Below are 41,185 nucleotides of genomic sequence, written 5' to 3' on the forward strand. Positions count from 1 at the left end.
ACACCAATCATTCATAGGAAAGTTCTTAGCAAAGAAGCTGCTAGCTTCTGTATTTCATAATTTAAGAAAAAACAGGGTATGTTTCTTCTTGACATACTGGTTGTTTTGTTCAGTTTTCAAGGAGCAAAATCTTTGTCGTTTATTTTAGCGACAAGAATTATAATATCAAATTCGACAAAATGTGTCAACAACTTTTTTTATTATTTTTCTTGAAGTCTATTAAAAGCGACAAGTTATATCCTACCACGCTATCAGTCTCAAAGTCAATCACTTTTTAAAATTAACATTTATATTAACCACTATTTCGCGGGGCAGGAGATTAATATACCATGGTTAGGTAACTATTGCAATACTAATAGAATATCCAGTTATATCCAATATTTTCTCCAACACTTGCAAGCTATAAGTCTAGTAACTAATTCTACTATATAAACTTATCAGGTACCGACTTAACTAACTTGCAACAGAACAAGAGCCAGTAACTACTATACTTAAATGGTTTGTTTTCTAATAAAAGAAATTAGCTCAATATCATTATGCTTATATAAAAGAAACAAAAAAACATTCATTTACTGCAACAACCCCAAGCGCTTCTCCAACTCAAACTGTATATCCCTAGTCCAATCCATTGGTAAGTCTGAAAACAACTGATTTTCAGGCACCACTCGAATTCCATTCATAGCCTCTATTACATCACAACGTATTTCTGCCTTATCATTGATCCAAACATATTGCGTATCCGTGAAGATAAATTCTTCTAAGCCAGCGTTCTTTAGTAATGTTCGTAAATGGTGAATGGCCACACGAAGTAAGTTCTGGGCATTTTGTTCACTAGAGTTTGGCCATAAAGCTTCATATACTTTCCCTTTAGATGACCGACCATAATACGTAAGATAGGCTAGCAATTCTTTTGCCTTTCGTTGATTCCATTTCCCATAGACAATCTTGCCGTTTACTTTCATTTCAAACACCGTTAAAAAATCTACCCGAATGAATAATTTCTCTTTTCGATTTAATTCCTTATGGAGTAATGATAAATATGGTAAGTCTAGCCCTACCACACCGCCGCTTGAAAGATATGTATGTTGCTCAATAAATTCATGAATAATGGTAGCTACTTCCTTTGGTTGATCGACATGTACCAGATTGGAGGCATTTCTAATTATTTTCGTCCGGACATCTGGTAAATACTTTGCACTTAGACTAGTTAGCTCTGGTGGATAATTAACATCCAATTCCCCATTAAGAAGTAAGGTTGGAATAGTGAACTTCGTTAGTTTTTCCAACGAAATGGCGTTTGCATTTAAGCGAAAAATATCAATATATAACTCTAAGTTAACCTTATCGAAAGCCGACAAAATAATCTCATGTTTTTCTTCTGAATGATTCGCCATGATTTGTGGAATCATCCATTTACCTAATTCTCTACCACTCATTCCTTTGATTTGTTCGGCACGAAATTGTATTCCTTTTTCCGCAACCTCTTTAGGATAATAAAATGGTGTAGAAAGCACGGTTACTGTTTTCGGCTTAACAATCCCCCGACTGACCAGTTCCACTGTTAGCTGTGCTCCAATTCCATGAGCGACGATATGGAAGTTATTTATACGTTCTTTATCAAGCAAAACAAGGAAGTCGTTGATCAATACTTGCCAGTTTTCTTCATCACTTGAATAAAAAGTTCCATCTGATTGTCCATGCCAGCGTAAATCATAACTTAGTAGTTGATAGTTTTCTAGATACGGTAATAAAAAATTAAATTCGGTATGATCTAGCCCTACTCCGTGAAGCAAGACAATCGTATCATTCGTAGGGTTAGGTTTCATTATGTAATGGATTGATGCGTTAACTGAGTTGAATTTTGCCATTTTTCCTCCAAAAGTGTAATGAGTTTGTAATACGGACTTTAGTACTATTTTATCATCTATAAAGTCCTTTACAACTAAAATACAAGGGGGAAGAAAAAATGGAAGGAATTTTTGCTAGTTTTGGAGGATTATTAGTTGTTTTATTTTTGTTATTTGAAACGATTAATTGGTTCCGCCTTCAATCCTTACGTCTAAAAATCAAGTTTCAAAAGCATCACTGCACACAGGAACAAGCAGATATTATTTTGAAACGAGTACGTCTTATTTATTTCTGGTTATCTTCTGACTACTATTATAATCGCTTGCGGGAATTATACTTTTTCGTATACGAAAGCCCTGAAGTATCCTATGAAACAAAGGATGGATTGTACCACTCGTTATCCCGCCGCTTCGTTAAAGGTCTTACAAAAGCATATCAATAACGTGGAAGGGAAGCTGATTATATGGAAACAATCATTTACGGTATTTTAATCGGTGGAATTATCGTGACATTTTTAATGGAACTAAAGGGAAAAGTCACCACGAAGAACATCGAATTCAGATCTATTTTTCCGACAACAAAGGATGAATGGACAGAGCATGTATTACAAGCTACCGTCATGTCGAGAGGAATGTCGAGTATACAACACACTACTTCAAGTTCCTACTCCACTTCTAATCATATAGACGACGACTGGCACCAATCTGGGCATGATCCTCATGACCCGTACACTAATCCGGGCTTAGATATTGTAGTGGACGAAAGCTATCACGGAATTGATCACGGTTCAGCAGATTCACATCACCACTAATAAAGGAAAGGGGATAGCGTATTGTTACTAGCACTTATTATTGGATTCTTAGCGGATGCTTTCGAATTAACCGGGAAAAATCCTGCCATCATTTATATACTCACCGTAATATTACTAGCAAACTATTATCGTGTGAAGCGCCCATCTCTAATAACTAGTGGTAAAGCAGGCTGGCTATCTGCACTTGTAACTGGCCTTGGACAAATCTATGCGCAAAAGAAAGTATTAGGGATTCTATTAGTACTTTTACATTTTATCGTTTATATTTTAGCCGCACAGTTGGAGAGTACACCTTTAGTATTGTCTTGGGTTGCCCTTACTGTTTTATCGGTTATTCATGCGAATATCACTGCAAGTAAGGTAAACGATACAATGGCCAAAAAAGCCCTACAAAGGCTCGCCGTTTTAAAATATCGCAATCTCATGTCTACCCTTAAGTCAGGCGTTGCCATTGTACCTGATACAAATATTCTAATGCATGAACAATTGATGCTCGTCTCTGCATTCCGGGATAGTAATCTGAAGCTTTATATTAGTAAACAAGTGATGAAAGAGCTCGACGGGTTAAAAAACAATGATAAACCTGGTGTTAGAAAGTCGGCTCAGCTTGGATTTGATTTATTAGAAATGTATCAGGAAGCAGGTAGAGTGAAGTTTGTTGAGGTACCAGATTTCAACTTTTTGAAAAAGCATCATCTAACAGGGGGGCCAGACGAGAAAATAATCGGCTCCTGTCTTAAGCTTATAGAACAGAAAATACCAGTAGTGTTTGTTTCTAATGATAAGGGAGCAAGGATACTAGCTAGAAATAGTGACATGCCGACATTGTCGGTTTAATGCAAAAGCAATAGGGATATTCTTATGTTTCAGATCGACTGGAGCTGAGAAATACCTCTATTGCTTATTTGTTTTAAGCTTCATCGCAAATATCTATTACATAAAGCTGCATTTGATAACTGATTCTAACAATCAAAAAACTCGAGAGATATCAACTTCACATCCCCCGAGTACGATCAAACTACTATTAATCTCTATGAAGAACTTCCTTCTCAGAATTCTCCTCTACCGCAATAAATTCCTCAATAAACTCACTAAGATTACTTAGTGCTTGCTGAATAATCTTCTCTCCTAATTCATAGCTACCTTTCGTACCATCGCCAAGATTGCCATTTCTAGTAATATCTTTAAATTGATGAACTACTTTCACAAAATTACTTTTAGTTTGTTTCAATGCAAATGCATCAACATAATCTGCCTGTTGCAGTTTATCCACTCGGACAATCTCTGGCTTTAAATAAAGGCTTTCCGACACTTCTCTTTCACAAGCATGTCCAAAATACGGGGAATCAATTTCTGCTTCAATTACTTCTTTTGCTGCATCCACAAACTTCGAATGAGCAACGGCAACATCATATTTTCTAGCTATCTTTTCTGCTGCAACCGCTATGGTCGTCGTATTGCCACCATGTGCATTAATAAATAAAAACTTCTTAATTCCGTGATGTTGCAAGCTATTTACGATATCGTCCAATAGAGCAATTAGAGTCTCCGGCTGAAGTGTTATGGTTCCCGGAAAGTCCATATGATGTGGCGAAACACCATAATTAATGTTTGGTGCAACGACGACATTGGGGAAATTCCTTTCACCCAACAGTCGGCAGAATTCTTCGGCCCTATACGAATCACAGCCCTCTGCCAAGTGGTGTCCATGCTGTTCTTGAGCCCCCACTGGAATAATTGCTAGTTTTACAGTTTTTAACGCCTCTTCTATTTCTGGCCAAGTCATTTTTGATAGAATATATGATTGCATGAAGATCCTCCTTTTAGGTGTTACTGATTTTAAATAGAATTCCGATTGCTAAACCTATTGTCATTATCATACTATCAGAAAAATACCATAGTCAAATATTTTTGATAATTTAATCTTTTATTACAGATGGTTCCCTTCTACCTCTTCTTCCACAGAGAAAGTGCAATCCCTATTATCAAACCAACAAATACATCCACAACCAACGTTGCAAAAAGAGTCATTAGAAAGATTACTGCATCAAACGGTTCATATTTTAAAAGGTGCTTTAGCTGTTTTACATTCACTAAATTCCACACAGCAAAAATGATGATACCTGCAAGTGTCGCTTGGGGTAGATAGTAGAATAAAGGGGTTATGTAAAATATAGCTAACAACATAAAGCTGGCAGTAATAACTAAGGATAAGTTTGTCCTCGCACCTGCTTGGTAGTTCACAGCAGTTCTCGAAATGGCTCCAGCAACCGGGATAGAACCAACAAATGAACCGGTAATATTTGCAAAGCCTAATCCCATAAGTTCTTGGTTCGGGTTGATCTTCTCCATTTCTTTGTCCGCAAGCGTGGATGCCACGGAAAAGGATTCAAAAAATGAAATGAAACTAATGATGATAGCGGTAGGCAGTAATGTAATCAGTATGTCTGATGAAGGAATAAACAGTGCTATTTCTTGAAATTCATGCGGAATTCGACCTACAATATCAACACCCATTTTGTTCAGGTTTAAAAAGTCTACAGCCAAAATAGATATAACTATAACAATAAATGGACCTGGAGAAACCTTAAATCTTTTCTTAAAAAGAAGCAAGACAATCATGCTCCCAATTCCAAAAGAAGTAGCTAGTACATTAACGTCGGACAAATTTTGTATAAGATTGAAGATAAATGATAAGAAGTTCTCATATTTCGGAAGTGTAATCCCTAAAAAGGAGCTTAGTTGGTTTAACATAATAATTATAGCTACAGCAGAAATAAACCCGCCAATCACAGCTCGTGATACCTTGCCGAGTAAGGAACCAACCTTCAGTAGCCCCAAGACAAGTTGGATTAATCCTACCAATAAAACTAAGAAAACCATCATTTCAAGAAATTGTTCGGAGCCTGGACCAGTGACACCAGATACACCAGTAAATGCTAACAGAGAGACAACGGAGGCAGGTCCAACTGATAAATACTTTGAACTTCCGATTAATACATAAATCATTAGTGGAAAAGTTCCAGCGATTAACCCCATACTCAGTGGAACTCCAGCAATCATTGCATAGGCCATGCTTTGTGGTAGTAATAAAAAAGTCACAACAATCCCAGCAGTCAAATCACCAGCTAGGTTAAAAGTTTGATAAGGTACAAGATTGTTCAGTCCTGGGAATTGTTTTAAAAGCATGAAAAGAGCCCCCTATACTTGTACTATATAAGGGGAATGAAAATATTATACCTAGAAAAGTAGTGGTGGACCTCGTTGAGTGGGGTCTGACCCTACAACAACCATACTTCCCAATGTCTATTTCTATTATAAACCTACTCTCAGCTAGACTTTCTATTGTAATTCCTAAGCATTCAATAAACTGCCCCTCGACAATATTTGAAAAGTGACATTGCCTCTTATCTCCAAAAACATATTGACAGACTCTTTTAAGTTGCATATAATGTGAAACAATAACAACTAAACAGTGAAATGAAACAAATATATGTAAAGGCTACGAAAGGATCGAAGTAGTGTCTTATCTCCCTGCGTCAGAGAGCTGATGGTGGTGTGAATCAGTCATAGATAAGCATGAATTACAATCCCCGAGCTTCTTTTTCTTAAAGCAGAACGTTTTATCAAGAAAAAGACGGTCATTTGATCGTTAACCAATTAGAGTGGTGAATAACTTATTCACAACTAGGGTGGTACCGCGAAAGAATTCGTCCCTACTGATTAATCATCAGTAGGGGCTTTTTTTATGGGGTCTACCCCCCAACCTTAAATTAAATAATTTAAAAAGTAATGAAAGGATCGAAGTAGTGTCTTATCTCCCTGTCCAGAGAGCTGATGGTATGGTGTGAATCAGCCAAAGATAAGCATGAATTACAATCCTGGAGCTTCTTTCTCAAGGCAAAGGCAACCCTCCCACGAGAAAGACGGTCACTGATCGTTAAAAAAGATGAGAGGTGAACAACAATTCTGTTCACAATAAGGGTGGTACCGCGATGAGAATCGTCCCTGTCGTTTATATTATTACGACAGGGGCGATTTTTTTTCGTATCAATAAATAGCTTTCACTCGACAAAAATCGAGTTAAATCGGGGAGTGACAGGCACCCCAAAAGAGGAGGAAAACAAATGACAAATGAATTAAGAGCGCTACGTGACCAAATCGATGCGGTGAATTTAGAAATTTTAACCTTGTTAAATCAACGCGGGAAAATTGTTCAAAAGATTGGAGAATACAAAGGAAGACAAGGAGTCGTAAGGTTCGATCCAGTGCGAGAACGTCAAGCACTTAATTTAATTATGGAACACCACACTGGACCTTTTGAATCATCCACGATTCAACATATTTTCAAAGAAATCTTCAAAGCTAGTCTGGAGCTTCAGGAAGACAACCATAAAAAAGCATTATTGGTTTCTCGAAAAGCACGCCCTGAAAATACGATTGTGGATATAAATGGTACAAAAGTCGGGAATGGCGAACAAAATTTCATTATGGGACCGTGCGCGGTCGAAAGTTATGAACAAGTAAAAGAAGTAGCTTTAGCGATGAAAGCACAAGGACTTACCCTCATGCGAGGTGGCGCTTTTAAACCTCGTACTTCCCCATATGATTTCCAGGGGCTAGGATTGGAAGGGTTACAAATTTTACGAAAAGTAGCAGATGAAGTTGGTATGTCAGTAGTTAGCGAAATCTTAACTCCACATGATGTTGAAGCAGCATTGGAATACACGGATGTAATTCAAATTGGTGCACGTAACATGCAGAACTTTGAATTACTTAAAACGGTTGGAAGAGTAAATAAACCAATTCTATTAAAAAGAGGCTTAGCTGCAACAATCGAAGAATTCATCAATGCTGCAGAATACATCATTTCCCAAGGAAACGATCAAATCATTCTTTGTGAACGAGGTATTCGGACATATGAGAAGGCAACACGAAACACATTAGATATTTCGGCGGTACCGATTTTGAAGAAAGAAACACATCTACCTGTCGTAGTCGATGTCACACATTCAACCGGTCGCAAAGACTTATTGTTCCCAGCAGCAAAAGCAGCACTAGCCATTGGTGCAGATGCGATTATGGCGGAAGTTCATCCGGATCCAGCAGTAGCTTTATCCGATTCCGCACAACAAATGAACATTCCAGAATTCCATGAGTTCATGGACGGATTAAAAGTATTTAGAGATAAGCTCAGCGGAAAAGGAGGCTTAAAACATGAGGTTTCTCACAGCAGGTGAATCCCACGGTCCACAACTCACAACCATTATTGAAGGGCTACCGGCAGGCATGCCATTAACAGCAGGGGATATTAACCGCGAATTAGCCAACCGGCAAAAAGGGTACGGCCGAGGAAAAAGAATGCAAATTGAAAAGGATCAAGTAATGATAGCAGGTGGGGTCCGTCATGGGTATACCCTAGGGTCCCCTCTTGCGCTAGTAGTAGAGAATAAGGATTGGAAACACTGGACCGATGTCATGGGAATCGAACCGATGGAAGAGTCTGAGACAAATAACATTAGACGAATAGTTACCCATCCTCGCCCAGGTCATGCGGACTTAGTCGGTGGGATCAAATATGGCCACCGCGACATGCGTAATGTACTGGAACGGTCCTCTGCACGTGAAACGACCGTTCGAGTTGCAGCAGGAGCAGTAGCAAAAAAATTACTTCATCTTCTTGGAATCGAAGTGACGGCCCATGTAGTCGAAATCGGGGGCATTCAAGCAAAAAACACGAATTACAAGGATTTGATAGCATTAAAGGAAAGGACAGATAATTCTCCTGTTCGCTGTTTTGATCAAGAGGCAGAAGTGCAAATGATGCAAGCAATCGATCAGGCAAAGAAAAACGGTGATTCGATCGGTGGAGTCGTTGAAGTTGTTGTGGAAGGCATGCCACCGGGGCTTGGTAGTTATGTGCATTATGATCGTAAGCTGGATGCCAAGCTAGCTGCAGCAATCGTCAGTATTAACGCATTTAAAGGTGTCGAGTTTGGCTTAGGATTTGAGATGGCACGAAAACCTGGGAGTCAGGTCCATGATGAGATTAACTGGGACGAAGAAAACGGATATAGCCGAAACACAAACCGATTAGGTGGGTTTGAAGGCGGAATGTCCACCGGAATGCCCATCGTGGTAAGAGGTGTGATGAAACCAATACCTACCTTATATAAACCACTGCAAAGCGTGGATATCGATACAAAAGAACCTTTTACTGCTAGTATTGAGCGCTCGGATAGCTGTGCTGTTCCTGCTGCAAGTGTGGTTGCAGAGGCCGTCGTTGCTTGGGAGCTTGCTACCGCGATTACGGAGCAATTTTCTAGTGACCGCTTTGAAGCACTCAAACTAGCGGTAGAGGAACACCGCGCCTACGCAAAAACGTTTTAATTTTTTCAAGGAGGGTTCAACATGAAATGGAAAGAACAAATGCTTCATTTACGAGCCTACCAGCCCGGTAAGTCAATAGAAGATGTGAAAAAACTATACGGTCTAAAAGAAATCATCAAATTGGCTTCCAATGAAAATTCGTATGGGTATTCACCTTATGTGGATGATGCATTAAATAACCTGGATGTTTCTTATACAATTTATCCTGATGGAAATGCTTCTACCCTAAGGACAGCTACCGCCTCCCTGTTACATTTAGACGAAAAACAATTAATCTTCAGTAATGGCACCGATGAGCTAGTTCAAATTATTTCACGAGCGATGCTGGAACCTGGAAGGAATACAGTCATGGCTTCTCCTACCTTCCCGCAGTATAAGCATGCAGCCATTATGGAAGGTGCAGAAACACGCGAAGTAGCTTTAACGAACGGTTTCCATGATTTGGATAACATGCTTAAGGCAATGGATGTGAACACCGCGATTGTATGGATTTGTAATCCAAACAATCCAACTGGATGTTATATTCCAGAAATGGAAATCAGACATTTCTTAGAGCGAGTGCCGAGCGATGTTTTGGTTGTTCTAGATGAGGCTTATTTCGATTACGTAACGCAATCATATGATTCACTTTCGTTTATCCAAGAGTTTCCGAACCTTATTATCATGAGAACTTTCTCCAAAATATACGGGCTTGCCAGTTTTCGGGTCGGTTACGGAATTTCATCACCAGCAATTATTCAGACTTTGGAACCTATTCGTCTTCCGTTTAACACGAATGTACTAGGACAAATAGCAGCAACTGCTGCCCTTTCCGACCAAGAATTTGTAGCCCGTTGTCGAGTACGAAATACAGTCGAGTTAGAAAAATATTATGCATTTTGCGATGAAAATAATCTTTCTTATTTTCCTTCACAAGGAAACTTTATCTTAATTAATTTCGGGCGGGATGCAGATGAGGTGGCTGAATGGTTATTAGCCAAAGGGCTTATTGTTCGTTCCGGAAAATCGTTAGGATTTCCAACTTCGGTCCGTATTACTATTGGCAGAGAAGACCAAAACGAACAAGTAAGAAGTGCATTAAAAGAATTAATGACTGAGGAGATCGCGAAATAAGTACCCACAGGAGGAATAGCCATGCAAGGAAATGTATTAATTATAGGACTAGGACTAATCGGCGGATCGTTAGCCCTCGCGATTAAAAAGCAACATCCAGAAGCTAGGATTTATGGTTATGATGTAAAACAAAGTGAAATGAGAGCGGCAAAATCACTTCAAGTTATAGATGAAAAAGTGGGCTCCTTGCGTAAAGAAGCAGAGATGGCAGATTTAATCATTTTGTCGACACCAGTATTACAGATGGAAAAGGTTATAAAACAATTAGCAGGTTATGATCTAAAAGAAAACGTGCTCATCACTGATACCGGGAGTACGAAACGAGGAGTTATAGAACTGGCTGAGGAGCTGTGGCAGGGAGAATCTGTTACGTTCATCGGTGGACATCCAATGGCAGGATCCCATAAATCTGGTGTGGAAAGCGCAAGGGCTCACCTATTCGAAAATGCGTATTACGTGCTAACACCTTCTAGCAGTTCTCCTCATCGAATAGAGGAATTAAAACAATGGCTTGGTGGTGCTAATTCTCAATTTCTTGTTTTGGATAAAGAGGAACATGACTATGTAACTGGAGTCATTAGCCATCTTCCCCACATTATTGCTTCCGGCTTGGTCAATCAAACAAGGAAAGATGCTGATCGGCATCCGTTGGTTAGCTTGTTGGCTGCGGGGGGATTTCGAGATATCACACGAATCGCATCAAGTAGTCCCGAAATGTGGAAAGAAATCGTAAAACAAAATAGAATGAATTTATTAGGGCTGCTAGATAATTGGGTGGATGAAATGAAGCATTTCCAACATAGTTTGCTGAACGGAGATGACTTAGCTATCTCCCACTTTTTTGAAGATGCCAAAGAATACCGAGATTCGTTACCTGTTCGTTCAAAAGGTGCTATTCCTTCCTATTATGATTTGTATGTGGATGTCATCGATGTCCCTGGTTCCATTGCTGGAGTGACTACGTTACTTGCTGAACATGGAATCAGCCTTACCAACCTGCACATTATGGAAAATAGAGAAGGACTACTTGGTGTTTTAAGAATTAGTTTTCAAAAGGAGGAGGACCGCACAAAAGCGCAGAATCTCCTCAACTTTCATGCGTACAAAACCTATGAAGCTGCATAAGGAGGATGGACATGGCAAAAAAAACGTTAAGCAAAGTGGAACATGGACTTTCTGGAACAATCACCGTTCCAGGTGATAAGTCCATTTCACACAGGGCGATAATGCTTGGAGCATTAGCCAATGGTAAAACAACTGTTAGAGGATTTCTTCCCGGTGAAGATTGCTTAAGTACCATCTCCTGTTTTAGACAATTGGGGGTCGACATTCATCAAGAAGGAAGCTATGTGGAAATTCACGGGAATGGGGCAGAGCATCTACGGGAACCGAAAGCAGTGCTGGATGTTGGAAATTCTGGAACAACGATCCGCCTGTTGTCAGGAATTCTGGCAGGTCTTGGATTTTATGCTTGCATACAAGGCGATTCTTCCATTGCAAAGAGACCGATGAAACGAATCGTGGATCCGCTTCGCTTAATGGGTGCCAATATTGATGGGCGTCAAGGTGGGAATTTCACCCCTCTAACGATAACTGGAGGTAACTTGCATTCGATTGATTATGAATTACCGGTTGCCAGTGCACAGGTGAAATCCGCTATATTATTAGCAAGCTTATTCGCGGAAGGAACTACCACCGTCATGGAACCGGAGCGTACAAGAGATCATACCGAGAGAATGCTAAACGCATTCGGTGTAAACGTGAATCAAACTGGAAAGAAAGTGTCCATGAAAGGAAAGCAAACGTTAACAGCAACTACCATTGAAGTCCCTGGTGATATCTCATCTGCTGCCTTCTTTTTAGTGGCGGGGACGATTAGCGCTCAGAGTCGTTTAACCATACAACATGTGGGTATGAACCCTACCCGTACTGGGATTATTGATGTACTGATCCATATGGGCGCAACACTTTCATGTAAAAATAAAAGTGAAGATTCGATAGAACCTTATGCAGACATTCAAGTCGATGCCTCCTCGCTACATGGTGTGGAAATCGGCGGGGATATTATCCCTATATTGATCGATGAGATTCCAATTATTGTATTAGCAGCAACACAAGCAGAAGGAACAACCATTATTAAGGATGCTGCAGAACTTAAGGTGAAGGAAACAAACCGAATTGACATCGTAGCACAAGAGTTGAATAAGATGGGTGCACATATTATACCCACAGAAGATGGAATGATTGTACATGGCAAAACCAAACTGAAAGGTGCTACCGTAAACAGCCATGGAGACCATAGAATTGGGATGATGTTAGCAATAGCAAGTACCATTGCAGAGGGAAAAACCGTGATCGAAAGCAGTGAAGCGATCAATGTTTCTTATCCTGATTTCTTTGAGACATTGCAGGGACTGCAGTGATGCATGGGACCTGTTCTCACCATTCCGAACCGGTCCCATGGTTTCACTGCTCTGTCACGTGTACAATGTCTACTAGTGTGAGATTTTGATTGGTGGTTTGTTCTTTACTAATTTTCACAGCGGTGAAATCATCATTTCTAGTGTTGCTGTTTGTTCATTGGATGCAAACCCGGACCTATTTTAGACAGTGCCCTTTCTATAATTATTCACTTAACGTAAGTTCATCTACTCTTAATTGATCGATAATACGGTCGCTTAATCAACTTCCTTCTAATTGAAAAAGGTAAACAACAGCACGTTCCTTAGCAAGAACTTGCTTATATTGTCCGCACGCTTTTGTTCATCCATATTAAATGCGGCTTCTTCTATTAGAGCATCTACTTTTACCAGTTATTAAAAACATAGCATGCTTGAAGATTAATTATCGTGTAAGCTCAACAAAAAAGCACCCCTCATTAAAAAAAGTTCAGGGTGCTTTCAAAATCATCTAATACTATTTGGATTAATCATCATCAACGTCTTCAGCTTCTTCACGATTTTTTTCTTCGCGTTCTTTAGCTTGTTCACGACCTTTTTCTGCTTGCTCTTCAGTTCGTTCGCGCTCTTTCTTTGCTTGCTTCTCAGCTCGTTCGCGTTCTTTCTCTACTTGCTTCTCAGCTCGTTCGCGTTCTTCCTCTGCTCGCTCTTCAGCCTGTTCGCGTTCTTTCTCCGCTTGCTCTTCAGCTTGTTCGCGTTCTTTCTCCGCTTGCTCTTCAGCTTGTTCGCGTTCTTTCTCCGCTTGCTCACGTTCTTTTTCTGCTAACTCAGCAGCTTGTTCGCGCTCATCTTCAAATGCTTCTTCTATTACTTCGTCCGTGTCCTCTTGAATTTCCGCAACGACCTCTGCCTTTTCTTCTGCTAATTCATCATTAAGTTCTGCAAGCTCTTCACTATATTCTTCTTCATCTATTTTACCGGAAGCTAATTTCGCCTCAAGTTCCGCATGTTTCGTATCTGCCTTTTGCTCTTTTTCTTGTAACTTTGCTAATTTTTTATTTAGTTTTTCTTCAAATTTCGCTTGTGCTTTTACTATATTTTTAGCTAGTGCTTCTTTTGCTTTTGGATTTTCAATTTTTTCTAACGCAGATTCTAAGGCTACTAGATTTGCAGCAAATTTTGCCTCTAGTTCTGCACGAATCGGATCCAGAGAAGTCTCTTCCTGCGAAACATCATCCTCTTCTAACTCATCGTTTTCCTCTGTAGTCGCTTCTTCTTCAGAGACTTTCGATTCCTCATATTTTGCTAATGCTAACTCTTGTTGTTCAATCGCCTTTTGAAGCACTTCATTTGCTAAATCTTCCTCGCCCTGTGCAAGTAATGCTTCCGCTTCTTTAATACGCTCCTCAGCAAATTGGGTTAGCAATTCTGCCTCTTTCACTTCGTCAAATGTTAGAGCAATTTTTACATTTTCCATTAGCTTTTTCGCAAAATAGAAAAAATCACCTGGTAAAAGTCCAATATCCTCTTCACTCTCTTGATTATCAGATGATTCGTCCTGTGCAGATTCTTCTGTAGAACTTTCATCACTGCTTTGAGTTTCATTATCTTCTAGTGATTCATCAGTTGTTGCATCTGGTGTTGTTATAACTTCTTGCTCTTCCTGACTTGTTTCTTCCACCTGAGAATCAGTCATTCCCTCAGCATCTTCCGCAAAGGCCTGTCCAGCTCCAAAACCAAAAACAACCGCAGTTACAACACCTGAAACCAAAAATTTACGCATATTACGGAATAATGAAATATCCTTTTCCATAAAAAAATCCCTCCAAAACAATTTTTTTTGTAATGAAAGAATCTTGAATTTCACTCTATAAGTAACTCGAGCTTATTCTCCATTCTCCATTTGGTAGCTCAGCCATCCTAGTTTAATAACCGTAGACCTGTAGCTTTGCGTCTCTATCTTTCAATAGATTTGCCATTTTCAAATAGGGAACGAACAATTAATTCGCTCAACACTATTTGAAGAGAGTATATCATAAAAGCGCACGAAACGGTGATTTTTTTTGGAGAATTTAATCTATTAGCAGAACTAATGCGTTCATGGTAGAGGGAGTTTTCACGTTATTTTCATAGTAGTATTCAATCTCATCCATAAGGGAAGGTTCTACTGATTCAATTTGGAAATATATCAACCCGCACATGTATAGGTTATAATGATAGAATCCGTTAAACTAGAGCTATAAACCTAGTAATATAAAAGAATGGAGGGATAACATGAAAGCAAATACAAAACGCATAGAAAAACACATCCGTAAATTAAGCGAGTTTACAGCTACACCAAATAAAGGAATTACCCGATTAACATACAGTCAAGAAGATCTACTGGCTCGTAATTACATAAAAGAACAAATGGAAGCTTACGGCCTTACTGTAAGAGAAGATGGACTTGGTAATATTTTTGGAAAATTACCAGGAACAAAAAAAGATGCCCCAAGCGTCTTAGTTGGTTCCCACTTTGACAGCGTACCAAATGGTGGAGCTTACGATGGTGCAGCGGGGGTTGTAGCTGGGCTAGAAGTAGCTGCACTTTTTCAGGAAAATAATCTCACTCCAACTTATCCTTTAGAAATCATAGCGATGGTAGAGGAAGAAGGAACACGATTTGAAGGCGGATTAATGGGTTCAAGAGGAATCGCTGGCGCCCTTGGTGAATTTGCACAAAACCAAATTAAGGATAGACAAGGGATTATAGTAGCAGAAGCCATGAAGAATATTGGTTTAGACCCAACAAAAGACACATGCAGAGATCCTAAATCAATAAAAGCATTCCTAGAAATGCATATCGAGCAGGGACCGATTCTAGAAGAAGCGAAAACTCCAATCGGCGTTGTCGAAGCTATTGTAGGCTTAACCCAATTAGAAGTGACCATCAAAGGAAAAGCAGGACATGCCGGAACAACCCCAATGGACAGACGTTCGGACGCATTAGTCGCAGCAGCAACAATCATTGCGAAGTTGCCGGCAATCGCCATGGAAATCGGGGAAGGAACTGTGATAACGGTAGGACGCCATGAAGTTTTTCCGAATGGAGCGAATGTGATTCCTGATAAAGTGCTGTTTTCCGTAGATATTCGTTCTGGAAAAGAAGAACATATTCAACAAGCCATTCAGAAAACAAAAGACGTCATTAAATCCTATCAAGAGCAAGGAATCCAAACATCTATCGAGCAATCATTTTATATTCCACCGAAGGAATTGAGTCCCGAAATACGTACTCTACTTAGAGAATCTTGTAACCAACTGGATATTCCGTATTTAACTATGAATAGCGGTGCTGGACACGATGCTATGATATTTTCTGGTATTACGGATGTAGGTTTGATATTCGTTCCAAGTAAGGATGGTCTTAGTCATTGCCCGGAGGAATGGACAGACGTAATGGACTTGGCTGTTGGAGTGGATGTACTTTATGATGCTGCTAAGAAGTTAACAGAGTAAAGCCTGAAAATAGGGGAACTGTCTTTTGCATCTTTCCGAGCGAGATGCAAGAACCGTTCCTATTTTTAATTACGCTAAGCTAAATTCCTATTAAGTGTTAATAAACCTCTGGTCATTTCCAGCCTAGACTCGCAATATACTTTATTATTAAGCAGAATGAATAGCTCATCTTATTTAAAGCAGGTGGAATTTACTGGTGGAATTCTATATTCATACCACACTTAAGCTAATCGCAGGACTTACTGTAGTTGTAATTCTATTTAGATTAATGGGGAGAAAAGAACTTGCACAAGTTACTCCGCTTGATATGGTATTTGTGGTAATCTTAGCCGATTTATTTGCAGGAATGGCTTCCGATAGTGAAGTGCATGTAGGCCGGCTCACCTTTACACTTCTCATGTGGGGTTTTCTAATTCTGGTAATAGAACGAATAAAAAGGAGCAAAAAGTTACATCAAATATTAGAAGGTGAACCAAAAATTATTGTGAAAGATGGAAAAATCAATAAGGAACTGTTAGAGCGAGAATATATGACAGAAAAGGAATTACAAATGCAACTACGCTCGAAAGGAATTTTTGAGATGGAAGAAGTGGAATTAGCTATTTTGGAGATTAGTGGGTATATAAGTGTGAAGAGGATAAGAAACAACTAGCCTCAATAAACTTACTTGCACCATTAGTAAAGGGACGATCTTAATTAAACGTGTTAATGAGAAACGAATCCAAAAAAGCCTGGATTCGTTTCTCCAAAAAATAATATTTGCATTACAAAAAGGATGCCTAATTGTCGAATCTTTTATTGTCCATTTTTAGGGGCATTACACAAGTGCTCCCCAAACTGCACTGCCAAAAATTCTCCTAATCCCACTGATGATCTGTATAATCTTTGTTGTTAATTCCTTCATTTACTTCATTAATAATATCTGCTCCACCACGTTGTAAATATTCCTCAACGAGATTATCCCAATCAGATACAGGTCTTTGTCCTGCAATCATTTTTGCTTGCTCATTCATAATAAATTGTAATAAGTCTGCACCTTTATCCTGTTCTGTTTCAGATATTACACCATTTGCTGGATTGATATACAATTGTCCTGATTCAAACATATCCTGTAATGAATTAACTAAATCTTTCATTGCTGGTAAAGAGTAATCATCCGCATAGCGTGGTTGTGAATCACTTGGTATATGTTCTCTGTTATCTAAGAAATAAGTGGAAGGTGCCAATCCATCCGATGAAAAATTAGGTACACGGACAGGGTTACCGTCTTCCATATTATATCCCGTTCCTTCTAACCCCCACATCCAGTCAAAATCAGGATTATCTGGATTTCTTTGGTCCTTTGGAAAGAATTTCTTACCATAATCAACTAATTCTAGAGAACGATAAATTTTACCTAAATCATCTGCCATATTTGCATTTAATGCTAATATACCAGAGTTTCCAGATCCCATTGTAAATCCTTGCGATCCATCTGGTGCCTCAAATGGAGGAATAGAAACAAATTCTGCATCTGGGTCAATCTCAAGTAGCCCTTTCATATAATCTTCGGACATACCTGCTACTCCACCAACAAATATACCGGCTTTACCTGAGTAAAACTCTGCATTTGTATCTGCCCAATTCAGAACAGCAAAGTCTTTCGTCATTGCGCCTGTTTCATACAAGTCAGCAAAGAATTGAATTAATTCTTTTCTACCTTCAGAAATAATTCCTGGAATATATTGTCCTTCATCATTCTGATGATACCATGCGCTAGCATCCCAATAAGCACCCATATTAAAATTAGGATTAATATTTTCTCCAATTGCAATACCATACGTATCATCTTCACCATTTTGGTCTGGATCTTCATTGGTAAATGCAATTGCTACAGCTTTAAGTTCTTCATAATTTGTAGGCATCTCTAAACCTAGATTATCCAACCAATCTTTTCGAACCATTGGTGTTAACGGATACGGTTGTGAATATCTTGGAATACCATAGATTTTCCCGTCAACTTTAAATGCATCATAAATATGATCAGGAATTCCGCCTAACGTTTCAAAGTGATGAAGGAAATCATCTAGTGGTAAAAATGCACCTTGCTCTGCCCATTGATAGAAACGGAAGTCGTTCGCTTGGAAGCCAACTAAATCCGGCATATCCCCACCTGCAACAATTGCTGATGACTTCTCGACATAATCCCCTTGCGGAATTATTTGAGGGTTATATTCGATATTAAATTTCTCATTAATAAGATCTAGACCAGGACTTTTTGTTGGTGGTGGATCACCAAACCGGAAAGTCATCCCAGTAATTGAATACTTTTCAGAATGGTCAAATGGATCTATATCTGTGTTAGTTTCACCTTCATTATCCTTGCTCGAAGGATTTTCACCAGCTGATTCCTTTTCAGAACACGCAATTAATGCAATAGACAAGATAGCTATTAAAAACAACAATAACAGACTTTTAAATTTCACAGTTTTCCCCCCATTTTTAAAATAATAGTTTTAACCTGCCTTACTGCGTCGGCTACTTTTACCCTTTGACTGACCCAAGCATCACCCCTTTAGCAAAATGTTTTTGTAAGAACGGATAAACTAATAATATTGGTAGTGTTGCTAGTAAGATAGCAGCCATTTGAATTGTTTCTGGTGGAGGTAGTGCCTCCAAACTCATTTCATGCCCTCCTAAGGCTGCGTTAGGTTCGTTAACTATGACAATTTGTCTTAATATAACTTGAATTGGCCATTTAGCAGGGTCATTTAAGTAAAGAACTCCCGCAAAATAATTATTCCAATGACCAACTGCATAGAATAAGCCAAATGCTGCTAAAGCTGGTTTGGAAAGCGGCAAAATTATCTTTGAAAAAATTTGAATCTCATTTGCACCATCAATTAATGCTGCCTCTTTCAATTCTTCCGGAATACTTAGGAAAAACTGCCTCATAACAATTAGGTTAAAAGGGCTAATTGCAATTGGTAGAATTAACGCCCATAGCGTATTAATTAAGAAAGTTTCTTTTACTACAATATACGTAGGAATCATCCCCGCCGAAAATAACAATGTAAATAGAACAAGGAATAAAATTGTTCTTTGCCCAGTTACATTTCTTGTTAAGGCATATCCCATCGTTGAAGTAAAAAATAAATTGACAGCTGTCCCAACAACTGTTACATAGACAGTAACAAACAAGGACCTGATAAACGCCTTTGAACCAAGAATGTATTCGTAAGCGTCCGTTACCCACTCCTTCGGCCAAAGAATAATATCATTTTCCAAGAAATCACTAACTGATGAAAAAGATACAGAAAAAACATATAGGAATGGAAATATCATTACTGCTGCAACAAGCAGCAATAGAAAACTATTTAACGTATCAAATACTTTTGAACCTGTAGACCTTTTGGCCATACAATTACCTCCTTTCAATATGCTAATATAGTCCCTGTTCCCCGAATCGTTTGGCTAATCGATTTGCGACAACAACTAGTACTAAACCGACAATACCTTTAAATACCCCAACCGCCGTAGCAAAACTATAGTTTGCTTGCTGAATACCCTTAAAATAAACAAATGTATCGAGAACGTTTCCACTCTCCATATTAAAAGGATTTAACATTAGGAAAATATGTTCAAATCCTGTTTCCATAACATTACCTAAACGCAGAATTAAGAGGATTATGATTGTACTTTTAATTGCTGGTAACGTAATGTGCCAGGCCTGTCTAAACCGATTAGCTCCATCCATAATAGCAGCTTCATAAAGTTGCGGATTCACACCAGCTAATGCAGCTAGAAAAATAATTGTCCCCCAGCCTGATTCCTTCCAGATGACCTGTAAAACAATAAGTGGTTTAAATAAATTTGGATCGGTTAAAAATGGGATTGGATCCATTCCAAAAGCAGAATCTAAGAAACCATTAACTAAACCTTCACTTCTTAGAAAAATAACTGTAATACCAACTACTACTACCCATGATAAAAAATGCGGTAAATAAACGATAGATTGAATAAACCGTTTATAATATTGATTTCTAAGTTCATTTAACAATAGTGCTAGAATGATAGAAATAGGAAATGCGAAAATAATTTGCAAAAATGAAATTTGTAAAGTGTTCCAAATAACTTTTACTACCTCTGGGTCCTCAAATATTAATCTAAAATACTTTAGACCGACCCATTGACTATCTATAAAACCTTGAAAAGGACTATAGTCTTTAAAAGCAATAATGATGCCACCCATTGGAAGATAACGATAGATTAGAAAATATAAAATTCCAGGTATTAAGAGTAATATTAAATACCGCTCTCTCCACAACCTCTTTCTTATTCTTGAGGGTTCCCTTTTAGGTTGTTTCCCTTTTAAAGCGTTTACATTTTCTGATTGATTAGTGACTTCGACGTCATTCTCTGCAAGCAAAACATCTCCCCCTTTACTGGGTACTATTTTAATCATGTTTACCTGTATACGACATGTATATGTTTAACAATAATACAAATAGGCCAATTTTTCAATATATTTTAAACAATTATATTACTTATTATCTTTCTTCAAACTTTCAAATATTTTCAATGAAACACTTACAAGACAGAACCCTATTAGACTTCCGCTGAAGAATGGTATTAATCCAGGTATTTTCATTAATACATAGTAAGGAATATAGAAACAAATACCCATAAGAATAGAAACAAACGGTCTTGATAAGACAAGAAAAATGGAGTTCTTCACATTTTGAAATGGACTCACATTAAAGTGAACAAAAACAGGAAATGCAAATAGTAAAGATAGAATATAGATAGCCCCGATAATAAAGGTGAAATAAGTTAGTAATAGACTCCATATTTCATTAAAGCTACGAAAAAACTGTAAATCAAAGTAGATAATAAATCCGAGTATAAGCCATATAAAACCATACATATTCCCATTTACAAATTCCTGTCTATAGATACTTTTAAAATAGGAAAAGGTAGGAAGATCTTTGTCACCTTGTAGCCATTTTCTGATAACTGCAAACATAGCAATTGTTGAGGGGAAAAAGCCTCCTACAATTAAACCGACCAATATACCTAAGAACCATAGAAAGTTCACGTAGGCAAGCTTCATAGCCCAATCCATGCTCTTATATAGACCTAGTCTCCAACCTGTTAGCTCCATGTTAATTTCCCCCGAGTAGTAATAGTTTGCCTATATTTTAGATTCGATGACGATATCATATTTTCCTTGTTTCAAAGATACTGTAGTGGTATTCTGATGACTATTGTAGAATGACGCCAAATTAGTAATCATTTTTTGATTAATAGTACAAGTCTTTGGGTCATTACTAAAGAATGTAAGCATACAATCTTCAACTAACTCTATCCGAATATCGATTTGTTTAGAGTTCATTTTCCAGATAAAATTTGCTTTTTTGTCTGATCGTACTAACAGTTTTCCTTTAAAGGTTAATACGTTCCCATTTATTAATGAAAATGCTCTGGGTATAGTATTTTCTTGCTGTATAGATACCCAGCCTATCTCCCCATTTGTCTGGATTAAATCATTAGAATCAGATGACTTTGCTTGGTTTTCTTCCTTATTTATAACGATATAATCTATCACATTTTCTTGCTTTCTAGTAATTTTAAACTCTATTTGAGAATCTGTTCTAATAATTTCATAATCTAGTGTTGAACCATTTCCCCTACCATATGCTGTTGGATATAAAAGGGTAATCATTTTATCCTCCACATTGCCTATGTCAGGCTTAATGGTTAAATAGTTTCCATATTGTTCCGCACCTTTATAACAATCTACTCTTTTCTTTGTCATTTCAGGATAAATAGTATAAAGATGAACTTCCGCCTTTTCACCTGTCATATTAATTTGATTATGGTTAAATTCTTCTCCTTGCTTTCTTATTTTCCCATCTGTATAGATTTTTGCATTTGTATGATAAAGGAAGGTAAGTTGGTCCTTTTGTTTTTCTTTTTCTACATCATCCATCATAATAAAATAGGTTTGATCGATATGGAATATATATCTTTCCCATCTTCTTATCTCAGCTTGATAGGTGTTAGTAGCATCTCCAACTAGAACATCTAAATAAGGAGAAACAATCCAACTCTTAATCGTACTATTACCTCTATAAGCTTGTCCAACGCCATTTATTAACATGGCATTATGACCGATTGTACCTAATGTAAACTCTCTTTTTGGACCCTCTACATAGTCTTGATAACCAGGATTAGTTAAAAGCCATTCTCCTGCTTTAAAAAGGACAAAATTATTTTGATCAAAATGATTATGATCCTTCGCTGACCGACTAGCCGTAAAAGCTAGTAAATGACCCGATTTATCCCAACTACTACGCAAAGATGCCCAACCTATATGTGGAAACACCATGGATTTTACATCCTGATAATATGCTTCTGGAGATTTTGGCGACACAGCCGATTTTATATAGGACATGATATCAGTACTTCCGGATGAAAACTGCTCGTTATACCAAGATGCAACTGGATGTTTATTATTAGATGCAAGGTAAGACATCATAAGAGTTACATCTAGTTCATAGAAGGAATCTGAAAAATTTACGAAACTAGCCGTTTTCTCATCACTAATACCTAACATAGATATAAACAAATTAGGTAAGTACGTATCAAAATATGGATGTTCCATCAGTTCTTTATTACCTGTCGCACGATATAATATATCTACGGCCATTAATAGATGATTTGCTGCTACCTTTGTGTATAACAATCCCTCTATTTCAGGGCTATCAAGGCGTTCATTTAGATACGCCCAAATGTAGTGATACGCATTTAAAAAATAAGTTTCCACATCAGCCTCATCTATTACTGTTAATGCCCCTATTAACATAGCAATTCGCTTAGAAGCAATGATATTATGGCTATCATGATTATCAAAATCTATTTCAAAAGGACGTAAGCCTTTCTCAATAATGGCAATTCGTATCTCCTTCTTTTCATCCTCTGTTAGAAAATGAAAAATAGCATCATACCCTACTGCCACCGCAATTAGTAAATGGGCATTACTTAAATTTCCTTCTGCTCCTCGATGCGGAAATTCATACCATCTCGAAAACTTACTGAGTGCTAGTAGGTACTCTCTAATTTTATCCGCATATTTCTTTTGTTGTGAGAGTCCAAAGGCAACTGCTAAAGTCTTGATTCGTTCCTCAATGGCCCTAGAATACATTGTCCAATACGGAAAATCGATATATCCTACCGGTTCAGGTAAGTCTTCCAATTGAATTAAGGGTAGTTCAACATGTAAGGTAAAATTGATTACCGGATAGTTTACTTGAAAGTTTTTTTCCACAGTATATTCGTTGGCTAGTGAATATAACATGTTTTCAAACTTTTGATAGTCAACAGAACCTACTGTTTTTATTTTAGTTATCTTTTCATGTAATTCTTCTATTTCATTAGGATTGTATAGTATTCTAGGATGATCAGAAATCGAATGTATCATCTTACTAAAATTCATGTTATCGATCCTTTTCTGTAGTTTAGTAAAACTAGGAGACTACTTACCCAAACTATCATCCATTTGCAATTTAATCTTTTTAAGTACATCCTCTGTTTTTTCCATATTTGCCCACAAGAAATGTAATTCGCTTTCGACCCTCTCCATTTCTTCAATTGTTATGTTAAGGTCTCTCATCGTTTGCGCATAAGGCATTACTTCTTTAAAAGCATTATAATTATCAGGATGGATACCAGGCTGTAACAAATAATTATCTTCTGCAACATAACGTAAAATAGGAATGGTACAACCATTTCGCTTCAACATGGTTTGTGCTTCCGTACTAACCATGTAATTAATAAAAGTCTTAGCTGTTTCTTTCATTTGACTATCAGCATTAATTCCTAGAGCTCCACCCAATAGTAATGTTGCTTGTGTTTTATTGGCTGGAACAGGAAGCACATCCCATGAAATGTTATGATCTCTAAACTCATTCATAAAATAATAAGTAGTTAAAATCATCGCTGCCCTTTCTCGCATGAAAAGGTGCTCCGCTAACTCATTACTCCCATGTGAAAATATAGGAGAAACTTTATGTTTATACATTAAATCAACGCAAAAGGACAGTGCTTCAATATTCTCGGAACTATCCATTACCGATTCCGAACGATCTTCTAGAACATACTTTCCATTATTTTGTAATAGAAATACTGGATACCGATTAGATGATGAGGAAAAGCAAAATCCATATTGATCAATTATTTGATTATCAGTGGCACCTTTTGTACTACTTCTTGCTAGTTCTAATAAATCTTCCCAGTTTTGTAATTGAATCGAATCAGGAATATTAGCTTCCTTAAACATCTTTTTGTTATAACAAATGACTACCGGTGAAAATACAAAAGGCGTTACAAGTGGTTTCTCTCCTACCGAAAACATATCAAATACTTTCGTATAACTATCTTTTACTGGTTCTAAATGTTCTGGAACAAATGGATCTAGAATGTCTAATTGCTCCGATTCGATTAGTTCGCGAAAATGATAGTCCGACACCATAAATACATCAGGTCCATGACCATGTTCTATCATTTGGGTTAGCGTATAGATGTAATTGGATGATGGAATTAATTCTAAGTTAATTTTGACAAAAGGGTATAACTGTTCAAAACGGTCAATAATTTGTTCAACAATTTCTATCTCATAAGAATCAGAAAACCACGCCAGACTCAATGTTTGTTTTGATGTTTCTAGTGGGACAATTACCCTGTTTCCTTTACCAGGAATTTTTTCTATTAATCCTTCTTCTACTAATTCTGCTAATGCCTTTCTAATAGACACTCTACTTAAATCATATACTTTACTTAACGTATTTTCAGGAAGAATAAATTCTCCTGGCTTGATACTCCCCGTGAGAATTTCATCCTTCAGTTCATGTAGAAATCGATTATAGCGCTCTTCAAAACTATTCACTCTTTTTAGCAACCTGGTCCGCTCCTATTAATATATAATTAAATAAAATTTGTCCTCTGCTTATTATAAATTAAAATCTATTTTAGAAGCCATTGATCAAGAAAGTCATAAGCTAAATAACGCATTTCTTTTGGAAAGTCATGGCCAAAATTCCCGATATAGGATACAAATTTCCCCTGATTATCAAGCCATTTATACAGTTGATGTAAATCCTCTACCGCTTTTACAGTCGGCTCCCAATGTGGAAAGATATGATCATCTAAGCCAACGGAGACAAAAAATGGAGTTGGCGCTACTAACGCTGCAATTTCATTAAATTCAAATGACACTTCCCCCTTTTCAATGGAATCACTAATCTTAGGAATATGAGTGAACCAATCCCTTTTTCCCCAACGATGTGTTTCGGCATCTCCCGAAAAGGTTGTCAAACCACAACTGCACACAACAGCCTTTATTCTTTTGTCTACTCCTGCTAGAAAATACCCATTGTAACCACCGAGAGAATGTCCGATTACGCCAATTCTGTCAAGATCGACTATACCAATATGACGTAATAATTCAATTCCTTGCCTATGGTCAACAATCATTTTGGCAACCGCTGACCAATTTGGATATTCTTCATAGAACGGTCTTGTCAAATACGATTGTTCTTCTGTCTCGACTCTCTCACCTGCAGTAATGGTATCTGGTGCCAAAACAACATAACCCCTTCGAACAAGCTCTAGCGCATATTTCCTGTTTTCTTTTCCACTCGATAAGGAAATATCATCCTTTCCTAATGGCGTGGTTGGATGCAATGCCAAGACTGCTGGTAATTTCTCCAAATGGGCTAGCTTAGAAAAGTCAAATGTATTACCCTCGAAATTAGTATCTAACAGCCCTTCTACTATTGGCAACAGAATATACGCTGGTACCTTATCTGAAATAGGTGACGTATAGGTTAATTTAATCCGATAATGATCGGATTTTTTTTCGACGGAAACAACGGTATACGCTATCTTTTCATGACTTGAAATATCGCCAATATAATCTATCCATTGGTCATAGATTCTTGTTCGTTTTTCTTCCCATTGCCTCCTTGTAGAAATACCTTCTCGCAACGGGGGAATTCCATATTTATGTAAATCTTGTAAATCATAAGCCATACTTTCTCAGCACCTTTATCATTCTATCTCTAAGCCAATTAAATGGCTTCCAGAACCATAGTATAGTAGACCTTGATGCAGGACGATCCCGCTTGTAGCTTCACTTGCTAGATTGGCTATATTTTTTAGTTGAACGTCCTTCTGAATGTCAATTTGTATAACCGAGTGACTTAATAAACAAATTAATAATTGCTTATAATCATCATAAACAAACCCATTTCGAACAACATTTCCGTATTCTCCTAAGTCAAACAGATGAGTTAATTCCTTTGTTTTGGAATCAAAGACAAAATATAAGCTTTCCTTTGTTAAACCATGGACGCGATCACACTCGTCAATGTACAGTTGAGAAATTTCCCTCGTACCTCGTATTGGCTTATGAAAATACGCTACATTCTTTGTTTCCCAGTCGAATAAATAAATTCCCGCTTCCTCTGCCTGGGACTCTGCTCCACCTGGTGTTTCCACACTCGTACCTCCGATGAGGTTTCCATTACGTAACATTCCGATACTAACCGTACTTTGATTGGCTACAATCCGTTCGTTTGGAAGTATTGTATTCTTCTTCTGCTTCTCGACATGATAGATTCCTAGTCCGCCGCCAACCATTCCATAGGCAGGGAATCCCCCCCAAATAATATGTTTATTATCCTGATGGGCAATTGCACAGCGTGGTCTATGAATCGCTTCATTCTCACTTATTAACGCTGGGTTGTTTTGATCCTTGCTAATTGGCTTACTTGTATCGAGTTCATATATCTTTCCTCCTGCATAGGCAACCCCAATGATTTTCTCGCCTTGAGAAGCATAAGCAGCAATATTCCCCCCGCCCCCCCTTAGGAATAGCACCGCTAACATGGATTTTTTCCGTTTGGCAATCCAATTGAAAGAGTTGTAAAGGATGCATGGATGTTCCATAAATCAGTTTGTCAGGTCCTAAAAAAATGGTTGAAATCTGCGCACCAGTAGATTGATAGTTCACACTAACTTTCTGTTTCCTGTTGTTTCTATCTTTATAAACGACATACTGATCGGCTAAGCTATAATCTTCTATACGAAAACCACCATTTCCATTACGATGGATTTTTTGGAAGCCGACACCTGTATAAAGGGAAGGAGCCTTTGTACTTTTCTCAATCGGCATTGCCTTTCCATCATAAAAGTAATACCACTCACTAGCACTTTCTGTATCTCTTAAATCGATTGCTCCCCAATGACCATAAATCGTACCATCTCCACTAGTATAAACAAAACCCGTCCCACGACTTCTCGATTTTTCAGGAACAAAGGTTATCTTTGTGCCTAACGTTAGATGATAGGCAATGACATTTTTTCTTTCGGTACCAATACCGATGTACACCCAACCTCGCTCATCCACCGCAATACTTCCTGCATATTTTTCAGTAGCATCCATGGAACCAAAGTCATGAAGTTCTTTACTACTAGGATCATAACGAAGCAAATGACAATTCGGATACGTAGTGAAATAGATTCTACCCTTCTTGTCTTCTGTAAAACTGAAGCCAACAATTTCCTCCCCATTATGGATATATTCATAATGAATCTCACGTGTAAAAGGATTGACCGATAGAAACATATTTCCTGCACCCGTATAAAAGGTTCCATTGGAGCTACTGAACGAAGCAAAGGGATATTCTACATAACCGTCTGGAAAATTAATTTGTAATGACTCGGAAGTGTTAGGATTAATAATGATTAAAAATCCTTTTGCCGCAATAACAAATCTGACTTCCCCTTCCTCATTTTTACAAATGGCAGATGTACGAGCTTCTTCAGCATTTATAGGAATTCCAAAATCACGAGCACGATAGCTAACTTTTTGCATGTCTATAACTCCTCATCTTCTAGTTAATAAATGTTTTACTAACTTATCTAGAGTAATAGTCTGCTACCTTTTGAATACCGTCCACTACTTCTTCTATATCTTTCTCCGTATAAAACTCACTAATAGAAATACGAATTGCAGTATTTAAAATCTCTTCGGCAACAGGACAAACACCACTTTCATAATTCGGATTGGATAATTCAAAAGGAAATCTACTATTTACATAGGCCTGCTGTTTTTTGAGCATTGGGATTTCGTATAGTACTTTAGGTAAATATCCAGGTTGGTTAGGGATTCCCTCCACTTCTAATGCAGCAGAAAATTCCTCACGGGTACAAGAGAGCTTATCTAGATTAAGCCGAAACATGTAAAACCAATACGTGCCCCATCCACCTTCCGTTATTTCCATTGGAGAAACACCTGGTACCCCTTGCAAACCTTTATTAATTTGCTCCCCATATGTATTTCTCGTTTTACAAATCCAATCTAATTTCTTTAACTGTGCAATTCCTACTGCACCTTGTAATTCAGTCATTCGATAGTTTGGAGCTAAATATTCAATATCCTTTTCTACCGAATCGTCATGTCGGCGATAATTCTTATCTGCAAACGCATGTGTCCGATAATAATCTTCTTTGTCTCCAGAATTTACGGTTACAATACCTCCGTCACCAGTTGAAATATGTTTAAAATCATTCGTACTAAAACAACCATAATCACCAATGGTACCTACTAAACGCCCTTTATAGGTCGTTAAGTAACTTTGGGCACAATCTTCAATAACTTTTAAATTGTGCTTTTTCGCTATATCCATAATTGCATCCATATCACAAGGATTCCCCGCCAAGTGAACAACAAGAATTGCCTTTGTTTTAGATGTGATGTTTTCTTCTATTGATGCTGGGTCCAAATTATACGTATGCGGTTCTAAATCCGCGAAAACCGGAATTGCGTTTTGATATAATATCCCAATTAGTGTACCTTGGTCTGTTATTGGGCTTGTGATAACTTCATCTCCAACAGTTACCCCTGCCGTTCCTAACGCAACATGAATCGCCGCAGTACCAGATGATGTAGCAACACTATATTGCACCCCATACATCGCGTTAAAGTCAGCGAGGAACTGCTTTACCTTGTTACCAAAATGATAGAAAAGTGTATTTTGCTCTAAGGCCTCCAATAATTCTTTCGCTTCTTCCATTCCAAATCGCTTCCCTGAACCAAATGGTTTTGATTTCACTTTCTCACCACCAAGGATAGCCAATTGCGATTGATTCACTTTACTTCACCCCTATGTTCAACTTCATTCTTTTTAATGGAAACTACTTTTTCCATACAGTTTATTCCAAAGCGTTTCACTATTTTTTTATCATTCGCCATTGTTTCGGCTTGTGAACTTGAGATTGGAATATAAACAACAACATCTTTAATTTCAATACTTGAATCTAGGCGAACCTGATATCCCGCATCAATATCGATAATTTGTATCTTCCGTCGCGACCGTTCCCAATCATTAATTTGTTTACTAGTCCAGAATGTAAAACCTTGTTTCTTCGCTGTATCAATTAATTGCAAAATAGCTTTTTTCACTTCTGTTTGTGTATAGATATGGTATTGATGGAATAAAAAATGAGCAACTCCATCAACTCTCTTCACATTTTCTAGAAATGGCTCAATAATACTTGTGTCAGCTAAGGCATGGTGATTTAAATCTTGTGTTAAAAATCCCAATTCTAACACATTGTAAAAACGATTTTGTTGATCAGCCCAAGCGATTGGACGATATGGATGACATGTACCAAACAGAAAACCAATATTCCCTTTTTTACTTGGCCCCCTAGTCTGATCGATTTCAATACCATACTTCTCACACCAATCAAACAATTTGCCCCAACCTTCAAAACGAGTATAATGATTTTTATTTGAAACAATATGTTCTTCAGTGGTTGCAGCCTTAACGGTCGTTAACTGATTAGCAAAAGGTTTTTCACCCCATTCGCCATCTTCTGATTCAAGCGCATTATAATGAAAGGCTATCTCGTGACCATTCTCTTTTAGCTGTTCGTAAATAGTTAAGCTATATCCTGGCATAATCATACACCAAGTAGATTGAACATTCTTCTCTTGTAAGACATCAATCGTTACTTGGGCAGATTCATTAACATTTAGATCACTATCATGAGAAATGTGCGCCATATGTTTCACACTGGCTGGCCAATACCCAATTAGTGGAAGCGTTTTCTTTTTTTCTAACAATCTAGTCACTAGATGTTCTACAATAACCTCTCGCCATAAATCGGCATACGGATGTGCAAAATACTTCACACCAGACGCTGTAGATTCTCTATCTAGCTCCCAATCTAGCATAAACCCATCATCTGCTTTTAAAATTCCTTCATTTAAATTAGCACTTCCATCTGCAGCAGGTTCACCATCTTCAACTACTGGCCCTACTCCTTGTTGTAGCTTAACGATTGTTTCCGGTATATTAATAGACCAGCGATCAATATATCCATTTCCAATTTTGAATTGTTGCAAGGCTGATTTGCCGCGAGTATCCGAATCCTTACTCATACTAACGTAGCCTATCTGTCTATCTATTTCTCCATCTGTTAAATCCCAAGGAAGGGCTTGGAAAAACTTCAATGGAGTGTCTTGATGAAATTCCTCGGACAGGTTAGCATACCCATAGTTTATTGGTTCACTAGGTAAACAACCTAATTGGTTCCTTATGCTTTCTAACCCACCATAACTTACTAGAATTCCTCCATTTTCAACATAGCGAACTAATCTATGTACTGTTTGAGGATTTTCATCCATGATTATTGGGATAACTAAATCAAATGATTCTATATCTTGCACATGATCCAACACTTCATAGGGTAATCTTAAGTGCTCAAATATTTCCATAATATATAAACCAAATTCATTCTTTCCATTAGCCCAATTTCTAGTCGCTGTATCGTTCTCATACAGCACGCCTACTTTTGCTATTTTCAATCCTGACTACACCGCCTAACAACATGTATTTAACATGTATTTATTTACTGATAACCATACTATAATATAATAATTAACAATATTCAATACCTTTATTTTTACTTTAATTAATTTTCGAATAATTAAGAGGTATGATGGTAATTGCTTAATTGCGGAGTACCATACATCGCAATTGGTTAAACGTAAAGCTCCGGAAATATACCTATGTTTAAGGTTGTCAATTTCCGGAGCTAACATGTGAATTACTTACCTATTTACCGCTCTTCCCATATTTATTGTTAACCAGTACCTTTATCGTGTTTGTTTGGATTGTTTTTCCGTTCCAAGTAATCGTTGCATAAATTGTTGATGCACCGCTTTTTAGGGCGACAAGTTCACCATCCTGAACAGATATTACCTTCTCATTACTGATATGGTACGTTATTTCTGCCCCTGACAATTCGGTTGTTTTTCTGTTTTTACCTAGAGACGCTTCTATTAGAATAGTTTCTGTTTCTCCTGTACGAAGTTTTATCTTTTCAACAGATAGTGTCGCATCTTCGAAATCTACTACTAATGATTCATCCACATATTTGTATAGACGATTTCCTTTCGATAAATAGAATGCTCCAAAATCATCTTGTGTCATATGTTCTACATTACTAGCAAGTAGTGTAGACTCCTTTGTTTCTATATCAAATGTAAAAAACTTCCCTGCTGCGATTCCATAGATATTTCCATCTGTCCCTATTTCTAGCTTTGCTTCGCGCCAACTATTCGAAGCTTCTGGATAAATGTCTTTCGTAAATACTACTTGCTTTTCTTCGGTATCAAAAGCAAATAGTGTTCCGTTAGCCATCCCCCAAACATTCCCGTCTGGACCAATGGTTAATGCTGTAATCGCTTTTCTATTTGGTACTGGCACGGTCTCAAATACTTTTTCGCCTTTTTCAATATCCCAAATAAATAGTTGTGCTTTCGTTGTTGTCGGTACAGACCCTTGTCCCCCAGCAATAGTTGTCCCTCCATATACGAATCCATCTTTGTAGGTGAATGATACGATACTTTGATCGGGTACAACATTCCAATAAATTTCTGGTTCAGCAGCATCTGTCGCATCATATATCGCCATTGCGCCTCCCAAATGACCATTCTTCGGTACGGTTCCGATAAATAGTTTATCGAATTCCTCTACCCCTAACATGGCAAATGGTCTGTCTTGTGGGGTGTAGCCATCTATTTCATCATTCTGCTCTAAACTAAATAATAAATCTGGATTTAGCTGGTCAGATTGGGTACGATTCCACGGTGAAGATAAGTCATATTTATAAATTCTTGCATTAGGATAAACTCCAATGTACAAATCACCATTTAGACTTGTCATTCCTTCTCCCTGGCCAATATCATTCAAACGAATATTTTGATCAGATGTCGGGAAATAGACACCCATATTTCCTGGTAAATAACCTGTACTATAAATGCCACCATCCGGCCCTTTCTCTAACTCATGAATTAACACAGGCTCAGAAGGAAGTGGCAAATCAACAAGTTTCAAATTACCAGTCTCCAGATTGTATTTGTATAACTTTCCACCGTTACCTGATAAACCAACTAACGAATAGCCAGGAAATCCTTCTTCATTTAATTCAAGAAACTTATAACTAATTGCACTTCCTTGAATATCTGCTTGTAAGGAATGATACGTGTGCGTGTCTAAATCATACTCATAAAGAATTCCATAATGAGTAAAGTAAACTTTATTGGCAATTGGCGATTTACCTGAGATACCTCTGGATGATTCTGGAATAGTTACAGAAATTTCTCCTGTATCTCCATTCGTTGCATCGATAACTTCTCCTGTCGCCACATCTAATACAAACATTTCATAAGCTGATTCCTTTTGAGCAAACAATTTCCCGTCAACTAAGTCCATATCATAGATAGAAATGCTATCAGAAAATTGTTCCGGTAGAATATTTCGTTTTTCCCCCGTATCGATATTGTATTCAATAAGATGGGCTTTACTTCCAATACCTGCATAGATTTTATTTGCACGTTCATCAAAGGCTACACTTCTAACCCAGCTCTGTCCTTCTACCATCGTTCCAAAACTTGTAAACTCATTAACAGAAGGATCATATTGATAGACACTTCCTGTTCCATATGTTCCGCCGTAAATTTTACCATCACTACCAATATCAATTGGATAAAGGACTGGGTCGGTTGAGGAAACAGGATACCCAAGATTGATCAGTTTATCCAACTCCGGAATATATCGGTATAAATATCCTTTATTATACGCCCCCAAATAAACGGAATTATCTGCAGCGACTGTTACAGCCCATGCTCCTGATGTTTCCTCTAAAGGAATACTTTTTACTAATTGTTCTGTTTCGATATCAACAATAGCTAATTTAGAAGGAGCTCCTGCAACAACAGTAAATAAAACATCTCTACCCTGAGCATCCTTGCCAATATCCCCTAACATAACTGTCGTTTTCGAAACTTGTACACCTAAATCAATTGCTACTTCTTCGATTGGCTTCATTATTTCTTCCTCCGGTGGGTCAACTACACCCTCTACAACTTGAACGTTATCAACATAATGCTTGTAAGTTCTCGTATTGCTTCCAGCAAATAAAATAGCTAATTTTGTAGCATGTTCTGGAGCGGTTGCAGTAACGATATTTTTCGTCCATTCACTTGTTGGACTAGTTAACTTATTCCACTCAAACTCTCCGGTGTAATTTCCATTCTCATCATAAAAGCGCACATACATATCAACGGATCCATATTCTAAAAATACATCAGCAATAGCTGTATACGTCTCCCCTGGCTGAATGGGAATAAAATCACTACGAACACCCATATATTTACCAGGCTCATTTTCTATCAATAAACTGTCATCACCTTTGAAAACCCTTTCATTTGTAACCATAAAATTATCACTATTGGTAGGGCTATCCTTACTCCAGCCTGGAATAACACCCTCTATAACATCCTCTTCAAAACTATAGTTTGGTACATCTAATGATGGTGGTGTAACTTCAACATTTTTTTCAGAAAGTACAACAGCATCAAAATTAAATGTTCCAACATTACCAATTCCTGAGTAAAATAACACAGCAACATAGCCGGTGTTTTCTGGTGCAATTGCAGACACGGTTATATCTTCCCAAGTAGTGCTTACTCCTTGTTTCACACGATTAACACCTGTTATATATTTTCCATCTTGATCAAAGAATCGCAAATATATTTCTGCATTACTTCCAGATTCAATCCACGTTTTCGCAGATGCAGTATACTCTTTACCAGCCGTCGCTGATACTTGGTCACTAATTATTCCTACATTGCCAGAATTACTGCTATCCACTAATTTTAAACTTTGATTTCCCTCGTATACTAATTCTGTTTCAAGGCTTATCCCATTCGAACCAAATATTTGCGTCCATGAGGGAATCATCCCCTCTGTGGATAATGGATCTTCAAAACTAGCATTCTTGGTTAATAGGTTTTCATCAGCTTGTAGATTCTTGCCAGTATTAGCTAGTATTGAACTTGGTAAAACCAAACTAAAAATCATTAGAAATGTTAACATAATAGAAATTGTTTGAACATACTTTTTTGATAAACCAAACAACTGTTTCTCCTCCTATTAGAAATGATTTGATATAGCGATAGCGACCCTCCCTTATATACAGGTATATTTCCTGTATTTACTAGTCAATAGAATTTCCCTTCAATAAGAGTTCACCAATTCCCTCGACTATTTAAAGAATAATGAAATTTTTCCAAAAAATAAATGATTCTTTTTTCCTATTCGTTGCAAAAATACCAATAAAACATAGTAAACATGCATGGAATATGACGCAAATAATCCTATTTGCATAGTAAGCCACCAACTTTTGCTTCTTAAATATCATTAAAGACATATTAAAGACATTTTCTTTAATTAAATTTTCCAATATAATGAATTTAATAAAACTTTAGGGGGAACATTATGGGACAACCGGTTAAAAATCAACCGCCAGTAAATGAAAGCGTTGTCAACAATCAACGTGGTTTTCGTAAGTTATTTAAGTTAATTGGTCCTGCAGTCATTACATCTGCCCTGGTACTAGGTCCAGGAAGCTTAACACTATCTTCTACGATGGGAACATTATTTGGTTATCAATTACTTTGGTTAGTGGTAGTTGCCGTTATATTTATGATGATTTATACCGAAATGGCTACGAGAATTGGGTTAGCTTCAAAAATTTCCTTTATTCAAATCATGAAGAATAAATGGGGAAAATGGGGTGCCCTATTAATTGGGATAGGAGCTTTCTTAGTAACAGCATCCTTCCAAGCTGGTAACTCCATTGGGGTTGGTGTAGCTATTTCATCCATCACCGGTTTATCTCCAACCTTCTGGGTCGTTGCTTTTACGATTTTTGGAGCATTACTACTATTTGCAAAAGATTTTTATAATGTGTTAGAAAAATTGATGCTTATCTTGGTTGGGATTATGTTAGCTGCTTTCCTTGTTACAGTATTTTTAGCGCAACCATCGATTGGCTCTGTTGCAAGTGGTTTTATCCCAAGCATACCGGATGGTTCATTAGGCTTAATTATTGGATTTACGGCAACTTCTTTTTCTATCGTCGGTGCAGCATATCAATCCTACCTTGTTCAAGAAAAAGGTTGGACAAAGGAGCTAGCAAAAACAGGAATGAAAGAGTCATACGTTGGAATTGGAATATTAGGTCTAATATCACTACTAGTTATGATTGCCGCAGCTGCCGTATTAAGACCTGAAGGCATTCAAATTAACTCCATCCAAGATATGGGATTAGCATTAGAACCTTTATTTGGTTCATGGGCAACAATTGTGTTCATGATTGGACTCTTTGGTGCAGCATTTTCATCCTTAATGGGAAATGCAACAATTGGTGGGTCTATGCTAAGTGATAGTCTCGGATTTGGAAGTAAACTAAAAAACAATAAAGTTAAAATCGGTATTATTGCCGTCATGTTATTTGGATCAATTGTAGCAATTATTTTCGGTGGAGCACCTATTAATTTAATTATCTTCGCTCAAGCTATAACCATTGTCGCTGTTCCATTTATTGCTATTGCATTATTAGTAGTAGCGAATGATAAGAAGATAATGGGCGAGTTAAAAAATACGCTATTTAAAAATATATTAGCGATCGCAGGGTTAATTGTTCTTATCTTATTAGCATTCAATAATATCAAAAATATTTTCCTATAAAAAATTATGAGGTGATGATCAAATGCAAACAATTGCTGAACTAGAAGAAATCATGACAAAACCTTCCCAACGATTAATCGATGATCTAAAACAAGTAAATGGAGATATCATGATATTAGGTGTTGGCGGTAAAATGGGACCAACTCTAGCAAAATTAGCCAAGCGGGCTGTTGATGAAGCAGGTCTAAATACTAGAATCATAGGAGTTTCCCGTTTTTCCTCAGGGAATTTACAAGAAGAACTAGAAACTTCTGGCATTGAGACAATCGCTTGTGATCTATTAAATGAAGAAGAATTAAACCAATTACCATCTGTGAAAAATGTTATTTTCATGGCTGGAAAGAAATTCGGCACGATGGGAAATGAACATTTTACTTGGGCAATGAACACTTACCTTCCTGGCCGTGTAGCAGAAAAGTTTGCAGATTCAAATATTATCGTGTTCTCCTCTGGGAATATTTATCCATTTGTCGATATAACAAAAGCTGGATGTACAGAAGAAACACCGACTCAACCTGTAGGGGAATATGCACAATCTTGTTTAGGAAGAGAACGTGTGTTTACGTACCTTTCCAAGAAAAATAATACACCAATCTTATTATATCGTCTAAATTACGCAATCGATATGCGCTATGGTGTTCTACTAGAAATTGCTAAGCAAGTGTTTAATGATAAACCAGTTGACTTAACGACTGGACATGTCAATGTGATATGGCAAGGGGATGCGAATGAATACGCCCTACGTTCCTTACTACATTGCTCAACCGATCCAGCAATTTTAAACATTACAGGTCCTGAAACAATTTCTGTTCGTTGGTTGGCAGAAGAATTCGGTCGCCATTTTAACAAGGAAGTAACATTTGTAAACTCAGAGACACCTACTGCATTACTAAACAATGCAGGAAAAGCACATAAGCTTTTCGGATATCCAAGTACATCCTTACAGCAAATGGTAGAATGGACAGCTGATTGGTTAAAAAATGATGGTCAAATGATTGATAAACCTACTCATTTCCAAGAAAGACAAGGAGCGTTTTAAATGATCAAACAAGAGATTCATGCCTTACTACACGAAGGAACAGTTATTCCAGCATACCCTCTTGCTTTAACAGCGGATCGCCAGTTTGATGAGAGAGGCCAGCGTGCATTAACAAGATATTATATCGATGCTGGAGTGGGTGGTATTGCGGTTGGCGTTCACACAACACAATTTGAAATACGCGATCCCGAATTCAATCTATTTGAAAAGGTACTAACCCTGGCAGTAGATGAAATTGACAACTATATGAAAGATGATCGTCCGTTTATCAAAATAGCTGGAATCTGTGGTGAATTAGAACAAGCAACCTATGAAGCAACGTTTGCCAAGAACTTAGGTTATGACTTAGGATTACTAAGTTTTAGAGGATTGAACCATTTGTCAGAAGAAGAACTCATTCATCATACGAAAGAAATTGCTAAAATAATCCCTGTATTTGGGTTTTACCTACAACCAGCTGTGGGTGGTAGAGAGTTAAGCTTCGATTTTTGGAAGAAATTTGCTGACATTCCGAATGTTCATGCTATCAAGATCGCTCCCTTTGACCGATATCGTACATTAGATGTTGTTCGAGCTGTATGCCATTCCGAACAAAGAGATGATATTGCACTTTATACCGGGAACGACGATAATATAATTACAGATTTAATTACGAACTATGAAATACCTGTTAACGGAAAAATCATAAAAAAACATATTGTTGGTGGCTTGCTTGGTCATTGGGCCGCATGGACAAAAAAGGCTGTAGAACAATTTGAGGAAATTAAAACGACACGCAAGGAAAACGGTAGTATGGATAAATTCAACGTATTATCGCATCAAGTAACAGATGCCAATTCCGCTTTCTTTGATGTCCGAAATAGATTTAAAGGTTGTATCGCTGGAATTAATGAAATACTTGCGCGCCAAGGAATTTTACAAGGTAATTGGTGTTTACTAGAAAAAGAGAAATTAAGCCCAGGCCAATCTGAAGAAATTGTCAGAGTTTATCGTGAATACCCTCATTTACATGATGATGATTTCGTTAAGAATAACTTGGAAACATGGTTAAACTAGATTTATAGATAAAATGAGGTGTCCCGAACTTTTTTGGGATGCCTCCTTTCTTAAAAAGGAGTGCAATACATATATGATTACAATCGGTGTTATCGGACCAACGTGGACAAACGAACGAATTAAACGCTCCCTTAAAATGTTTCCAAATTTTAAACCTATCTATAAAACTTCCAATAATATATATGATGCACCAGATTTTACGGAAGAACTAAAAGAGCAATGTGAAGTTCTTTTATACTCTGGATACATTCCATACTCCATTTCAAAAGGAGTTATTCCAACACATATCCCTGCCCATTTTGTACCAATAAAGGGTGCATCTCTATATCGCGCACTATATAAATTACAAAAAGAAGAAAAAAACATGAAGAAGCTTTCCATTGATACATTGTCACCGTATGAAATCAATGAAATAAACGATGAATTAGAAGAAGACTATAAGTTGATAAAATACGAAGGGAAACTTTCATTAGCTAATACAGATGAAATCGTCCAATTCCATGAAAGAGCATATCAAAATGAACAAGCTGATTGTGTATTAACCGGATTAAAAATTGTCTCCGATCGGTTAACAGAAAAAGGAATTCCCAATGAATGGCTCGTTCCTACAGAAGAAGATATCATTGTAACACTGGAAAGAGCACTTCTATCAACCGAAGAGCGAAAAAAACTAGAGTCACAGATTGTATTCGGTATTATACATATTGAGAATTTAGAGCAATTAAAGAGACAAAGTATATCGGAACAGCATATACAACGACTTTTCATCGAAATCCAAAAGACTATCCTCGACTTTGTCGAACAGTTTGAAGGATATCTTACTGTCTTGAATGGAAATGAATACCTCTTCGTGACTACTAGGGGAACTTTTGAACGAGTGACACAAGGGTATAAATACTTTCCATTAATTAATGATTTGAAAAGGGAGCAACATGTCAGTATATCAGTTGGTGTAGGTTTTGGAACTTCCGCGAATCAAGCAGGTAATCATGCACGTATGGCACTCACACAAGCAATCGATTTTAGTGGTGAGAAATGTTTTATTGTCAGAGAGGATCGTAGTGTCATTGGTCCAATCGACAAAGAAGCACCACTTACCTATCCACTTAACATTACGGATAAAAAACTATTAAAACAGGCAGAAAAGTCCTCGGTCTCACCGCATTATTTAAGAAAAATCGTATCAATCATTAACCGTCAGAATAAGAATACGTTTACTGCACAGGAACTTGCGTCACTATTAGGGATTACAACAAGGAGCGCCCATCGAATTCTTTTAGTTTGGTTAGATGCAAAGATTGTTGAAATTGTTGGCATGGAAAAACTCAGGTCCAAAGGAAGACCACGGCAAGTTTATAAACTATTAATATGAGGTGATATCAGTTGACATTAAAAATTGGCATGATTGGTCTAGATACGTCACATGTGGAAATTTTCACGAAGTTGCTTAACGATAATCCAACCCTTTACTACAAAGCAAAAGTAACAATAGGATGCCCCTCTCCTTCTCTTGACCTAGATATAAGTATAAATAGAGTAGAAGGTTATACAAATCTATTAAAAAATAATTATAACGTTACTATCGTATCCTCTATTGAAGAAGTAGCAGAACAATCCAATGCGATTATGATAACTGCTGTCGATGGTAGAAAGCACTTAGACTTTTTTAAACAAGTTGTATCCTATCAAAAACCAATTTTTATTGATAAACCACTTGCTATGTCTGTAAAAGAAGTAAAGGAAATTTTTGCGTTAAGTAAAAAATACAATACTCCCATTATGAGTTCATCATCGTTACGTTATGCAGACTCTCTACAGAAACTATTTAAGATGAAAAATGAGCAGCCGAAAGGTGTTTATTTAAAAGGCCCCTTACCGTTCATTGATAAGATGCCGTATTATTACTGGTACGGAATCCATATGATTGAAATGCTAATTACTATAATGGGAGCAAACTATAAAACTATTTCCATACAAGGTAATGATAAATTTGATGTAATTACTACGGAATGGGAAGATGGTAGATTTGGTATTATTCAGGGGGACCACCATTGGCATGGTAATTTTGAGGCAATTATTCATTATGAAAATGAGACTATTCATTTACCAGTGTATAAGGATGAAAAACCATTCTATGCCTGCTTGTTAGAACAAGTAGTTCCATTTTTTAGTACTGGAAAAAGTCCAATTGATGAAAAAGAAACAATAGCCGTAATGACTTTTATTGAGGAGGCTAGTAGAATTCGAAGTGGGATTTAGTGAAATGAAGTATATTTCAAGTTACAACGATAACCTTTAGGATTAATTGGCTTCTACTCTCTTATAGGATATAGGAGAGGTTCTTTGTCCCACCTACACGAAACAAAAAGACACTAACCAAACTCAAGGCTTTATTAATATACATTCGTAGTAATAGGATAAAAGAAATTATAGTACATTGCTATTATGTCATATCTAAGTGTTTAACTTTAATTTCTGGTTATATGGGAATTTATTGAAAGACAATTCGCAGCATTATAGTAAATAATAATTAGTTAATGAAAACTCAAAAGGCGCAAGATAATATCAAATTACAATTCACTTCTAAAAGAAAAGGAAGTATGAGATATACTCATTGGGAGTGTAATATAAACTGTGTAAGTAAGAGAGCGTACGGCTCTTACTTCGCAGTTTATTTTTTTATTGTTAAACTAATAATATATGAATTGGGGGAGTTGTTTCTAATGGCAAAATCTAAACGTGATCCACAATCAGTAGAGTTAGCTAATAGAATAATAGAACAATACCAACCAGAGTCCGTACAAGACATGCAGAATGCACTGAAAGACATATTTGGTCCTATGTTTGAAGCTATGTTAAAAGGAGAAATGAATCATCATCT

General features: G+C 37.3%; 31 protein-coding genes, 1 pseudogene, 1 riboswitch and 2 other annotated features. Of the genes and pseudogenes, 16 read left to right on the plus strand and 16 right to left on the minus strand.

The window, feature by feature from the left end; all coding sequences use genetic code 11:
- Positions 1–569: 569 nt before the first annotated feature.
- Positions 570–1,868 (minus strand): alpha/beta hydrolase, encoded by a 1,299-nt coding sequence (locus tag TE34_RS02830; protein ID WP_047983318.1) that lies wholly within the window; start codon positions 1,866–1,868, stop codon positions 570–572.
- A gap of 98 nt (positions 1,869–1,966) precedes the next feature.
- On the opposite strand from TE34_RS02830, the gene TE34_RS02835 reads away from it, so the two are divergent.
- From TE34_RS02835 to TE34_RS02845, 3 genes are read left to right on the plus strand one after another with little or no spacing between them, the layout of a single operon-like run.
- Positions 1,967–2,290, plus strand: a complete 324-nt coding sequence (locus TE34_RS02835) for a hypothetical protein (protein WP_047983319.1) — start codon at positions 1,967–1,969, stop codon at positions 2,288–2,290.
- 21 nt (positions 2,291–2,311) lie between these two features.
- Positions 2,312–2,659 carry a hypothetical protein gene (locus tag TE34_RS02840; protein ID WP_047983320.1) on the plus strand — a complete coding sequence of 116 codons (348 nt, stop codon included), beginning with the start codon at positions 2,312–2,314 and terminating at the stop codon, positions 2,657–2,659.
- Between the two features lie 21 nt (positions 2,660–2,680).
- Complete coding sequence (locus tag TE34_RS02845; protein ID WP_047983321.1) at positions 2,681–3,496, plus strand: PIN domain-containing protein; 816 nt, start codon at positions 2,681–2,683, stop codon at positions 3,494–3,496.
- Positions 3,497–3,683: 187 nt separating this feature from the next.
- Here TE34_RS02845 and TE34_RS02850 read toward each other — a convergent pair whose 3' ends face one another.
- Positions 3,684–4,469: a creatininase family protein gene (locus tag TE34_RS02850; protein WP_047983322.1), complete on the minus strand. Its 786-nt coding sequence runs from the start codon at positions 4,467–4,469 to the stop codon at positions 3,684–3,686.
- 137 nt (positions 4,470–4,606) lie between these two features.
- Positions 4,607–5,848: a SulP family inorganic anion transporter gene (locus TE34_RS02855; protein ID WP_053074942.1), complete on the minus strand. Its 1,242-nt coding sequence runs from the start codon at positions 5,846–5,848 to the stop codon at positions 4,607–4,609.
- A gap of 306 nt (positions 5,849–6,154) precedes the next feature.
- Positions 6,155–6,380 (plus strand) — a binding site (T-box leader).
- Between the two features lie 62 nt (positions 6,381–6,442).
- Positions 6,443–6,672, plus strand: a binding site (T-box leader).
- A 114-nt stretch (positions 6,673–6,786) separates the two neighbouring features.
- Here TE34_RS02855 and TE34_RS02860 point away from each other — a divergent pair.
- Genes TE34_RS02860 through aroA form a run of 5 tightly spaced genes read left to right on the plus strand, consistent with a single transcriptional unit; the run spans position 6,787 to position 12,585 of the window.
- Entirely contained in the window at positions 6,787–7,899 is a 1,113-nt protein-coding gene (locus TE34_RS02860) for a bifunctional 3-deoxy-7-phosphoheptulonate synthase/chorismate mutase (protein ID WP_047983323.1), read from the plus strand.
- Positions 7,877–9,049, plus strand: a complete 1,173-nt coding sequence (gene aroC / locus TE34_RS02865) for a chorismate synthase (RefSeq protein WP_047983324.1) — start codon at positions 7,877–7,879, stop codon at positions 9,047–9,049. The genes TE34_RS02860 and aroC overlap by 23 nt, the downstream gene beginning before the upstream one ends.
- Positions 9,050–9,070: 21 nt before the next feature.
- Positions 9,071–10,162: a histidinol-phosphate transaminase gene (gene hisC, locus TE34_RS02870; RefSeq protein WP_047983325.1), complete on the plus strand. Its 1,092-nt coding sequence runs from the start codon at positions 9,071–9,073 to the stop codon at positions 10,160–10,162.
- A gap of 21 nt (positions 10,163–10,183) precedes the next feature.
- The gene (locus TE34_RS02875) at positions 10,184–11,287 is read left to right on the plus strand and encodes a prephenate dehydrogenase (RefSeq protein ID WP_047983326.1); all 1,104 of its coding nucleotides are present in this window, start codon (positions 10,184–10,186) and stop codon (positions 11,285–11,287) included.
- An 11-nt stretch (positions 11,288–11,298) separates the two neighbouring features.
- Positions 11,299–12,585: a 3-phosphoshikimate 1-carboxyvinyltransferase gene (aroA, locus tag TE34_RS02880; RefSeq protein WP_047983327.1), complete on the plus strand. Its 1,287-nt coding sequence runs from the start codon at positions 11,299–11,301 to the stop codon at positions 12,583–12,585.
- Positions 12,586–13,087: 502 nt separating this feature from the next.
- On the opposite strand, the gene TE34_RS20145 is transcribed toward aroA, so the two are convergent.
- Positions 13,088–14,374, minus strand: a complete 1,287-nt coding sequence (locus TE34_RS20145; protein WP_053074943.1) for a DUF5667 domain-containing protein — start codon at positions 14,372–14,374, stop codon at positions 13,088–13,090.
- Between the two features lie 89 nt (positions 14,375–14,463).
- Positions 14,464–14,548: riboswitch (cyclic di-GMP riboswitch) on the minus strand.
- 287 nt (positions 14,549–14,835) lie between these two features.
- Here TE34_RS20145 and TE34_RS02890 point away from each other — a divergent pair.
- Both TE34_RS02890 and TE34_RS02895 read left to right on the plus strand, forming a co-directional pair.
- Positions 14,836–16,059, plus strand: a complete 1,224-nt coding sequence (locus TE34_RS02890) for a Zn-dependent hydrolase (protein WP_047983328.1) — start codon at positions 14,836–14,838, stop codon at positions 16,057–16,059.
- 196 nt (positions 16,060–16,255) lie between these two features.
- Positions 16,256–16,711, plus strand: coding sequence for a DUF421 domain-containing protein (locus TE34_RS02895; RefSeq protein ID WP_047983329.1), 456 nt, complete (start codon positions 16,256–16,258; stop codon positions 16,709–16,711).
- A 205-nt stretch (positions 16,712–16,916) separates the two neighbouring features.
- Here TE34_RS02895 and TE34_RS02900 read toward each other — a convergent pair whose 3' ends face one another.
- The 12 genes from TE34_RS02900 to TE34_RS02955 form a co-directional block, all read right to left on the minus strand.
- Entirely contained in the window at positions 16,917–18,524 is a 1,608-nt protein-coding gene (locus tag TE34_RS02900) for an extracellular solute-binding protein (RefSeq protein ID WP_047983330.1), read from the minus strand.
- Positions 18,525–18,582: 58 nt separating this feature from the next.
- Positions 18,583–19,458 carry a carbohydrate ABC transporter permease gene (locus TE34_RS02905; protein WP_047983331.1) on the minus strand — a complete coding sequence of 292 codons (876 nt, stop codon included), beginning with the start codon at positions 19,456–19,458 and terminating at the stop codon, positions 18,583–18,585.
- 22 nt (positions 19,459–19,480) lie between these two features.
- Positions 19,481–20,467, minus strand: coding sequence for an ABC transporter permease (locus tag TE34_RS02910; protein WP_407944349.1), 987 nt, complete (start codon positions 20,465–20,467; stop codon positions 19,481–19,483).
- 114 nt (positions 20,468–20,581) lie between these two features.
- Positions 20,582–21,202: a YesL family protein gene (locus tag TE34_RS02915; RefSeq protein ID WP_047983332.1), complete on the minus strand. Its 621-nt coding sequence runs from the start codon at positions 21,200–21,202 to the stop codon at positions 20,582–20,584.
- Positions 21,203–21,232: 30 nt separating this feature from the next.
- On the minus strand, positions 21,233–23,536 hold the full coding sequence (locus tag TE34_RS02920) for a heparinase II/III domain-containing protein (RefSeq protein ID WP_053074944.1): 2,304 nt from the start codon (positions 23,534–23,536) through the stop codon (positions 21,233–21,235).
- Positions 23,537–23,575: 39 nt separating this feature from the next.
- Positions 23,576–24,997, minus strand: a complete 1,422-nt coding sequence (locus tag TE34_RS02925) for an extracellular solute-binding protein (RefSeq protein ID WP_047983333.1) — start codon at positions 24,995–24,997, stop codon at positions 23,576–23,578.
- Positions 24,998–25,062: 65 nt separating this feature from the next.
- A complete protein-coding gene (locus tag TE34_RS02930) occupies positions 25,063–26,130 on the minus strand; it encodes an alpha/beta hydrolase family protein (RefSeq protein WP_047983334.1) in 1,068 nt (355 codons plus the stop codon).
- Between the two features lie 18 nt (positions 26,131–26,148).
- Entirely contained in the window at positions 26,149–26,988 is an 840-nt protein-coding gene (locus TE34_RS02935; RefSeq protein WP_157037566.1) for a hypothetical protein, read from the minus strand.
- Positions 26,882–27,976 (minus strand): SMP-30/gluconolactonase/LRE family protein, encoded by a 1,095-nt coding sequence (locus TE34_RS02940; RefSeq protein WP_047983336.1) that lies wholly within the window; start codon positions 27,974–27,976, stop codon positions 26,882–26,884. Before TE34_RS02940 ends, TE34_RS02935 begins: the two co-directional genes overlap by 107 nt.
- Positions 27,977–28,019: 43 nt before the next feature.
- Positions 28,020–29,255 (minus strand): DegT/DnrJ/EryC1/StrS family aminotransferase, encoded by a 1,236-nt coding sequence (locus TE34_RS02945; protein WP_047983337.1) that lies wholly within the window; start codon positions 29,253–29,255, stop codon positions 28,020–28,022.
- Entirely contained in the window at positions 29,252–30,976 is a 1,725-nt protein-coding gene (locus TE34_RS02950; RefSeq protein WP_047983338.1) for a polysaccharide deacetylase family protein, read from the minus strand. Before TE34_RS02950 ends, TE34_RS02945 begins: the two co-directional genes overlap by 4 nt.
- A gap of 250 nt (positions 30,977–31,226) precedes the next feature.
- Positions 31,227–34,595, minus strand: a complete 3,369-nt coding sequence (locus TE34_RS02955; RefSeq protein WP_047983339.1) for a carbohydrate binding domain-containing protein — start codon at positions 34,593–34,595, stop codon at positions 31,227–31,229.
- A 360-nt stretch (positions 34,596–34,955) separates the two neighbouring features.
- Between TE34_RS02955 and TE34_RS02960 the strand changes: the two genes are divergently transcribed.
- The 6 genes and pseudogenes from TE34_RS02960 to TE34_RS20920 form a co-directional block, all read left to right on the plus strand.
- Entirely contained in the window at positions 34,956–36,209 is a 1,254-nt protein-coding gene (locus TE34_RS02960) for an Nramp family divalent metal transporter (protein ID WP_047983340.1), read from the plus strand.
- 22 nt (positions 36,210–36,231) lie between these two features.
- Positions 36,232–37,248 (plus strand): NAD-dependent epimerase/dehydratase family protein, encoded by a 1,017-nt coding sequence (locus tag TE34_RS02965; protein ID WP_047983341.1) that lies wholly within the window; start codon positions 36,232–36,234, stop codon positions 37,246–37,248.
- Positions 37,249–38,304 (plus strand): dihydrodipicolinate synthase family protein, encoded by a 1,056-nt coding sequence (locus tag TE34_RS02970; RefSeq protein ID WP_047983342.1) that lies wholly within the window; start codon positions 37,249–37,251, stop codon positions 38,302–38,304.
- A 73-nt stretch (positions 38,305–38,377) separates the two neighbouring features.
- Complete coding sequence (locus TE34_RS02975; protein ID WP_053074945.1) at positions 38,378–39,676, plus strand: GGDEF domain-containing protein; 1,299 nt, start codon at positions 38,378–38,380, stop codon at positions 39,674–39,676.
- Positions 39,677–39,687: 11 nt separating this feature from the next.
- Positions 39,688–40,563 (plus strand): Gfo/Idh/MocA family oxidoreductase, encoded by an 876-nt coding sequence (locus TE34_RS02980; RefSeq protein ID WP_084710605.1) that lies wholly within the window; start codon positions 39,688–39,690, stop codon positions 40,561–40,563.
- 464 nt (positions 40,564–41,027) lie between these two features.
- Positions 41,028–41,185, plus strand: a pseudogene (locus TE34_RS20920) (IS256 family transposase); the annotation flags it as partial.

The organism is Ornithinibacillus californiensis, from assembly GCF_001038485.1.
Classification (GTDB): Bacteria; Bacillota; Bacilli; order Bacillales; family Amphibacillaceae; genus Ornithinibacillus; species Ornithinibacillus californiensis.

Bases quoted from the DNA above. Each gene is read 5' to 3' on its own strand.
- TE34_RS02830 (WP_047983318.1), bottom strand. From the start codon at position 1,868: ATGGCAAAATTCAACTCAGTTAACGCATCAATCCATTACATAATGAAA.
- TE34_RS02835 (WP_047983319.1), top strand. From the start codon at position 1,967: ATGGAAGGAATTTTTGCTAGTTTTGGAGGATTATTAGTTGTTTTATTT.
- TE34_RS02840 (WP_047983320.1), top strand. From the start codon at position 2,312: ATGGAAACAATCATTTACGGTATTTTAATCGGTGGAATTATCGTGACA.
- TE34_RS02850 (WP_047983322.1), bottom strand. From the start codon at position 4,469: ATGCAATCATATATTCTATCAAAAATGACTTGGCCAGAAATAGAAGAG.
- TE34_RS02855 (WP_053074942.1), bottom strand. From the start codon at position 5,848: ATGCTTTTAAAACAATTCCCAGGACTGAACAATCTTGTACCTTATCAA.
- TE34_RS02860 (WP_047983323.1), top strand. From the start codon at position 6,787: ATGACAAATGAATTAAGAGCGCTACGTGACCAAATCGATGCGGTGAAT.
- aroC (WP_047983324.1), top strand. From the start codon at position 7,877: ATGAGGTTTCTCACAGCAGGTGAATCCCACGGTCCACAACTCACAACC.
- hisC (WP_047983325.1), top strand. From the start codon at position 9,071: ATGAAATGGAAAGAACAAATGCTTCATTTACGAGCCTACCAGCCCGGT.
- TE34_RS02875 (WP_047983326.1), top strand. From the start codon at position 10,184: ATGCAAGGAAATGTATTAATTATAGGACTAGGACTAATCGGCGGATCG.
- aroA (WP_047983327.1), top strand. From the start codon at position 11,299: ATGGCAAAAAAAACGTTAAGCAAAGTGGAACATGGACTTTCTGGAACA.
- TE34_RS20145 (WP_053074943.1), bottom strand. From the start codon at position 14,374: ATGGAAAAGGATATTTCATTATTCCGTAATATGCGTAAATTTTTGGTT.
- TE34_RS02890 (WP_047983328.1), top strand. From the start codon at position 14,836: ATGAAAGCAAATACAAAACGCATAGAAAAACACATCCGTAAATTAAGC.
- TE34_RS02905 (WP_047983331.1), bottom strand. From the start codon at position 19,458: ATGGCCAAAAGGTCTACAGGTTCAAAAGTATTTGATACGTTAAATAGT.
- TE34_RS02915 (WP_047983332.1), bottom strand. From the start codon at position 21,202: ATGGAGCTAACAGGTTGGAGACTAGGTCTATATAAGAGCATGGATTGG.
- TE34_RS02920 (WP_053074944.1), bottom strand. From the start codon at position 23,536: ATGAATTTTAGTAAGATGATACATTCGATTTCTGATCATCCTAGAATA.
- TE34_RS02930 (WP_047983334.1), bottom strand. From the start codon at position 26,130: ATGGCTTATGATTTACAAGATTTACATAAATATGGAATTCCCCCGTTG.
- TE34_RS02935 (WP_157037566.1), bottom strand. From the start codon at position 26,988: ATGTTAGCGGTGCTATTCCTAAGGGGGGGCGGGGGGAATATTGCTGCT.
- TE34_RS02940 (WP_047983336.1), bottom strand. From the start codon at position 27,976: ATGCAAAAAGTTAGCTATCGTGCTCGTGATTTTGGAATTCCTATAAAT.
- TE34_RS02960 (WP_047983340.1), top strand. From the start codon at position 34,956: ATGGGACAACCGGTTAAAAATCAACCGCCAGTAAATGAAAGCGTTGTC.
- TE34_RS02965 (WP_047983341.1), top strand. From the start codon at position 36,232: ATGCAAACAATTGCTGAACTAGAAGAAATCATGACAAAACCTTCCCAA.
- TE34_RS02970 (WP_047983342.1), top strand. From the start codon at position 37,249: ATGATCAAACAAGAGATTCATGCCTTACTACACGAAGGAACAGTTATT.
- TE34_RS02975 (WP_053074945.1), top strand. From the start codon at position 38,378: ATGATTACAATCGGTGTTATCGGACCAACGTGGACAAACGAACGAATT.